The sequence below is a fragment of the Pontibacter vulgaris genome, from assembly GCF_022758145.1.
GTDB lineage: Bacteria > Bacteroidota > Bacteroidia > Cytophagales > Hymenobacteraceae > Pontibacter > Pontibacter vulgaris.
Window position 1 is genome coordinate 230,687 of record NZ_JAJVDH010000003.1, and the last position, 57,671, is coordinate 288,357.

Annotated in this window: 53 protein-coding genes and 1 riboswitch (2 of these 54 running past the window's edge); of the genes, 33 read left to right on the plus strand and 20 right to left on the minus strand. The window is 44.7% G+C overall.

Translation table 11 applies throughout. From position 1 onward, the window contains the following. The 3 genes from LWP20_RS06370 to lysA form a co-directional block, all read left to right on the plus strand. On the plus strand, positions 1-3,064 hold the 3' portion of the coding sequence (locus tag LWP20_RS06370) for a T9SS type A sorting domain-containing protein (protein WP_242927288.1). It extends 1,262 nt beyond the left edge of the window; the window shows 3,064 of its 4,326 coding nt (coding positions 1,263-4,326); the start codon falls outside the window, past its left edge; it ends in the stop codon at positions 3,062-3,064. A 158-nt stretch (positions 3,065-3,222) separates the two neighbouring features. Then, the gene (locus tag LWP20_RS06375; RefSeq protein ID WP_242927289.1) at positions 3,223-4,554 is read left to right on the plus strand and encodes an aspartate kinase; all 1,332 of its coding nucleotides are present in this window, start codon (positions 3,223-3,225) and stop codon (positions 4,552-4,554) included. Beyond that, complete coding sequence (lysA, locus tag LWP20_RS06380; RefSeq protein ID WP_242927290.1) at positions 4,520-5,692, plus strand: diaminopimelate decarboxylase; 1,173 nt, start codon at positions 4,520-4,522, stop codon at positions 5,690-5,692. Before LWP20_RS06375 ends, lysA begins: the two co-directional genes overlap by 35 nt. Positions 5,693-5,767: 75 nt before the next feature. Here lysA and LWP20_RS06385 read toward each other — a convergent pair whose 3' ends face one another. The 4 genes from LWP20_RS06385 to LWP20_RS06400 all read right to left on the minus strand — a co-directional run bounded on the left by LWP20_RS06385 (position 5,768) and on the right by LWP20_RS06400 (position 10,398). Next, positions 5,768-6,493, minus strand: a complete 726-nt coding sequence (locus LWP20_RS06385; protein WP_242927291.1) for a S8 family serine peptidase — start codon at positions 6,491-6,493, stop codon at positions 5,768-5,770. Positions 6,494-6,771: 278 nt separating this feature from the next. Next, complete coding sequence (locus LWP20_RS06390) at positions 6,772-8,022, minus strand: homoserine dehydrogenase (RefSeq protein WP_242927292.1); 1,251 nt, start codon at positions 8,020-8,022, stop codon at positions 6,772-6,774. Further along, complete coding sequence (locus tag LWP20_RS06395; protein WP_242927293.1) at positions 8,000-9,061, minus strand: homoserine O-acetyltransferase family protein; 1,062 nt, start codon at positions 9,059-9,061, stop codon at positions 8,000-8,002. The genes LWP20_RS06390 and LWP20_RS06395 overlap by 23 nt, the downstream gene beginning before the upstream one ends. Before the next feature lie 8 nt (positions 9,062-9,069). Further along, on the minus strand, positions 9,070-10,398 hold the full coding sequence (locus LWP20_RS06400) for an O-acetylhomoserine aminocarboxypropyltransferase/cysteine synthase family protein (protein ID WP_242927294.1): 1,329 nt from the start codon (positions 10,396-10,398) through the stop codon (positions 9,070-9,072). Between the two features lie 295 nt (positions 10,399-10,693). Next, positions 10,694-10,804, minus strand: a riboswitch (SAM riboswitch). A 263-nt stretch (positions 10,805-11,067) separates the two neighbouring features. On the opposite strand from LWP20_RS06400, the gene LWP20_RS06405 reads away from it, so the two are divergent. The 9 genes from LWP20_RS06405 to trpS all read left to right on the plus strand — a co-directional run bounded on the left by LWP20_RS06405 (position 11,068) and on the right by trpS (position 19,512). Next, positions 11,068-12,552 (plus strand): SDR family oxidoreductase, encoded by a 1,485-nt coding sequence (locus LWP20_RS06405; protein WP_242927295.1) that lies wholly within the window; start codon positions 11,068-11,070, stop codon positions 12,550-12,552. A 178-nt stretch (positions 12,553-12,730) separates the two neighbouring features. Further along, positions 12,731-13,687, plus strand: a complete 957-nt coding sequence (locus LWP20_RS06410; protein ID WP_242928018.1) for a phosphoribosylaminoimidazolesuccinocarboxamide synthase — start codon at positions 12,731-12,733, stop codon at positions 13,685-13,687. Between the two features lie 46 nt (positions 13,688-13,733). Further along, on the plus strand, positions 13,734-14,111 hold the full coding sequence (locus tag LWP20_RS06415) for an STAS domain-containing protein (RefSeq protein WP_242927296.1): 378 nt from the start codon (positions 13,734-13,736) through the stop codon (positions 14,109-14,111). A gap of 14 nt (positions 14,112-14,125) precedes the next feature. Beyond that, positions 14,126-15,043, plus strand: coding sequence for a ribonuclease Z (locus LWP20_RS06420; RefSeq protein ID WP_242927297.1), 918 nt, complete (start codon positions 14,126-14,128; stop codon positions 15,041-15,043). An 84-nt stretch (positions 15,044-15,127) separates the two neighbouring features. Beyond that, a complete protein-coding gene (locus tag LWP20_RS06425; protein ID WP_242927298.1) occupies positions 15,128-15,598 on the plus strand; it encodes a hypothetical protein in 471 nt (156 codons plus the stop codon). Positions 15,599-15,716: 118 nt separating this feature from the next. Further along, positions 15,717-16,508: a queuosine precursor transporter gene (locus LWP20_RS06430; protein ID WP_242927299.1), complete on the plus strand. Its 792-nt coding sequence runs from the start codon at positions 15,717-15,719 to the stop codon at positions 16,506-16,508. 244 nt (positions 16,509-16,752) lie between these two features. Beyond that, positions 16,753-17,664 carry an EamA family transporter gene (locus LWP20_RS06435; RefSeq protein WP_242927300.1) on the plus strand — a complete coding sequence of 304 codons (912 nt, stop codon included), beginning with the start codon at positions 16,753-16,755 and terminating at the stop codon, positions 17,662-17,664. Positions 17,665-17,937: 273 nt separating this feature from the next. Continuing rightward, the gene (locus LWP20_RS06440; RefSeq protein ID WP_242927301.1) at positions 17,938-18,450 is read left to right on the plus strand and encodes a copper resistance protein NlpE; all 513 of its coding nucleotides are present in this window, start codon (positions 17,938-17,940) and stop codon (positions 18,448-18,450) included. Between the two features lie 87 nt (positions 18,451-18,537). Continuing rightward, positions 18,538-19,512, plus strand: a complete 975-nt coding sequence (gene trpS / locus LWP20_RS06445; protein WP_242927302.1) for a tryptophan--tRNA ligase — start codon at positions 18,538-18,540, stop codon at positions 19,510-19,512. 291 nt (positions 19,513-19,803) lie between these two features. Here trpS and LWP20_RS06450 read toward each other — a convergent pair whose 3' ends face one another. From LWP20_RS06450 to LWP20_RS06465, 4 genes are all read right to left on the minus strand, one after another. Next, the gene (locus LWP20_RS06450) at positions 19,804-20,721 is read right to left on the minus strand and encodes a hypothetical protein (protein WP_242927303.1); all 918 of its coding nucleotides are present in this window, start codon (positions 20,719-20,721) and stop codon (positions 19,804-19,806) included. A 53-nt stretch (positions 20,722-20,774) separates the two neighbouring features. After that, positions 20,775-21,365: an HI_0983 family protein gene (locus LWP20_RS06455; RefSeq protein ID WP_242927304.1), complete on the minus strand. Its 591-nt coding sequence runs from the start codon at positions 21,363-21,365 to the stop codon at positions 20,775-20,777. Positions 21,366-21,413: 48 nt separating this feature from the next. Then, complete coding sequence (locus tag LWP20_RS06460; RefSeq protein WP_242927305.1) at positions 21,414-21,866, minus strand: hypothetical protein; 453 nt, start codon at positions 21,864-21,866, stop codon at positions 21,414-21,416. Between the two features lie 262 nt (positions 21,867-22,128). After that, positions 22,129-22,527, minus strand: a complete 399-nt coding sequence (locus LWP20_RS06465) for a hypothetical protein (protein ID WP_242927306.1) — start codon at positions 22,525-22,527, stop codon at positions 22,129-22,131. A 151-nt stretch (positions 22,528-22,678) separates the two neighbouring features. Here LWP20_RS06465 and hppD point away from each other — a divergent pair, with 151 nt between their 5' ends. The 4 genes from hppD (at position 22,679) to LWP20_RS06485 (ending at position 26,892) form a co-directional block, all read left to right on the plus strand. After that, positions 22,679-23,773 carry a 4-hydroxyphenylpyruvate dioxygenase gene (gene hppD / locus LWP20_RS06470; protein WP_242927307.1) on the plus strand — a complete coding sequence of 365 codons (1,095 nt, stop codon included), beginning with the start codon at positions 22,679-22,681 and terminating at the stop codon, positions 23,771-23,773. A 163-nt stretch (positions 23,774-23,936) separates the two neighbouring features. After that, complete coding sequence (locus LWP20_RS06475; protein WP_242927308.1) at positions 23,937-25,670, plus strand: phospho-sugar mutase; 1,734 nt, start codon at positions 23,937-23,939, stop codon at positions 25,668-25,670. Between the two features lie 99 nt (positions 25,671-25,769). Continuing rightward, the gene (locus LWP20_RS06480) at positions 25,770-26,246 is read left to right on the plus strand and encodes a hypothetical protein (protein ID WP_242927309.1); all 477 of its coding nucleotides are present in this window, start codon (positions 25,770-25,772) and stop codon (positions 26,244-26,246) included. A gap of 58 nt (positions 26,247-26,304) precedes the next feature. Beyond that, positions 26,305-26,892 carry a nitroreductase family protein gene (locus LWP20_RS06485; protein WP_242927310.1) on the plus strand — a complete coding sequence of 196 codons (588 nt, stop codon included), beginning with the start codon at positions 26,305-26,307 and terminating at the stop codon, positions 26,890-26,892. A gap of 828 nt (positions 26,893-27,720) precedes the next feature. On the opposite strand, the gene dnaB is transcribed toward LWP20_RS06485, so the two are convergent. Continuing rightward, positions 27,721-29,298: a replicative DNA helicase gene (dnaB, locus tag LWP20_RS06490; RefSeq protein WP_437179402.1), complete on the minus strand. Its 1,578-nt coding sequence runs from the start codon at positions 29,296-29,298 to the stop codon at positions 27,721-27,723. A gap of 133 nt (positions 29,299-29,431) precedes the next feature. Between dnaB and LWP20_RS06495 the strand changes: the two genes are divergently transcribed. Continuing rightward, positions 29,432-30,811: a UDP-N-acetylmuramate--L-alanine ligase gene (locus tag LWP20_RS06495; protein ID WP_242927311.1), complete on the plus strand. Its 1,380-nt coding sequence runs from the start codon at positions 29,432-29,434 to the stop codon at positions 30,809-30,811. Between the two features lie 16 nt (positions 30,812-30,827). Further along, the gene (locus LWP20_RS06500) at positions 30,828-31,634 is read left to right on the plus strand and encodes a 3'-5' exonuclease (protein WP_242927312.1); all 807 of its coding nucleotides are present in this window, start codon (positions 30,828-30,830) and stop codon (positions 31,632-31,634) included. 75 nt (positions 31,635-31,709) lie between these two features. On the opposite strand, the gene LWP20_RS06505 is transcribed toward LWP20_RS06500, so the two are convergent. Continuing rightward, on the minus strand, positions 31,710-32,330 hold the full coding sequence (locus LWP20_RS06505) for a hypothetical protein (protein ID WP_242927313.1): 621 nt from the start codon (positions 32,328-32,330) through the stop codon (positions 31,710-31,712). An 18-nt stretch (positions 32,331-32,348) separates the two neighbouring features. Then, a complete protein-coding gene (locus LWP20_RS06510) occupies positions 32,349-33,143 on the minus strand; it encodes a M48 family metallopeptidase (RefSeq protein WP_242927314.1) in 795 nt (264 codons plus the stop codon). 384 nt (positions 33,144-33,527) lie between these two features. Between LWP20_RS06510 and LWP20_RS06515 the strand changes: the two genes are divergently transcribed. The 9 genes from LWP20_RS06515 to LWP20_RS06555 all read left to right on the plus strand — a co-directional run bounded on the left by LWP20_RS06515 (position 33,528) and on the right by LWP20_RS06555 (position 41,561). Then, entirely contained in the window at positions 33,528-34,139 is a 612-nt protein-coding gene (locus LWP20_RS06515) for a fumarylacetoacetate hydrolase family protein (RefSeq protein ID WP_242927315.1), read from the plus strand. Continuing rightward, the gene (locus tag LWP20_RS18300) at positions 34,126-36,018 is read left to right on the plus strand and encodes a M23 family metallopeptidase (RefSeq protein ID WP_302467596.1); all 1,893 of its coding nucleotides are present in this window, start codon (positions 34,126-34,128) and stop codon (positions 36,016-36,018) included. Before LWP20_RS06515 ends, LWP20_RS18300 begins: the two co-directional genes overlap by 14 nt. Before the next feature lie 8 nt (positions 36,019-36,026). Continuing rightward, the gene (gene bcp / locus LWP20_RS06525; protein WP_242927316.1) at positions 36,027-36,479 is read left to right on the plus strand and encodes a thioredoxin-dependent thiol peroxidase; all 453 of its coding nucleotides are present in this window, start codon (positions 36,027-36,029) and stop codon (positions 36,477-36,479) included. A gap of 93 nt (positions 36,480-36,572) precedes the next feature. After that, complete coding sequence (locus tag LWP20_RS06530) at positions 36,573-37,430, plus strand: transketolase (RefSeq protein ID WP_242927317.1); 858 nt, start codon at positions 36,573-36,575, stop codon at positions 37,428-37,430. Between the two features lie 69 nt (positions 37,431-37,499). Continuing rightward, positions 37,500-38,894, plus strand: a complete 1,395-nt coding sequence (locus tag LWP20_RS06535) for a vWA domain-containing protein (RefSeq protein ID WP_242927318.1) — start codon at positions 37,500-37,502, stop codon at positions 38,892-38,894. A 78-nt stretch (positions 38,895-38,972) separates the two neighbouring features. Next, positions 38,973-39,932 carry a transketolase family protein gene (locus tag LWP20_RS06540; RefSeq protein WP_242927319.1) on the plus strand — a complete coding sequence of 320 codons (960 nt, stop codon included), beginning with the start codon at positions 38,973-38,975 and terminating at the stop codon, positions 39,930-39,932. 162 nt (positions 39,933-40,094) lie between these two features. Beyond that, a complete protein-coding gene (locus LWP20_RS06545; protein WP_242927320.1) occupies positions 40,095-40,634 on the plus strand; it encodes an RNA polymerase sigma factor in 540 nt (179 codons plus the stop codon). Between the two features lie 42 nt (positions 40,635-40,676). Next, positions 40,677-41,108: a hypothetical protein gene (locus LWP20_RS06550; RefSeq protein ID WP_242927321.1), complete on the plus strand. Its 432-nt coding sequence runs from the start codon at positions 40,677-40,679 to the stop codon at positions 41,106-41,108. 6 nt (positions 41,109-41,114) lie between these two features. Continuing rightward, positions 41,115-41,561 (plus strand): Spy/CpxP family protein refolding chaperone, encoded by a 447-nt coding sequence (locus LWP20_RS06555; RefSeq protein ID WP_242927322.1) that lies wholly within the window; start codon positions 41,115-41,117, stop codon positions 41,559-41,561. Positions 41,562-41,635: 74 nt separating this feature from the next. On the opposite strand, the gene LWP20_RS06560 is transcribed toward LWP20_RS06555, so the two are convergent. The 4 genes from LWP20_RS06560 to LWP20_RS06575 form a co-directional block, all read right to left on the minus strand. Continuing rightward, positions 41,636-43,459 carry a DUF885 domain-containing protein gene (locus tag LWP20_RS06560; RefSeq protein WP_242927323.1) on the minus strand — a complete coding sequence of 608 codons (1,824 nt, stop codon included), beginning with the start codon at positions 43,457-43,459 and terminating at the stop codon, positions 41,636-41,638. Positions 43,460-43,615: 156 nt separating this feature from the next. Next, complete coding sequence (gene pepE, locus LWP20_RS06565; RefSeq protein WP_242927324.1) at positions 43,616-44,335, minus strand: dipeptidase PepE; 720 nt, start codon at positions 44,333-44,335, stop codon at positions 43,616-43,618. A 114-nt stretch (positions 44,336-44,449) separates the two neighbouring features. Beyond that, positions 44,450-44,731 (minus strand): hypothetical protein, encoded by a 282-nt coding sequence (locus LWP20_RS06570; protein ID WP_242927325.1) that lies wholly within the window; start codon positions 44,729-44,731, stop codon positions 44,450-44,452. Positions 44,732-44,786: 55 nt separating this feature from the next. Further along, a complete protein-coding gene (locus LWP20_RS06575) occupies positions 44,787-45,017 on the minus strand; it encodes a hypothetical protein (RefSeq protein ID WP_242927326.1) in 231 nt (76 codons plus the stop codon). A gap of 450 nt (positions 45,018-45,467) precedes the next feature. Here LWP20_RS06575 and LWP20_RS06580 point away from each other — a divergent pair, with 450 nt between their 5' ends. Continuing rightward, the gene (locus LWP20_RS06580) at positions 45,468-46,553 is read left to right on the plus strand and encodes an MBL fold metallo-hydrolase (RefSeq protein ID WP_242927327.1); all 1,086 of its coding nucleotides are present in this window, start codon (positions 45,468-45,470) and stop codon (positions 46,551-46,553) included. Between the two features lie 54 nt (positions 46,554-46,607). On the opposite strand, the gene LWP20_RS06585 is transcribed toward LWP20_RS06580, so the two are convergent. Continuing rightward, positions 46,608-46,796, minus strand: coding sequence for a hypothetical protein (locus LWP20_RS06585; protein ID WP_242927328.1), 189 nt, complete (start codon positions 46,794-46,796; stop codon positions 46,608-46,610). A gap of 353 nt (positions 46,797-47,149) precedes the next feature. Next, positions 47,150-49,096: a PAS domain-containing sensor histidine kinase gene (locus tag LWP20_RS06590; RefSeq protein WP_242927329.1), complete on the minus strand. Its 1,947-nt coding sequence runs from the start codon at positions 49,094-49,096 to the stop codon at positions 47,150-47,152. Positions 49,097-49,546: 450 nt separating this feature from the next. On the opposite strand from LWP20_RS06590, the gene LWP20_RS06595 reads away from it, so the two are divergent. The 3 genes from LWP20_RS06595 to LWP20_RS06605 all read left to right on the plus strand — a co-directional run bounded on the left by LWP20_RS06595 (position 49,547) and on the right by LWP20_RS06605 (position 53,304). Beyond that, positions 49,547-50,737 carry an aspartate aminotransferase family protein gene (locus LWP20_RS06595; protein WP_242927330.1) on the plus strand — a complete coding sequence of 397 codons (1,191 nt, stop codon included), beginning with the start codon at positions 49,547-49,549 and terminating at the stop codon, positions 50,735-50,737. 158 nt (positions 50,738-50,895) lie between these two features. Beyond that, the gene (locus LWP20_RS06600; protein ID WP_242927331.1) at positions 50,896-52,653 is read left to right on the plus strand and encodes an SLC13 family permease; all 1,758 of its coding nucleotides are present in this window, start codon (positions 50,896-50,898) and stop codon (positions 52,651-52,653) included. 33 nt (positions 52,654-52,686) lie between these two features. Beyond that, positions 52,687-53,304, plus strand: coding sequence for a hypothetical protein (locus tag LWP20_RS06605; RefSeq protein ID WP_242927332.1), 618 nt, complete (start codon positions 52,687-52,689; stop codon positions 53,302-53,304). A 34-nt stretch (positions 53,305-53,338) separates the two neighbouring features. Here LWP20_RS06605 and LWP20_RS06610 read toward each other — a convergent pair whose 3' ends face one another. Both LWP20_RS06610 and LWP20_RS06615 read right to left on the minus strand, forming a co-directional pair. Continuing rightward, entirely contained in the window at positions 53,339-53,683 is a 345-nt protein-coding gene (locus LWP20_RS06610) for a hypothetical protein (protein WP_242927333.1), read from the minus strand. Between the two features lie 13 nt (positions 53,684-53,696). Further along, complete coding sequence (locus tag LWP20_RS06615) at positions 53,697-54,125, minus strand: tellurite resistance TerB family protein (RefSeq protein ID WP_242927334.1); 429 nt, start codon at positions 54,123-54,125, stop codon at positions 53,697-53,699. 326 nt (positions 54,126-54,451) lie between these two features. Between LWP20_RS06615 and pfkA the strand changes: the two genes are divergently transcribed. Further along, the gene (gene pfkA, locus LWP20_RS06620) at positions 54,452-55,423 is read left to right on the plus strand and encodes a 6-phosphofructokinase (protein ID WP_242927335.1); all 972 of its coding nucleotides are present in this window, start codon (positions 54,452-54,454) and stop codon (positions 55,421-55,423) included. Between the two features lie 114 nt (positions 55,424-55,537). Here pfkA and miaA read toward each other — a convergent pair whose 3' ends face one another. Continuing rightward, on the minus strand, positions 55,538-56,461 hold the full coding sequence (gene miaA / locus LWP20_RS06625; protein WP_242927336.1) for a tRNA (adenosine(37)-N6)-dimethylallyltransferase MiaA: 924 nt from the start codon (positions 56,459-56,461) through the stop codon (positions 55,538-55,540). Positions 56,462-56,742: 281 nt separating this feature from the next. Here miaA and LWP20_RS06630 point away from each other — a divergent pair, with 281 nt between their 5' ends. Continuing rightward, positions 56,743-57,671 carry the 5' end (the start) of a PAS domain S-box protein gene (locus LWP20_RS06630; protein ID WP_242927337.1) on the plus strand. Its footprint extends 4,300 nt past the window's final position, so 929 of the gene's 5,229 nt are visible here — the first part of the coding sequence; the start codon lies at positions 56,743-56,745; its stop codon lies off the right edge, out of view.

The following is a 57,671-nucleotide window of genomic DNA, read 5'->3' on the forward strand; positions in this document are numbered from 1 at the left end:
ATGGACTTTAGACAAAGTATTCGCTAATACTACACCCGGCACTTCCGTATCATATGCTTACGGAACGGCAGCTAAATCTCTACCTGATGGCACCTATTATGCTACTTTGTTACCTTCAGGAGGTTGTGAGTCTGAAAGATCAAATGAAATTTGCTTTATCGCCGACAACGGTAATAACGGCACATCAACAACGCTAGTAGCTCCTCCAACTATAACTACAACTTCATTAAATCTATCATCAACATTACTACAAGGATCAAGCGCTGTAGCGGGCGCTAAAGTAACCATATATCAAAATGGAATAGTAGTTGGAACGATACAGCTTGCTACTGGTGCTACTAGTTGGTCCTATACTTTATCAGGACTTTCAGCCAATGATATTTTTTATGCTAAAATAACACAAGGTACTTCGCCTTGTGGCGTTGAGCTCTCTTCAGGCAGGTCCACCACACTTACGGTAGTTGATACAAGCGTTCCTGCTGCAAGTACAGCCCCAACTATAACCGGAAACTATTGCGGCCCCACAACTACAGTTACCGGAACATCTTCTGAGGCACCAGGCACAACGATAAAAGTATATAACGGAACTACAGTATTAGCTACCACTACTGTAAATGCATTCGGAGCCTGGACAGCAACAGCCGCCACAAGTATAGCTTCAGGAACAAGTATAACTGCAAAAGCCACGGCCTATGGCAAGACGGAAAGTGCAGCCTCTACAGCTATTGTAATAGGCACTGTATATTCAGCTACTGGCTTAACTATAACTAACACGTCTCCTATTTACGAAGGCAGCACCAGTGTATCTGGCACTGCACCAGCCAATGCATGGGTAACGCTCTACATAAATGGTGCACCTTATGTTGATGGCGAGGGCAAAGCTATTGTAAAGCAGGCTAACACTTCTGGCGCATGGACAATAACTGGCATTTCACCTTTTGAGCTATATGCCGGGGCTAAACTAACCATAACGGCAAAGGCATCTGCTACATCAACCTGCGAAAGCGCTCAGTCTACTGGTATAGTAGAAGTAGCCTGCATCCCTGCCAGCACAAGTATGTCAGCAGCTCTGGCAGCTTCAACCATCTGCCCTGACACACCGGCTACCATTAACCTGTCTACTTCAGAAGCGGGAGTTATCTATAACATTTACAGAAGAACATCTCCAACTACTTACGAAACCTTTGGCAGCTCTATACTAGGCACAGGTAAACCGATCAGCCTGAAATCAAATAACATTACTACCACAGGCACTGTACTACTGGTAAAAACTATTAAGGTGGGCGCCTCGTGCCAGTATACTATCGGCGGTGAGCTTACTGTTAATTTATATCCGCCGGTGCCAAAAAACTTTACCGTAACAGCTGTACCGGAATCTTCAACCTGCGCTAATGTAAGCACCATCATTACAGTTAAGGCTGCTGAAACAGGTTATTCTTACCAACTGATAAACAACGATACGAAGGCATCAATTGGCAGCGCCATCATCCCAACTGCGGCAGATAACGGTAAAGATCTTGTATTCCCGGCAGTAACGGTTACTAAAACAACTACTTATGGCGTTGTAATAAAAGGTGTTACATCTGGGTGCGTAGCCGAAAACACTATCCTAAAAACCATCACCATAAGCGGAGGCCCTGATGTTACAGTACCAGTTACAGTAGATAAAACAACTATCTGTGTAAATACTTCCGTTAATTTAAGCGTAAGCACCCAAGGCAGCGCTTATACTTACAAGATCTATAATGAAAGCGATCCGGCAACGGCATTATTCACCTTTTCTGGTACAGGTGGTGTAGTTAGCAGAACAATAACAACACCATTTACCACAACAGGAACTAAAAACCTTTACGTAACTGTAACAGGCGGCGGCTGCTCAGACCTGGTACTGGCAAACAAAGCAAGTATAACAGTAACCAATGGTATAGCTACACCGGTATCAGCCGGCACCGAACAAATTACCTGCGGTAACGCAAGCCTACAGCTTCAGGGTAGCAATCCTGCACCAGGCAGTGGCCTTTGGACATTAAAAACTAAACCTACAGGAGCACCAGATCCGGTAATTACAAATCCAACCTTTGCAAATGCTACAGTTACCGGATTAGTATCAGGTACTTACGAGTTCACCTGGACTGTTTCTGCCTGTGCAGGGGCAAGCTCAAGCAGCACTGTAACCATTATTATTAACTGCACTGCAGAACTTAGTGTAAGCACAACAAAGTTTGTACAGGATTACATTAACGGAGATATTCTGGCAGTAATTTCGGATGATAAAGATGGTGGCATTACAAGTTTCTTAGCCACTGCTACTTCACTGCCACCTGGCACAGCTTTCAGCATCATTAATAAACAGGTAGTACTTAAAGTTACTGACATATCACTTTTGAAGGCAGGCTCTTATAGCTTCACTACGCGTACCACGGATAGCAAAACCCGAACCTCAGATACACCTATGCTTATCCGTATGTACGATTCAAATACGGCACCAAGCTCCTTTACTCCCCTGCCAGTAGAGCTGGCCTATTTTACAGGCACCTACAACGGCAGCACGGTTATGCTCAAATGGCTGACAGCTTCGGAAAAGAACAACGAGAAGTTTATCATCGAACGTAGCAGCAACGGCAAAACCTTCGAGGTTATCGGGCAGGTAGCTGGCCAGGGCGACAGCTTCCAGGCCACCCGCTACAGCTTCACCGATCAGCAGCCAGGTGGCCACCACCTCTACTACCGCTTAAAGCAGGTAGACTTTGACGGCACCTCTACCTACAGCAAGATCATTGCCCTGTCCGGCACCACTGCTACCCAAAGCCAGCTGGCCCTGACAGCCTACCCTAACCCGACAAAAGGCTTATGCACGGCCTTAGTCACAAACCAGGAAGCCGGCACCAGCCACATCCAGCTCCTGGACCTGCAGGGACGCCTGGTGCTGCAAAAAACGCTTTACCTGGAAAAAGGCCTGGCCGAGATCCCGCTTGACCTAAGTAATACTGCCACGGGCTTATACCTGCTGCAGGTGCAAACCGGCAACCACACCCAGCAAACCAAAGTCCTTATCAGCAGGTAAAACCTATACCACTCCCACAGCACACCAAAAGCCGGACCTCGTTCCGGCTTTTTTCATTTATACTTCCGCCCAGAATTAATGAAAGCCAATAACCTGATTTACTGCTTGCTTTTTATTAATTTTACCACTTAAATCGATACAAATTTTTTTTCACTTAAATGAAAGTTTTAAAATTCGGCGGAACCTCTGTAGGATCGGCTGAGCGGATGAAGGCACTTGTGAACCTGATTCACAACGATGAGCCTAAAATTGTAGTGCTGTCGGCTATGTCGGGCACAACAAACCAGTTGGTACAGATAACTGAAAAGCTGTACCAGAATCTTAACCAGGAAGCTAATGCGCTGATAGATGCGCTACATACAAAGTATAAACAGGTTGTAGCGGAGCTCTACAGCACAGAAGATAAACAGAAACAGGCTCTTGAATTACTGCAACTTCATTTTGATTATATCAGGGCTTTTACGCAGGACCTTTTTACCATACACGAAGAGCGCGCGATACTGGCACAAGGCGAGTTGCTATCAACTGCTTTATTTCAGCTATACCTGGAAGAGCAAGGTATAAACTCAGTACTGCTGCCGGCCCTCAACTTCATGAAGATAGATGAGAACGAGGAACCGGATGCCGATTACATTGCCAAAAACCTGAAAGCAGAACTGGCCAAGTATAGCGGAACAAACTTGTTTATTACACAAGGGTATATTTGTCGTAATGCTTTTGGTGAGATCGATAACCTGAAACGTGGTGGTTCTGATTACTCTGCATCATTGATAGGTGCTGCTGCTGATGTTTCCGAAATCCAGATCTGGACGGACATTGACGGCATGCACAATAACGATCCGCGCATTGTAAAAAACACTTACCCGATTGCAGAGCTATCTTTTGACGAAGCAGCTGAGCTGGCATACTTTGGTGCAAAAATTCTGCACCCGAGCAGCGTGTTGCCAGCCAAGCAAAAAAATATTCCGGTTCGCCTGCTCAATACCATGCAGCCCGAAGCTAAAGGCACAATTATTACGGCCGAAAGTGCGGGCGGAAGTATAAAAGCGATAGCTGCCAAAGACGATATTACAGCCATCAAGATTAAATCAGGCCGCATGTTGCTGGCCTATGGTTTTTTGCGTAGTGTGTTCGAGGTTTTTGAAAGGTATAAAACTCCTATCGACATGATCACTACGTCGGAGGTTGCTGTGTCGCTTACAATTGATAATGCTAAATTTCTGAATGAGATTGTAGCGGAACTGCAGCAGGTTGGCCAGGTAGAAGTTGATAAAGACCAGACCATTATCTGTATCGTAGGTGATTTCCTGGAAGAACGAAGCGGTACCGGCCTCAAAATATTTGAATCACTGAAAGATATACCTTTGCGCATGATCTCTTACGGAGGTAGCAAAAACAACATCAGTGTACTGATTAACACAACAGATAAAGTAAAAGCACTTACAGCCCTTAACGATGGAATTTTTGAAAGGAGAAATATCAATGCTTAAGGCTTCGGTTCAGGAGCTGCAACAGCATGCTACTCCCCTGTATGTATATAACCTGGATTTGCTTCGCCAGACTTTGCAAAAAGCAAAGCAGGAAGCAAACAAGTATAACTACCATGTGCATTATGCGCTAAAGGCAAATGCCAACGAGCCAATTCTTGCCGAAATGCTACAGGCTGGCTTAGGCGCCGATTGTGTAAGTGGTAACGAAGTTAAACGTGCTATCGAAAACGGTTTTAAACCGGAGAATGTAGTTTTTGCCGGTGTAGGAAAGTCGGACAGCGAAATTAACTACGCGCTCGATCAGGATATTTTCTGTTTCAACTGCGAATCGAGCCACGAACTGATCGTGCTGAACGAGCTGGCTGAGCAGAAGAACAAGAAAGCCCGCATTGCGCTTCGCATTAACCCGAACGTAAACGCCAATACACACAAGTACATTACAACCGGTCTGGAAGAAAACAAATTCGGTATTAATGCCTGGGAATTGCAGGATGTTGTGGCTTTGCTTAAAACGTTACCAAACCTGGAGCTGATCGGGATCCACTTCCACATTGGCTCACAGATAACAGATCTTTCGGTATTCAAAAATCTGTGTACCCGCGTAAATGAGTTTCAGGAGTGGTTTGTAGCGCAGAATATACAGCTGGAGCATATTAACGTTGGCGGTGGTCTGGGCGTGGATTATTATAATCCGGAACAACAACTGATCCCTGACTTTGAGGCATACTTTGGCTTGTTCAACCAGTTTCTGGAGCTGCGCCCGGGCCAGCAGGTACATTTTGAATTAGGCCGCTCGCTGGTGGCACAATGCGGAACGCTGGTTTCAAAAGTATTATACATCAAAAAAGGTATGACTACTAATTTCGCCATACTTGATGCCGGCATGACAGAGCTGATCCGCCCTGCTTTATACCAATCGTATCATAAAATAGAGAACCTGACAAGCGAGGCAGCCGAAGAACGTTACGATGTAGTGGGCCCGATCTGTGAATCGTCGGATTGTTTTGGGAAAGCGGTAATGCTACCAGAAACAAACCGTGGCGACCTGATTGCTATCCATACTGCCGGTGCTTATGGTGAAGTAATGGCGTCAGGCTATAACCTGCGCGAAAAAGCTACTGCCATTTACCTGAACTAACATTCATTTTAGATATCCAAACAAAAAGCCCGCCTCAAAACTGAGGCGGGCTTTTTGTTTTACAATTAGAGATTTTTACTCAATAACCACTGCATTTCTGCGCTGTGTGCCAGAGGTTTTCAAATCTCCGGACGAAAGTATAAAATCAGGCTCTGCGTGTGCAACAGTTTGCTCATTTTGCAATGAATTTGCCAGTTCAAGGGCATTGCCTGCAGAGTTCTTATCAACACGAACCAGGTAAGTAAGCTCATCCAGAGGCATTACAATAGCAGCATTTGAGGCAGCAAGTAGACTTCTTAATTGCTTCAGATCATCTGATTGCTTTAATGTTACAAGCAGTTCGTTGCTGATACCCAACATTTGTGCGCCATCCTGAAAAAACGGGGCGGCATACCGGATACCCTGGCTTTGTTGCAGCACTTTTATAGCCTGCTCTACCTGTCTGCAGCTCAGGCCACTTTCAAGTTCTACAGTAAATAATTTAGCAGAAGATGTAGCAGTTGCATTGCCCAGGCCTTTTACAAAACCAAAATTAGCCAGCAGATCTTGCTGATCTGCGAATGAAAGGTTTTCGTCGAACGCCACGATAATTTGCCGGGTGTTAACCGCACCCAGGTATTTCGCTTTACCACCATAGTTATAAGTATAGTTGGTGCAGGCAGTATTACTACCATCCTGTAGTTGGTTCAGCAGTTTAGGATCGAAGCGTACGTTGCGAATTGGAGAGGCAGAATCGTGGTCGCATGCCGTTAAAATGCATAAGGCGAAGATACTGCCGAGCAGGGGTAAAAGAATCTTCATAGTCGTACAATTTTATAGCTTCTCAGATATTACTTGTACGTTATACACTGAATAACAGCTACATAAACTCCTATCTATTATAGCTATAAAAGCATAATAAGCTATTACACCTAGATTACCTCCAATTCAACTATAAATTGGGGCTGTTCACTAAAAACTATAAAATCCGAAGTATGCGTTTTGTGTTTCTGCTAATTGTACTGATATGTTTATCCCTTTAAAACTTTAAGTTTCTACGATCCTGAATCTGCTGCCTGCCACGAACACCACAACCTGGTTTAACCAGCTATTTCAACCTCTGAATTTATACTTGCTGCCACGATGGCTAATTCCTCAAAATCATACAGCTCCGGTACGTGTGCAATAAAAGCTCCTGCCTTTTCCAATTCGGTTCGGAATAGAAGCAAATCGCTGGTATTTATACTTCCTGAATACGCATTTTCTATTCCGGGCAGCGGCTTAACCTGTAACCAGGGCAGCTTCGGAATAGCTCCATTTTTGGAACGCACATAAACCTGAATGGTGTAAGCATCTGAAGCTGCTGGTTTCTGACCATTCAGTTTTGTATAGTTATACTTGTATCCGGCTAATGCGGCAGCCACATCGGCCCAGACTGCTGAGCCCGTTGGATGGCTGCCAGCACCACGACCTTTCAGAAATTGGTTACCTGCAAACCTAGCTTCTACCTGAACGCCGTTAAATTCCGCATCCACAAAGTATAACTCATTGCTTACCGGCACAAAGGTTGGCAACACTTGTAATTCCAATCTATCGGTTTCGGTTCGCCTGGCGCTTGCCACCAGTTTCAAATTTGCCCCCAGTGCCTTTGCCAGCGCTACGTCTTCTTCTTTAATATGCTGTATACCAGAACACAGAACTTCCTCCGGATAAACTACAGTACCAAAAGCATGTGCTGCAATAATGCAAAGCTTGTTCAGGGCATCAATACCTTTCACATCCAATGCCGGGTCAGCTTCTGCAAACCCAAGATCCTGCGCCTGCTTCAGGGCTTCAGCATAATTTATACCTTCTGAATGCAGCTTACTTAGTATATAATTAGATGACCCGTTCAGTATACCACTGACCTCATGTACTTGCTCGGTACCATAGTATGCCTCCAGCGTACGAAGTATAGGAATGCTGCCACATACCGATGCCTCGTAAAGCAATACCCCGTTATACTTTTGCTGCAGCTCCACCAACTCAGGCAGGTTCTCAGCTATCATCTTTTTATTGGCCGATACTACAGTTTTGCCAGCCTGCAGCGCTTGCCTGACTATAAGCAAAGCCTCTACAGGATCGCTGATCAGTTCTGCCAGTAAATCTATACTTTCATCCCGGAGCAAATCCTGTGGGTTATAAGTAAAAGCGGATGAAGGCAGGGTGCGAGGCTTTTCTTTATCTTTTACACAAATACCTCCTACCTCCAGCCCAAAATCCGGGTTAGCTTGTAGCACATCATAAAGCCCCTGCCCAACACAGCCGAAGCCAAAAATACCGATGCGTTTAATCCTGTTCCTGCGTTTCATAGTATAGCTTGCTTCGAAGTTCCTGTTTATAAAATGATGAGATGGCTTTTTCCAGTTGTTCGGTTTCAACCAGAAAACCATCGTGCCCATAATCTGAGCGGATAATGGCAAAAAGAGAACCCGGCACCTGTTCATGCAGAAATTTCTGTTCTTCCACCGGGAAAAGAAGATCAGTATCTACACCAACAAATAGGGTTTTGGCTTTCAGATGTGATAGTGCTTTCTCTACACCGCCTCTGCCACGCCCCACGTGATGCGAGTCCATTGCTTTGGTTAGCAGCCAGTAAGTATAGGCATTGAAGCGTTTTGCTAATTTCTCTCCCTGGTAAATCTGGTAAGAGGCCGCTCTGTAATTATCGGTTATACTATTGCCTGGCTCCTGCTGCGAGTTGTTATAGCTGTTGTAATGCCGATATGAAAGCATGGCAATGGCGCGGGCAGTTTTAAGTCCGACCAGGCCAGCTATTTCACTTTCGGTTGCCCAACTGGCGTCTTGCCTGATAGCCATGCGCTGGCTTTCGTTAAAAGCAATCCCCCAAGGCGAATGGCGCGCATTAGACGCAACATGCACTAATCTTTCAAACACATCGGGCTTCTGTAATGCCCATTCCAATGCCTGCTGCCCACCCAAAGATCCGCCGATCAAAGTATGTACCTTATCCAGTTCAAACTCTTGCCTTAGCAGATCAAAAGCGGCTACAATATCCCGGTTGGTAAGATGCGGGAAAGTATGAAAGTATGGCTTCAGCGTATCCGGGTTTACTGACAGAGGACCGGTAGAACCATAACACCCACCCAGTGTATTGGCGCAAACTATAAACCATTCATCAGGGTCGTATACTTTACCTTCACCAAACAATCCGCCCCACCAATCTGTAAAGTCAGAATTGCCGGTTAAGGCATGGCACACCCACACCACATTGTCGCGTTGCGGGTTCAGGTGGCCATAGGTAGTATAGGCAAGTTGGAAGCCGGGCAGCGTTGCACCCGACTCCAGCTCAAACGCCTTTTGGTAATGGAAAGTGTTATGTACTGGCATGGTTAGGTTTAATTCAGGATGGCTTCGCTTTGCAGTTCTTTAACTTTTGCGAAAGCCTGTTCAAAATCTGCTTTTATATCGTCTATGTGTTCGATACCCGCCGACACGCGCAACAGCGTTGGCTCAACACCTGCGCTCTTTTGTTCTGCATCGCTTAACTGCTGGTGTGTAGTAGAGGCCGGATGGATGATTAATGTTTTGGCATCGCCTACGTTTGCCAGGTGGCTTACCAATTGCAGGCTGTTCACAAACAGCTCTGTTTCCTGCTTATCGCCTTTTAACTTGAAGGAAAGTACTCCACCAAAGCCGCGCTTCAGGTATTTCTTTGCCAAATGATGATATTTGCTGGATGGTAAGCCCGGATAATTAACGCTTTCTACCAGTTCGTGCTGCTCCAGCCATTCGGCAAGCGAAAGCGCATTCTGTACGGTCCTGTCTACGCGTAACGACAACGTTTCCAGGCCCTGAATCAGCAGAAAGGAGTTAAAAGGACTTAATGAAGGACCAAAATCACGTAAACCTTCTACCCTGGCCCGGATAGCAAAAGCAATGTTGCCAAATGGCCCATCCGTGCCGAAAACCTCCCAAAAATTTAGGCCATGGTATCCCTCGGATGGCTCGGAGAATTGCGGAAATTTACCGTTGCCCCAATTAAAGTTACCGCCATCCACTATCACACCTCCAACGCTGGTGCCGTGGCCGCCAATCCATTTAGTAGCAGATTGAACTACTACGTTAGCGCCGTGCTCAAGCGGACGAAACAGGTAACCGCCTGCACCAAACGTATTATCAACTATAAGCGGAATATCATACTTTCGGGCCAGTGCGGCTATACTTTCAAAATCCGGAATGTTAAAACGCGGGTTTCCGATTGTTTCTACATAGATGGCTTTGGTATTCGCATCAATCAGCTTTTCGTAGCTTCCTACTTCATCGCTTTCGGCAAAACGAGCCTCAATGCCCAATCTTTTAAACGAAACCTTGAACTGGTTAAAAGTACCGCCATACAGGAAACTGGTAGACACAAAATTATCGCCTGCCTGCAAAATATTGGTAAGCGCCAAAAACTGCGCTGCCTGACCCGAAGCAGTTGCTACCGCAGCCACACCACCTTCCAGTGCCGCAATGCGCTTTTCAAACACATCGGTAGTAGGGTTCATAATGCGTGTATAAATGTTACCGAATTCCTTCAGGGCAAACAGGTTGGCACCATGTTCGGCGTTCTTAAAAACATAAGACGATGTCTGGTAAATGGGTACAGCGCGCGACTGAGTTGTTGGATCTATTTCCTGGCCGGCATGTAGCTGTAGTGTTTCGAAATGCAATGATTTAGACATAGTTGTTCTGATTAAATAGATTAAAGAAAGATTAGTATAGTTTTGATTAAGATTTTTGAGAAGACAAGTATACAAGTGCGCTGGCTACAGACGAGCGTCTGTGGCAAACCGGCAAGTATAAAATGCAGGAGATTTTAGCTGTTTAGCACATACAGCAACAGCAGCCCATGGCAGACATGGACGTGCTAACGGAACCGAAAGAAAAAGTGCCCGCTGATAGCGACAGGTTTACTGACGGCGAAAAAATAAAATACGGTTGTTGTGTTGGCTTAATTCCCTTTTTCATCTTGTTATCAATTTATATGCATCCGGGTGTTTCTCCGGATTCAGGAATTAGCACCTTAACCACGGTGGTTAGGTTGCTAGCGTTTCATAGAGCCTGTCTCTCCGCGCTTCTTTATAAATCAATAACCACAGGGATCATTGACTTGATGATGCAATATTACAGGGCCCAGAAGTATAATCCAAAATAATTTTTGAAAATATTTTTAACCTGGCACAATCAACTTCAAAACAGATTGATTAACTTATACTTACAAGTATAAATATACACCCACTATTTACACCTTGTTTATCAAAACCGGAAAAGTATAATTATTAAAACTAAACAACTTTACCGGCCAGCTGTTGCAGCAGTAACAGCTATAGCTGAAAGCCTAAGTATAAACTATGAAATTACTCCTGACAGGAGCCAACGGCTACATTGGAAAACGCCTGCTTCCGCTGCTGGTAGAGCAGCAGCATGAGGTAGTTTGCGTGGTGCGCGACCCCCGCCGGTTTGATGTGCCTGAAACCCTGAAAGAGAAAGTGCAGGTAATACAAGGCGACCTGCTTCGACCTGAAACCTTACTGGCACTGCCAACTGATATTGAAGCCGCTTATTACCTGGTGCATTCCATGGGCGGAAGCGGCAACAGTTTTGATAAAGCGGAAGAAGACTCGGCAACTAATTTTGTAAACTACCTCAATACCACCATCGCCCGGCAGATCATTTACCTGAGCGGTATTTCCAACGATAAAAACCTGTCGAAACACCTGACCTCCAGGCGGCATGTAGAAGATGTGCTTGATAATGCCAGCGCCCATTTAACAGTTTTGCGGGCAGCAATTATTATTGGCTCAGGCAGTGCCTCTTTCGAAATCATCCGTGATCTGGTTGAAAAGCTACCTGTAATGGTAACACCAAAATGGCTGAACTCTAAGTGCCAGCCCATTGCCATACGCGATGTACTAACGTACCTGACAGCGGTTTTAGGCCGGGAAGATTGCTTTGAAAAACGTTTTGAAATTGGCGGGCCAGACATACTTACCTACAAGCAAATGCTGCTGAAACTGGCCGAAGTACGCCATCTGAAACGTTTTATTTTTACACTGCCGGTACTTACGCCACGGTTATCTTCTTACTGGTTATACTTTGTCACCAGTACGAGTTATACCATAGCACGCAGCCTGGTAGATAGTTTGCGAAACGATGCCGTGGTTAAGGATTCTTCCATCCAACAGATCATACCACACAACTGCCTGAATTATGAAGAAGCCGTTAAACTTGCTTTCTCAAAAATAGAACAGAACGCTGTGGTTTCCAGCTGGAAAGATGCGTTGGTAAGCGGCACGATGGCCCTGAATTACATGGACTTTGTACAGATTCCGGAACATGGGGTGTTGACCGATAAACAACGGCTGAAATTTGACAGAGACCCCGATGAAGTGATGGCTAATATCTGGAGCATTGGTGGCAACCGTGGCTGGTACAAAACTGATTTTTTATGGAGTATACGGGGTTTACTGGATAAAATGGTAGGTGGCGTTGGCTTAAGGCGTGGCCGCCGCAGCCCCGACCATGTTTTTGCCGGCGATACGATAGATTTCTGGCGCGTGCTGCTTGCTGATAAAAAGAGCAGGCGCATGCTCCTGTATGCTGAAATGAAATTGCCCGGTGAGGCTTGGTTACAGTTTAAAATCTGCGAAGAACCCGACGGAAATTACCTGGAACAACTGGCCGCTTTCAGGCCCGATGGCTTATTAGGCAGATTATACTGGTACATGTTGCTACCTTTCCACTTTATAATTTTCGGAGGTATGGCCCGCAACATTATCGGATATAAGCCACCGCAAAAACAGTTAAATATTAGAAACAGCAAATATTCTACTTAATGTACAAAGTATAAGTATTATAGTCTAAAACTAAAAATTATGAGGGAAAGTATACTGCAACATTGTCCTGAAACTATATATGGAATCAGGGCATTACTACAATTTTAACTTAACAACGATTTATTTTCCACACTCTAAAATATAATTAACTTTGCCCGTCTATAACCCGACAGACTACATGGAGGCCATAAAAGAAACTAATTTTTCCTTCGCCGGCCAAACCGGTTTTTATAGAGGCAAAGTACGTGATGTTTATTATTTTCAGGATAAGATAGCCCTTGTTGCTACCGACCGTATCTCTGCCTTCGATGTGGTGCTTCCGCGCGCCATTCCTTACAAAGGCCAGGTACTAAACCAGATTGCCAGCCTCAACCTTAAAGCCACTTCCGACATTGTTCCGAACTGGGTAATCTCAACCCCGGACCCAAATGTAACCATTGGTTTCAGTTGTGAGCCTTTTAAGGTAGAAATGGTAATACGGGGTTACCTGGCAGGCCATGCCTGGCGCGAATACAAGGCCGGCAAACGCATGGTTTGTGGCGTAGCATTACCAGAAGGATTACGTGAAAACGATAAACTTCCGGAGCCCATCATCACGCCTACTACCAAAGCCGATCAAGGCCATGATGAAGACATTTCAAGAGAAGAAATTTTAGCAAAAGGCATTGTATCTAAAGAAGATTATATTAAATTAGAGCATTATACACGCGCTCTTTTTGCCCGTGGAACCGAGCTGGCGCAGCAACGTGGCCTGATTCTGGTAGATACAAAGTATGAGTTTGGAAAGTATAACGGCCAGGTTTACCTGATCGATGAAATACATACACCAGATTCGTCGCGTTATTTTTATAGCGAAGGTTATGCAGAACGCCAGGCAAATGGCGAACCGCAGAAACAGTTATCGAAAGAATTTGTGCGGCAGTGGCTGATTGAGAACGGTTTTCAGGGGAAGGACGGCCAACAGGTGCCAGACATGACAGACGATGTAGTAACTTCTATTTCGGAGCGCTATATCGAGTTATTTGAGGTATTTACCGGCCATACTTTTATAAAAGAAAACTATAACCAAGTGCTTGATCGCATTGAAAAGCAGATAGCACAAAACATTTTTAACGCCAAAGATTACGATATTTAAAGTAGATTTTGGTACATTCGCGTTTAAATCCTTTACTGGTAGATCTATGAAGTACACGATTGATAAGAAAGAAAACTACACAATTATCACGATAGACGAGAAGAAGTTGGACACTTCAATTGCGCCGGACCTTAAGTCAGAATTCGTGAAATTGAATGCCGAAGGGATCACCAACCTGATTCTTGACCTGAATAATGTAAAATATACTGATTCTTCCGGGCTTAGCTCTATTCTGATCGCTAACAGACTTTGCAACTCTTCTAACGGTTTGCTTATACTTACAAGCCTGCAGGACCATGTGATGAAACTGATCACGATCTCTAAACTGGAGTCTGTGCTCAACATCCTGCCTTCAGTAGAAGAAGCTATTGACCGTGTTTTTTTACACGAGATTGAGCAGGATCTGACTAACAAGGAAGACTAAAATTACTGCCTAAGGTGGATTTCGAACTGAGAATACTCGGAAGTTCGTCGGCCACTCCATCGGCAAACAGACACCATACCGCCCAATTATTCACCATTGGCAATCAATACCACCTGATTGACTGCGGTGAGGGCACGCAAATGCAGCTGATGCTTTACAAGATAAAGCACCAGCGCATTTGCAATATTTATATCAGCCACCTGCACGGCGATCATTACTTTGGCCTGGCAGGGCTTTTGTCTACCATGCACCTGCAGGGCAGGCAACTCCCCCTCCACCTTTTTGGTCCTCCCGGCCTCTCCGAAATCTTAGCACTGCAGTTTAAATATTCAGGTACTAACCTGAATTTCAAGCTTATTTTCCATGAGCTGGATACTACGTGCTACAAAAAAATATATGAAGACAAACAGACAACCGTGCACACCATACCTATGGAGCACCGTGTGCCTTGCTGTGGCTTCCTGTTCAGAGAGAAACCAAAACCGCGTCCGCTCATTAAAGAAAAGCTTCCCTCCTTCCTGACGCCGCCACAACTTGTGCGCCTGAAATGGGGCGAAGACATTAAGGACGAATCGGGGGAGATTATTGTATACAACGATGACGTTACGCTGGAACCCAAGCGTAGCCGCAGTTACGCCTATTGTGCCGATAGCCGCTACAAACCCTCGCTGCTGCCTTACCTGCGCCACGTAGACTTGCTTTACCACGAAGCCACTTTTACCGACGAGTTACGCGAGCGCGCTTATTATACTTTCCATAGTACCGCCCGCCAGGCTGCCGAGCTTGCTGTCGCTGCCCAGGTACGGCATTTGCTTATCGGCCATTTCTCTGTCCGTTACAAAGATCTCACACCCCTATTATTCGAAGCCCAGGAAGTATTTCCGAAGACCGATCTGGCATCGGAAGGCAGTATTTTTTGCATCAGGGAGTAGTCTCAAGTATAAATAGCTAACTATACTTTTAGTGTAACTATAAATTCGTCTTGCAATTAAAGCTTTATACTTATCTTAAAAACAATGAAGTATAAACTGCTACTTTCCATACTTACTTTGGTTTACCTGGCCAGTTGTAACCATCAAACCGAAAAACCGGAAGCTACCCAAAAAGCAACTATAACTGCTACCGATATCTCAGGTTGTTATGCATACTTTTCGCCTCAGGATACTGTATTGTTTCACCTGAATGTACAAGGCAAAACCTTTACCGGTGAGCTGGTCTACAACTACTTTCAAAAGGATAAAAACACAGGCACGATCAAGGGGAAAATTCACGGCGACACACTTTTAGCCGATTATACTTTTATGTCAGAAGGCATAGAATCGGTACGGGAAGTTTTGTTTCTGAAACAGGGAAATACGTTAGTAGAAGGCTATGGTGAGGTTACAGAACAAGCAGGAAAAATGGTGTTCCCAAATAAACGTAACCTTGATTTCAGCAAAAGTAAGCCTTTAATTAAAACGAATTGCGAAGAAGACATAAAGGGTTGATCGCTTAAAAAGACAGTTTTATACTTTAGCTATTTATCCCTATTTTGCTATAGTTTTACACCACAATTCCTGGCGAAGTGTTGAGTAACATGTATACTTGCAAAGCCGGCAAAAAACTATGGCACCAACCTCTACTTCCGAAAAAAAGCGCACACAGCTCTTTCTTATACTTAGCGGCATTTTTATTTCCAATGCCCTGCTCGCAGAACTGATCGGTGTGAAAATATTTTCTGGCGAAGCCTTGTTCGGGTTGCCGGGCGCACAGATAAATGTACTTGGCGCAGCCTATGATTTTAACCTGACAGCCGGGGTGATCATCTGGCCAGTCGTGTTTATTACCACCGACATTATCAACGAATATTTTGGCAAAGAAGGCGTTAAAAAGGTAAGTATACTTACTGTGTTACTTATACTTTACGCTTTCCTGGTTATAACAATAGTAACGGGCCTGCCGCCTGCACAATTCTGGGTAGATCTTAACAGTAAAGACCCTCAGGGCAATCCGTTTAACATTGATTTTGCCTATAACAGTATTTACCGGCAGGGTCTGGGTATTATCATCGGTTCTATGGTGGCATTTCTTGTTTCACAGTTCCTGGATGCTACCGTATTTCACTGGTTTCGCCACTATACAGGCAGCAGAATGATCTGGCTGCGCGCTACCGGCTCTACGCTTATCTCGCAGCTCATTGATAGCGTGGTGGTGCTTTTCGTGGCCTTCTACCTTTTTGGCAACTGGACAATAGGGCTGGTATTGTCGGTAGCCTTTATTAATTACATTTACAAGTTTGCCATTGCCATTATTCTTACACCCGTGCTATACCTGGCGCATTACCTGATAGATGGTTACCTGGGCCACCAGCAGGCAGAAACCCTGATCGAGGAGGCTGCAGTGGAGAGCGAAAACTGATGCTGATTCTACTTCACTAAAAATAATTAAAGTTTATACTTCAAATTGTTGCCAGCATAAATATTTATTATACCTTTGCACCCCGCAAAAGGAAATTATGCCTGCACACTTAGCACATACACAAATATTTATTACAGGGTACGTCCTCCACGACCTGTAGGAGCCCCTGTTTATCCATTTCAGAGGTTGCTAAGGCCTCGTGCATTTCACAATTTTTTCTTATTCATTAAATCCCGGAACAATTATGTTCAGAGGAATTACTTTGGTTTTTCTCGGAGCTTGCAGCTTCGGAATACTCTCGACTTTTGTAAAATTAGCATATAAAGAAGGCTTTACCTTGGGTGACGTAACAGGCACTCAGGTATTATTTGGGTTGATTTTTCTTTGGGTGATCGTGCTGTTGCGCCAGCTGCTGGGCAGCAAAAGCAACGGCGCTTCATTCGGAGAAAAGCTTAAACTGGCTGCTATGGGCACCAGTACAGGCTTAGTAAGCATCTTTTATTACAAATGCGTGCAAACTGTACCGGCCTCTATCGCTATACTTTTGCTCATGCAATTTACCTGGATGAGCCTGGTAGTAGAAGCCATTATGAAACGTAAATTGCCCAAACTATCGCAGGTAGCCACCGTGCTGCTGGTATTGTTTGGCACCGCTTTAGCCGGCAGGCTTTTCTCAGGTTCGTTAACTGATTTCGACTGGCATGGCATTGGTTTCGGATTGCTGGCTGCGTTTTGTTATACTTTGTTTTTAACGGTAAATGGCTCGGCTGGCAATAACATGCACCCCACTACTAAAAGCGCACTTATACTTACAGGTGCCTGTGTATTGGTTTTGTCTGTGTTTCCGCCGGAGTTCCTGGTTAACGGTGCGCTTGCAAAAGGCCTCTGGAAATGGGGAATCATACTTTCGCTATTCGGCACGGTAATACCACCGTTGTTTTTTGCTTATGGCATTCCGCGCATTGGTTTGGGACTGAGTGCTATACTTAGCTCTGCTGAGTTGCCGGTAGCCGTGCTCATGTCGAGCATAGTATTACAGGAGGAAGTATGGCCGGTGCAATGGTTAGGTGTAGCCATCATTCTGGCAGCTATCACACTTTCAAATTTGCATTCTATCCGAAAAACAAAACAGGCAACGCAATTGGCAACTGCTTAATGTTTAATTTAAATAATAGCATATGAAAAGATAATAAAGATTTTGGGTTGATTTTAGTGAGATGGCCGGGCAATAATGTCAGGCCATTTTGCTTTTATACCTACATATAATTAGAGGTTGATCCACATGATTTTGTAAGTATAAAGTATACTAAACTGCTTGTTTGCAAGGTTAATAAAAGAGACCGGAGATTTTAGAAAATGAAGTCAGGAATTTGGCGACTGAAAAATATAAAGTTTTCGTACAGCAGAACTTTAAAGCGTTACAAACAACATGAAAACAATCACCTCTTTTTTCCTGATAGCTTTCCTCCTTATCGGTTATTCATCATCGGCACAGTCTTACGAGGCATGGCTTAAATCGGCAGGTAAGAAACCTCAAAAGACAACGACTAAAACGTCTACTAAAACCACAAAGGAAACTGCAGCAAAGTCTGCTACTGCGCCTGTTGGTATGTTTACCGGAACAATACCATGCGCCGATTGCGAAGGTATACTGATGGAGCTTTCTGTAAAAGGCACTCCAAAAGACCAGAACCGCTCGTTTATACTTAAGCAGACCTACCTGGGCAAGCCTGCCGGCAAAAATACATTTACAAGCAGTGGCACGTGGTTTTTAGCAAAGGGCAACAAGCAAGATCCAAAAGCTATGGTACTGCAACTTATCCCGAAAGGCAATTACGAGCCTATTTACCTGTTGCAAGCCGGCAACTCGCAGCTAAAAATGCTGGACCATCAGCAAAACGAGATCAAGAGCAAGCATAACTATACCCTCCAGAAAAGGTAAGTATAACCTGATATTTGTGCGCACTAAGGTGGACGTGTTTCCGGTAATTTGCGTTATTTTGCAACCTCAAACACAAAACTACCAACCATGGCACGTTACCTTACCGGAATCCAGAGCACAGGCAGGCCCCATTTGGGCAACCTGTTAGGCGCTATTATTCCTGCCGTAGAGTTATCCAGAACCACAGAGCAGGAGTCGCTATACTTTATAGCTGATTTGCACTCGCTTACAACCATCCGCGATGCGGAGTTGCTGCGACACAACACGTATTCTGTGGCGGCTGCCTGGCTTGCTTTTGGATTTGATACTGAAAAAAACGTTTTCTACCGCCAGTCGGATGTGCCGATGGTTACAGAACTATCCTGGTACCTGAGCTGCTTTGCGCCTTTCCCGATGCTGGCCAATGCACACTCTTTCAAGGATAAATCGAACCGCCGAGGCCTGGCCGATGTGAATGCCGGATTATTTACTTACCCGGTACTGATGGCTGCTGACATACTGATGTACGATGCCAATTTTGTACCTGTAGGTAAAGACCAGATCCAGCACCTGGAAATTACCCGCGACTTAGCCAGCAGCTTTAATCACATCTATGGCGAAACGTTTGTACTGCCGGAGGCAAAGACAGACGAAGCCGTGATGACGGTGCCAGGTATAAACGGCGAAAAGATGAGCAAGTCGTATGGCAATATCATCGATATTTTTGAGGCAGATAAACCGCTGCGCAAAACCATCATGAGCATTGTTACAGACAGCACGCCACTGGAAGAGCCAAAGAACCCGGACGACGATACAACTTTTAAAATCTATAGTTTGCTGGCCTCACCTGCCGATGTGGAAACCATGCGCAACAACTACCTGAATGGCGGCTATGGTTACGGCCACGCCAAGCAGGCATTGTATGAGCTGATCATTACCAAGTATGCCCAGGAGCGCGAGCTGTTTAACTACTACATGAACAACCTGCCTGAGCTGGACAAGAAGCTACAGGAAGGCGCTGAAAAAGCGAAAGCAATTGCAGCTCCGGTATTGCAGCGCGTTCGCCAGAAACTGGGTTTTTAATTTTATACTTATACTTTAAAGCACCAGCGGCAGCCTCTGAGTAGGCTGCCGCTTTTGTTTTATACTTACTCTTATCGACTATGCATCGGTTCTAAGTATAAAAAGCATAAAAAAAGCCCCACTATATGTGGAGCTTCGAAATAAATTTTACTTAGCGTGATGCAGATTATGATAATCTTTCATTAACTGCATTATACCTCTTCTACCTTCCTGAACATAACTAATAATTTCGTTGTTCTGTCTGATTTGTCAACCAAGCCAGTAACATAACCCTAATACATAATCTGAAAATTATTTTATCTCTATAATTCGTTCTTCAAAGGCCAGTGCGTTTTCGGCTGTTACTTCCTTTGTTTCTATACTATAGATGATCCAGCCCGAACCATGTACGCGAGCTGATGTTCTGGTTTCGTTTTGCAGCGGAGGTAAATCGCCAGGCTTTAAAGCTTTCGCACCAGTGCCTGCCGCCATTTTATTAAGGAAAGCATAGGTAGCATCTGTTAATTGTTTGCTATCCACGATCTGCCACATCCGGATTATAGCGTTATTCTCTTCGACATCTATTTCATCCAGGCTTATTGTTACATCGGTATCAAAAGGTTTGCCACCAAAAAGATTTGTAAGCTGAAGTTTCCCGTTTACTTCTTTGCCCAACTCATACTTCGCACCATGGTAAGTATAAAATTGTTGTATGTCTTTTATAGCGCCAGCCTCGATCGCCTCTTTCGTTGTAAACATACTTTCCACCAGGTCTATTGTTTTGTCTATCCCGGGCAAGTGCTTAAACTCCTTTCGCAGGTGCGTGGTACCTCTTTTTATTTCATCCCGAATCTCCTTCCAGTTAACAACTTCTTCAAAAGCGCCCATCTCATTGGTCTTGATAATTACTTTAAGATTGTTTGATATTTCGGCGAGCTTTTTGGTGAACTGATTGTCAGTATCCATTTGTACGCCTCGGTATGCCCATTCTATAGTATAAGACTTGGCAGTAGAGTCTTTTATAGTTACATCAACCTCATACTTTGTAAACTCCCGTTTGGTAGTATCAGCTCCGGATATTCTATATTTCTGGTGTGTGATGAGATATGTTTGCGTTTCGTTTTTGTCCCAGTAGCCAATAACCTGCATAGTAGAATCTTCTACATTTATCTGACCAAAGGCGGTGAAAGAAGCAAAAAGTATAATGGCTAAAAGTAAAAGTTGTTTCATAAAAGGATCAGATTGGTTAAAATTTTATAAACAGATATGCTCTTCAGAGCTGATTAATTTTCATTGATTTTGATGGAAGGAAGATCCGCTGCAATCATCTCCTTTAGGTAGTGGGTTCTGTCTGTTTTCAGGTTCTTCAGGAAAGGTATAATGTTATCTCCGTAACTTCTGCTAGAGTAAGCATAAACAAGTATAGCTTTTTTGTCGGCGCCGGTTTCTATCTGCTTGTATCGGTAAACATTAAATTCTACAATTGCTATTTTATCGTTCTTCTTATCGCTGAGAATAAAATCAACTATAAATTCTTTTCCATCCGGGCTTTCGTTCACCTGGTAATTACATAGTTCATCTGTTTGCTTGCGCTTCGCCAGTTCCTTTACTTTCTGGGCAACAGCCTGTTCAGCCTCCAAGTCTGTAGCAAAAAGGTGTATGGTAAGCATCTGGTTAAAGCTTTCCAGGTTCTCTCCTTTTGGCAGGTATTCCTGTATGTAGTAAATGTCATTGGGTTTATCTGTCCAGACCAGTTCAAATTTGCTTTTATTAAACTTCAACGGCCCTTTTACTGACAGCCTTTCTATAGTGTTATCAGATACAAAAGTGAACGAGAATAAGAAAATGGATAGGATGAGTAAAAGTTGTTTCATAGGTATAGTAAAATTAAGTACTTAGTTAAATTAGAACTAAGCTATAGTTTAAATACGGTTTCGGGCTGCTTTCCTTATTTTTAAGTCTGCACCGAAACCTAATAGCACCAAAGAAATACTTGCCAATGGTCCAGAATAAAGGCATGCCAAAATAGTTTGCCCATCGCCATTGCACGCTAAGTCAACCCCAAGAATTAAAATGAGAGCGGCTGTATTAACTAAAGTATAGATAGCAAGATTAAAAACGCGGAAGCTTTCTTTTACTGCATTTTTACCTTTGGATAATTTCTGGTCAAGCCTGTTAAAATAATTTAAAACTATAAGTACAGTCAAAGCTATAGAAGCAAAAAGCACTAATTTATAGCTTGTCTCACAGTTAAATATTTTACCCGTTATAAAATCGGCGACTAATGCGGCAGGAATAATTGTTGTTATGGGAAAGATGGGTATTAAAGACCAAAGGGCATCATTAAACCCTAACTTAGTGAATCTAAAGCTCATTTCATTTTATCTAATTATCCCATAACTATAGTACAAGCCATAATATTAAGCTGATCTGAACTATAATTAAATACCTAGATTATAGCACAAACAATACGAATTAATATTCAGCTATCACAATATAGCCAAAATTCACAATCAGTCAAGTATAAAAAAAGCCGCACCTGCCAAGGCTTTAATGCTTTGGCAGGTGCGGCTTTATAAAAGGCAGCAAATACTTTTTACTGCTAACTATTTACTGTTAACTGATCACTGTAAAGCTTTATTCGGCAGTCCAGAGTTCGCGTTGCTGGTCGCCGATTAGCACAACAAAGCGGGCTGGGTTAGCTACAAGCAACAGGCGCATCTCAACTCCCGGGAAAGAGTCAGACTCGATCCAGACACCTTCTTTTTCACCGTTTGCGTTAATGTGTTCGCCGTTTAGCGAGCTGGCCAGGTAAGCAGTTGGCAACAAAATATCAGCATCAGACTTTAGCTTACCGTGCACATCTTCCAGCACATCTTCCAGGTCATCGCCAAACTCATCGTTAAAGTCGTCTTCCAGGTCGTGCAATTCTTCTTCAATATCGTCGTAGCGTGCGTCGTTATAGTCAAGCGCGTTCAGTTCTTCCTTCTTTTGAATGATAGCGACAAGAGAGCTGTTTAAGGCAATAGCGTTCATAGCGTGTGTGCGTTATTTTTTACAAAATTGAAATTATGTGCCAGTAATTGCAAGTAAACAGCATGATAATTTACAAACTGAGATTTCAATTTTGTTAAAGCATCAAAAACCGTATTTTTACAGAATTACAATTTAAACTATAAACAAAGCTATGCCAACAGATATTTTGCCATTAAACGGCACCGACCATATCGAGTTTTATGTGGGCAATGCCAAGCAGGCCGCACACTTCTATCAAACAGCATTTGGCTTTAAGCTGGTTGCCTATGCAGGCCCTGAAACAGGCGTGCGCGACCGTGCTTCTTATGTGCTGGTGCAGGATAAGATCCGCTTTGTATTTACCACCGGCATTAGTCCGGAGTCTGATATAGCCCAGCACGTACACCTGCACGGCGATGGCGTAAAGGTTTTGGCCCTTTGGGTTGATGATGCCGAAAAAGCATTTTACGATACAGTAGCCCGTGGTGCAAAGCCAGCCCAGGAGCCTACTACCCTTACAGATGAGTTTGGCGAAGTAAAAGTTTCTGCCATTCATACCTATGGCGAAACCATTCATAAGTTTGTAGAGCGCACCAACTACACCGGGCCATTTATGCCAGGCTTTGTGGCACGCACCTCAGAGCTGCAGGTAGAGCCTGTTGGCCTGAAGTATGTAGACCACTGCGTTGGCAACGTGGAGCTGGGTAAGATGAACGAGTGGGTGAAGTTCTATGAAGATGTAATGGGCTTTAAGCTGCTGCTTACTTTTGATGATAACGACATCAGTACTGAGTATACAGCTTTAATGTCAAAAGTGGTTTCTAACGGAAACGGCTACATTAAATTCCCGATAAACGAACCTGCTGAAGGAAAGAAAAAATCTCAGATAGATGAGTACCTGGAGTTTTACCGTGGTGCTGGTGTTCAGCACATTGCTGTGGCTACCGATAACATCCTTCATACTGTAGAGGAGCTTCGCCGCCGTGGTGTAGAATTCCTGCGTGTGCCGGAAACCTATTACGAAGACCTGCTGGAGCGTGTAGGCCATATAGATGAGGATATGGGAGATCTTAAGAAGCTGAACCTGCTCGTTGACCGTGACGATGAAGGTTACCTGCTGCAGATCTTTACAAAGCCTGTAGAAGACCGCCCAACCGTGTTCTTCGAGATAATTCAGCGCAAAGGTGCCCGCTCTTTCGGTAAAGGCAATTTTAAAGCTTTGTTCGAAGCTATTGAGCGCGAGCAGGCCCTGCGTGGCAACCTTTAACAGGTTATTAAAGTATAGTCCGTTGTAAAACGGAAACTAAATTACTTTATCTTGATATTCCTATATCACACCAGTTCTTCCTCAGGTGCCAGCGGCACAGCAAGGGTTGGTGTGATTTTTTGTCCCTACGCACATGCATACATTACAACAAGAATCACCGACTATGCTAGAAACAGCAATACAGCAAAAAGTTGACTCCTGGCTTACAGGCAACTATGATGAAGAAACTAAAACCGAAATAAAAGGCTTACTGGAGCGTAACGAACACGAAGCGCTATCGGATGCTTTTTACAAAGACCTGGAGTTTGGAACAGGCGGGCTGCGCGGCATTATGGGTGCAGGCAGCAACCGCATGAACCGCTATACATTGGGTATGGCAACACAGGGCCTCTGCAACTACCTGAAGCAAAACTTCCCTGGCCAGCAGGTAAAAGTGGCCATCGCACACGATAGCCGCAACAATTCTGATGTCTTTGCCCGCATCTCGGCTGGTATTTTCTCGGCAAATGGCATTAAAGTATACTTATTTGAAGCGCTACGCCCTACCCCACAGCTTTCGTTTGCGATCCGCCATTTGGGTTGCCAGAGTGGCGTGGTGGTAACAGCATCGCATAACCCGAAAGAGTATAACGGTTACAAAGTATACTGGAACGATGGCGCACAGGTAACTTCTCCTCACGATAAAAACATCATAGCTGAGGTAAACAAGATCACTTCTATTGATGAAGTTAAGTTTGAGCCAGTTCCGGAAAATATTGAGATGGTTGGTGCCGAACTGGATGAAGCTTACATTAACAAAGTAGTTGGCCTTTCTATTTCGCAGGATGCCATCAAAAACCAGCACGACCTGAAAATAGTTTACACGCCGCTGCACGGCACCGGTATAACCTTAGTGCCGCGTGTGCTGGAGCGTTTTGGTTTTACCAACATCAACGTTGTAGATGAGCAGGCTGAGCCAAACGGCAACTTCCCGACTGTAGTTTACCCGAACCCGGAAGAAAAAGAAGCCATGACGCTGGCCCTGAAGAAAGCTGCCGCCATAGATGCTGATATCGTACTGGCAACCGACCCGGATTCTGACCGCGTAGGTATAGCTGTTAAAAACCCGAAAGGCGAGTTTGTGTTGCTTAACGGTAACCAGACCGGTGCTCTATTAATCAATTACCTGCTGTTGGCATGGCAGAAAGCCGGCAAACTTACGGGCAAAGAGTTTGTGGTTAAAACTATTGTTACCACCGACCTGATTGAGAAAATCGCCCAAAGCTATAACGTTACCATGTATGAAACGCTTACAGGCTTTAAGTACATTGCTGAAAAGATCCGTGAGGTAGAAGGCAAGGAACTATACATTGGCGGCGGCGAAGAAAGCTACGGCTACATGATCGGCGATTTTGTGCGTGATAAAGATGGCATTTCGGCTTGCGCCCTGATAGCTGAAATGGCTGCAGTTGCCAAAGACAGAGGCCAGAGCCTGTACGAAATGATGGTGGAAATGTATACCAAGTATGGTTTCTATAAAGAGGAACTGGTATCGTTCACTAAAAAAGGACAGCGCGGCGCCGAAGAAATTCAGCAGATGATGGCCGATATGCGCGCTAACCCGCCACAAACGATTGCTGGATCCAGAGTAGTTGAAGTTAGCGATTATAAACTAAGCACCCGCAAAAACCTGATTACCGGCGAAGAAACTAAGCTTGATCTGGAAAGCTCGAACGTGTTGCAATACATGACCGAAGATGGAAGCAAAATATCTGCCCGCCCGTCTGGCACTGAGCCTAAAATCAAATTCTACATCAGCGTGAACGAGCCCTTAAGCTCAGCTGCCGAAGCCGATGCTACGGAGCAGAAACTGAATCAGAAGATCGAACAGATACTGGTAGATCTGAAACTGAAGTAAGAATCTATTCTTCTTTTTAATGCCTGAGTTACTGCTTTTGTTACTCAGGCATTATTTTTTCATGAATATGATTCTTAAATTACTTCTCAAAATATTTATATGGGTAAACACATCCATTTTTCTAATGACAGAATAGGTGAGCTTCATACTATGATGCCTGGGGCTATGGATAACTATAAACTGACTAAACCAAATGGAGATCTGTTCTTAACGTATGGGCGAGCTGTTGATAACACCTATATCTATGCCTATTGGACTGGCCGCCAGAACCTGGATACCGTAAAAAAAGGTGGAAATAATTACTTAACCATGATGAAGGAGCAGCCATGTCCTAAGTTACTGAACAGCCATAAAGAATTGATTGGTCCCTGGGATGTTGCAAATGACTGGATAACTACTGAATGGACACCAAAAGCTGTTTCCTTGGGTCTGCGTTATATGGCCCAGGTGCTAGCTCCAGGGGTATATGGCCAGATGTCATTTCACCAGCTGCACCAACGTATAGGTGACCTGCTGGAGATAAAGATGTTTGATACTAACGAGGATGCTGAGCAGTGGCTACTTAATTTACCTTAACACATTACGTTTATATCTCTCCTTTTTAAGCATAATAGCAGTCAGCTATACCTGAAGTATGGATACTTTATTTACACAGATCAGTGATGTAATCAGGCATCGCCGCACCACCAAACCACCTAAGATGAACGGGCAGCGCGTACCAGATGAGCAAATAGGGCAACTACTTGAACTGGCGGATTGGGCACCTACTCACGGACATACAGAACCATGGCGCTTTAAAGTATATGCCGGAGATAAAGTAAAAGATTTCTGCCTTTCCCATGCCGAGCTTTATAAACACCAAACCGATCCTGAGAAGTATACCGAGGAAAAGTATGAAAAGCTCCTGCACATGGGTGACCTGGCTTCGCATATAATTGTGGCCTATATGCACCGTGGTAACTTGCCTAAAATTCCGGCACTGGAAGAAATTGCTGCAACAGCATGTGCCATCCAAAATATACTTCTGGGCGCATCTGCTCTGGGTATTGCCAGTTACTGGGGCTCCGGCGGCATGGCTTACCATCCTGCTATGAAAGAAATGCTGCAGCTTCGCGAAGAAGATGTTGTGTTAGGTATTTTATACTTTGGATATTCTGATAATCCGGCTCCTGCAGGTAAAAGAGTAATTCCGCTAAAGGAAAAAGTGGAGTGGGTGAGCTGATTATTCTCCTGCTACTCTCGAAACAAGTCCAGGATCTTCGACTTCAAAGGAAGAACTATGCGCTATTACCACTTTTTCTATCATCCCAAGCGCTTTCCGAGGGATCTTAATCAGCCAAAGTATAAGCCCACCCCTGCGCCCCTCCGAGGAGGGGAATTCCGATGATGATGTTTTGAAAGTATAGTTTCATAGTTATAGTCCAACCACCCCTAGTCCCTCCTTGTTTAAGGCGGGGAGTTTTTACAGCCTATTCTAGAATTGTAAGTATAGTTTCATTTGTACTTCATTTACACCCCTATTGTGCTGTGCTCGCAAGCTTCGAACTCGCTTTCTCACTTGTCCTCAAGGGGATAGTCTGCTTTTGTTATACTTGCAGCTATAGCTCTATAGAAACAGTACTCGCGCGGACAGGTCACGACCTGTCCCTACATTTATACTTGGTTTCCAGTTGTATAGTCGCTAACGAAGCAGTATCCAATCCAGTCCTAAGGTTAAGCGCCTTGTGAGATTCCGGTGCCGCAGCATTTCGAGGTACGAGAAAAGGAAGGGAACACAGCGCGATGCCTTTATCGAGGGCCCCTACCCCCAGGACGAGGCCTCCCGGCCTGGAGGGCACCAACGCAAACTATAAAACGATAGGTAAGTAAAGCTCCCAGGATAACAAGTAACTATGAAAGTATAGCTTAGTCCAGGCAAGTATAAACCTCAACTATAGAACATATAAGATTTCTTGGCTCTCGCTCAAAATGACACAAGTATAAAATAAAAAGCCGCTGACATATATGCACAGCGGCTTTCCCAACCTTGGCTAAAGTTGAAATTTATACTTTAAAACGGTGGCTCTTCATCGAAATTAGAAGTCGGGAAACCTCCGCCACCTTTGCTGCCATCATTCATGCGGCTACCCAAACGTATAGCACCTGGTGTTTCGGCATCAAAGGTACTGTTAGGCAAAGCATTAAAAGAGTTCATGCTATCGCCACCAAAATCATTATCAAGATTGGTAAACTTGGTATACTTACCGATGAACTTCAACTGCACATTTTCTAGAGAACCGTTACGGTGCTTGGCAATGATAACCTCACCTACTCCGGCTGTAGGGTTACCCATTTCATCTTCGGTAATACCGTAATATTCCGGACGGTACAGGAAAAGCACCATGTCGGCATCCTGCTCAATAGATCCCGATTCACGAAGGTCGGAAAGCTGCGGTCTTTTATCGCCACCACGGGTTTCCACGGCACGGCTCAGCTGCGAAAGGGCAATTACCGGCACACTTAATTCTTTTGCCAGCATTTTCAGGGCTCGCGAAATAGAGGCAATTTCCTGTTCACGGTTACCGCTGCTTTTACCATCTGCGTTACCGCTCATCAGCTGCAGGTAGTCAATAATGATCATCTGAATATCAAACTGCGCTTTCAGACGACGGCATTTGGTGCGCAACTCACGAATCGAAAGACCCGGCGTATCATCAATAAAGATCGGGGCTTCTGTAAGCTTAGAAATTTTATGGTTAAGCTGCGCCCACTCGTATTCTTCCAGGCTTCCTTTTTTGATCTTTTCAGAATCAAGTTCGGCTTCGGAAGAAATAAGACGGTTAACCAGCTGCAGCGACGACATCTCGAGTGAGAAAATCGCAACACCTTTTCTGAAATCTACCGCAGCATTGCGCAGGCAGGATAACACGAAGGCCGTTTTACCCATCGCAGGGCGGGCAGCAAGTATAATTAAGTCAGATTGTTGCCAGCCGGAAGTTACGCGGTCCAGGGCAACCATGCCGCTTGGTACGCCTGTTAAACCATCGGTCTGCTTGCGTTTTTCTTCAAGTTCCTTCAATGCCTGGTGCATTAAAGAACGCATATCGTCGAAGTTTTTGCGGATGTTGGATTCCGATACTTCGTAAAGTTTTGCCTCTGTTTTATCCAGCAGTTCGAAAACGTCCGTAGTATCTTCAAAAGCACTGGAAAGTACTTCGGATGAAATCGAGATCAGGTCGCGCTTAATGGAGTTTTCCGTGATGATACGGGCGTGATACTCAATGTTGGCGGCCGAGTTAACGCGCATGGTAAGCTGCGTTACATAATAGGCGCCACCAGCCAGCTCGAGCTCGCCGCTAGAGCGAAGTTCCTGCGTTACCGTCAGGATATCAATTGGCTCCGACTTATCGAACAGGGCAAGTATAGCTTTAAAAATTCGCTGGTGAGCTTCTTTGTAAAAGCTTTGCGGGCGCAAAATATCAATTACAGTTGTCAAAGCATCTTTTTCCAGCATCAGAGCGCCTAAAACGGCCTCTTCCAAATCTAGTGCTTGCGGGGGCTTTTTACCCAATTCCGACACAGCTGGCGCTTTTTTGTTCCAGTTGTTCCGGTTGGCCGTTGGCCGCACGTTCATTTTCATCTCCTCCATAAGCACAAATTTAAAAAGTAAGCATCCCAAGTAATCCACAAATTACAGAAGATATCCACATATTAGCGTATAGCTATTTTTATTTAATTAAGTAATTATAATTTTGTCGGTTTGCTAACAAACTAGCAGGTATATGGAGAAGAAGGAATTTAAACGCATCCACCTGATTGCGGTTGGAGGAAGTATAATGCACAACCTTGCATTAGCTTTACATGATAAAGGTTTGGAAATCAGTGGTTCAGATGATGAAATTTTTGAACCTGCCAAAAGCCGGCTTGCCGCTGCAGGCATCCTGCCAGAACAGGAAGGCTGGTTTCCGGAGAAAATAACACCCGAAACGGATGCCGTTATACTTGGCATGCACGCCCGCCCGGATAACCCGGAGCTACAGCGTGCCCAGGAACTGAACATCCCGATCTATTCTTTCCCGGAATTTATTTACGAGCAGAGCAAAGACAAGCAGCGCATCGTAATTGGTGGCAGCCATGGCAAAACGTCCATCACTTCCATCATCATGCACGTGCTCAAGTATACGGGTCGTAAGTTTGATTATGCCGTTGGCGCACAACTCGAAGGTTTTGACCGCATGGTAAAACTGACGGAAGATGCCCCTATCATCATAATTGAAGGCGATGAATACCTATCAGACCCGATCAAGCGCATACCAAAGTTTCATTTGTACCACCATCATATCGGCGTTATCAGCGGCATCAGCTGGGATCATATCAACGTTTTCCCGGACCCTGAAATGTACCGCGAGCAGTTCCGCATTTTCGCTGAAATGACGCCAAAAGCCGGTGTTCTTATCTATGATAAAGATGATGAGCAGGCACAATTGGTTAGCGTACCCCGCAACCCTGCCGATGTTACCTACATTGGCTATTCGGTGCACGAGCATTCCATTAAGCACGGTAAAACTATACTTCATACTAAAAAAGACGGCGATATAGAGATACCGCTTTTCGGCGAACACAACCTGCGCAATATCAACGCGGCCAAAGAGGTTTGTAAAAAGATCGGTATTAAGGCGCACGATTTTTACCACGCATTGCGCAGCTTTAAAGGCGCAGCCAAACGCCTGGAAAAATTAGGAGAAAATGCACATACGGTAATTTTCCGCGATTTTGCTCATGCACCTTCAAAAGTAAGGGCCACTACTGCAGCTGTTAAAAAGCAGTATCCGCAGAGAGAGCTTGTAGCCTGCCTGGAGTTGCATACTTTCAGCAGCCTGAACAAAAACTTTTTGCCACAGTATGCCGGCGCGCTCGATACGGCAGACGAAGCCATTTTATACTTCAACCCGAAAACAATAGAGCACAAACGCATGGAAATGCTGACTGAGGCCGAGTTGAAGGATGCTTTCAAAAACCCGCGCCTGCAGGTATACACCGACTCCGAAGCACTGAACAATTACCTGAAAAGCCGCAGCTGGAGCAATGCCAACCTGCTGCTGATGAGCTCAGGCAACTATAATAACACCAATTTAGAGGAGCTGACAAAGGCGGTTCTATAACCCACATACTTTCTATATGAAACTGAACCTGAAGCGTCCTATTGTTTTCTTCGACCTCGAAACCACAGGCACCGACATCTGCAAAGACAGAATTGTAGAGATCAGCGTGCTTAAAATTAAACCGGATGGTGAAGAGATCCTGAAAACACGTCGTATCAACCCGACTATTCCAATTCCGCTGGAGTCGAGCCTGATACACAAGATTTATGACGAGGATGTGCAGGACTGCCCTACTTTTAACCAGATTGCGAAAGATCTGGATCAGTTTCTGAAAGGCTGCGACCTGGGTGGCTATAACCTGGTGCGTTTTGATATTCCGTTGCTGGCCGAAGAGTTTCTGCGTGTAGGCATCGACTTTGACATTGATAACCGCCATGTAGTAGATGTATGCAGGGTGTTTCATATGATGGAGCAACGTACACTGTCTGCAGCTTACAAATTCTACTGCGATAAATCGCTGGAAAATGCCCACAGCGCTGAAGCCGATACACTGGCAACTTACCACATCCTGATGGCGCAACTGGACCGTTATGAAAATACCCCGATAGAAAGTAAAGAAGGTATAGAGGAGTTTCCTGTTCAGAACGACATGGGCCAATTGCACAAATTCACGTTCCAGAAAACAGCTGACTTATCGGGCCGTATCGTGTACAACAATGCCGGGCAGGAAGTTTTTAACTTTGGCAAGTATAAAAATGTATCAGTGGAAGATGTACTGAAAAAAGAGCCGAGTTATTATGACTGGATGATGAAAGGCGAGTTTCCGCTTTACACCAAAAAGATCCTTACACGTATCCGGTTGCGTAACATGAAAGTTTCTTAAAATTTATACTTCATTAAAAAAAATAAGGGCTGCCAGGTATAAACTGGCAGCCCTTATTTTTTTTTAATGAAGTGCTTAAGGCTTCGGTTTTTCCTGGCCCTGGCGGGTATTGCTAAGCCTTACTCCTTTTAAAAGGGCGTTTTGCTGGCTTACTTTATGCTCGCAGTTGCTGCCCGGCACTCGGCTGGAGCATTCGCAACCCACAATTTTATTACCTACAAAGGTAAAATAACAAAAATCGCAACCATGAGAAGCCTGGCATATATGTTTGGAACCCTTGCTGCTTAAGTATAAACTGTTATCAGAAGCTACATCCAGCTCCAGCGCCATCGATTGGAAAGAACCGTTTCGGATACCAAGTCCTACCAGATAATAAGCCGGCTTATCGGCTTTGGTTTCCTGTACTTTCCGGATCATTACCTTATCAACTACGGTGCCGTTGCCAAACTCTTTTATAAATGGCTGCATCAGTTCCTGCCTGGGCACAATATAATCCACACTATCAAAAACCACCTGCGCCAGTAACTGGCCGTCGTATTTTTCAACCGGCATTTCTCCTTCGGCTGCTACCGGGTCTTCACTTTCTTCCGGAAAAGACTCACGGCGTGTACAGGCTGCTGCCAGCAGCAGCAGCAATGACAAAACATAGAAAGACAGTTTAGCAGTCCGGCTTTCTACAGGGTGGTTTCTGATCATGTAGTTTTCGTGAGGTTTTTATTTCTTATAGTATTTCATGGCTTCCGGCATAAACCTCTTCAGGTCTGCCTGGCGTGTACCAGCACTCGGGTGAGTAGAAAGGAATTCAGGTGGCGCCTGTCCGCCTCCGTTAGCCTCCATACGCTCCCAGAACGGAATAGCTTCCTGCGGGTTGTAACCTGCCATTGCCATAAATACAAGGCCTAATTTATCAGCTTCGCTTTCCTGGGTACGGCCATACTTAAGTAAACCTAAAGTTGAGCCAACACCATAAACGGCCATCACTAAATTCTGGGCTGTTCCGGGTTGTGCGCCTGCCAAAGCGGCCAGTGTCTGTCCACCAAATTGCTGAGCCAGTTGCTGGCTCATGCGCTCGTTACCGTGCTTGGCAATAGCGTGGGCAATCTCGTGTCCCATTACGACGGCAAGGCCTGTTTCGTTTTTAGCTACCGGTAATAAACCTGTATAAACAACAGTTTTACCGCCTGCCATGGCCCAGGCATTAACCTGTTTGTCCTCTATCAGGTTAAACTCCCACTGAAAACCCTGCAACTCGCTTGACAAGTTGTTCTGAGCCATATATTGCTCCACAGCCCGCTGTATGCGTTGGCCGGCACGTTTAACCATGGCCGTAGCCTGTGCATCTCTCGATAGTTTATGTTCTTTCAGGAATTGGTCGTAGGCATCGTAACTTAATTGCTGCATCTGCGCATCCGATACCAGGTTAAGCTGTCTGCGACCTGTGATAGGTACTGTGGTACAGGACACCATCATCACAACAGCTATTGAAAATGAAATAATTTTCTTGTACATGATTTTAAAATTTAATGGCTTTTAAAAATATGATTCAAATTTTGAACCAAAATTTCCAAACCCAAATGTAAGTATAATTAATATTAGCTTAATTCTATACTTTGGCAGCTTACCTAAATATTAAAACCTCAGGATCAACCACTAACAATAGTGCAATTAAGCTAATGAAGTATACGCTAGCCGTAATATAAAATGTTATGCCCTGCAGGCCTGCAATATTCGCAGCAATTCATAGTTTAAGTATAGTAACAGGCAGTTTGTAAACATTCAGAAGCCTTTACGTATGAAGCTTTTTGCATGCCTGTATTTAATAATGCATAATTTTTATGTACAAAAACGATAGAAAGCCTATTTTTGAGAAACAGAATTTCTAACGCACCCTAAATGAAAATAGTAGCCATCGGCCGCAACTATGCCGACCATATAGCTGAACTTAAAAATGAAGTACCCGAGGAGCCTGTCATATTCTTTAAACCCGACACTGCCATACTTCGCAACAACGAGCCTTTTTATTACCCGGAATATAGCCAGGACATCCACCACGAGGTTGAGTTGATTTTGCGCATCTGCCGCGAAGGAAAGAACATCGACCCTAAATTTGCCGGCAAATATTACGATGCCATTGGCTTGGGTATAGACTTTACAGCCCGCGACCTTCAGGCTAAAGCGAAAGCAAAAGGCCTGCCCTGGACGCTGGCAAAAGGTTTTAACGGATCAGCGCCAGTTTCTGAGTTTCTGCCACTAAGCGAGTTTCCGGATCTGAATAATATCAATTTCAGGTTAGATGTGAATGGGGTTACAAAGCAGCAAGGCAACTCAGGCATGATGCTGCATAAGTTTGATACGATTATCGCCTACATTTCGCGCTTTATAACGCTTAAAACCGGGGATATCATTTTCACGGGTACGCCGGCAGGTGTTGGCCCTGTACAGCTTGGCGATAGATTGGAAGGGTATGTTGAAGCTAAAAAACTTTTGGATTTTGAAATTAAATAAGCACCTTTCTCTTTTTATACTTTCAGTATTTACCAGCCTTGGGGTATTAGCACAATCTATGCCCCAGACAGGTTATTTTATGTTCCCGATTAAGCCCGGCGAGCGCAATTACCTTTCCGGTTCTATGGGCGAAATCCGCTCAAACCACTTTCATGGCGGCATCGATATTAAAACCGATCAGCGCGAAGGCTTGCAAGTATTTGCATCTGCAGATGGTTATGTATCGCGTGTAAAGGCATCAACTTACGGCTACGGAAACATTATTTATATAACGCACCCAAACGGCCTGGTTACCACTTACGCGCACTTGCTGTCGTTTTACGAGCCGCTTGCAAATTATATATTGCAGAAGCAGTACGAGAAAAAAACGTTTGAGCTGGAGTTATTCCCTGAGCCTAACCAATTCCCGGTAAAGCGTGGGCAAATTATCGGCCTTTCCGGCAACACCGGTGGCTCGGGCGGGCCTCACTTGCACTTCGAGATCCGCGATAAAGAAGACCGCCTCTATAACCCGCTAAAGTATGGCTTTGCTGAAATCATAGACAATATAGCCCCCGATATTTATACGTTGGGAGTGCTTCCCTTAAGTATCCATTCACGCATCAACAAAGAATTCAACCGCTTTGAGTTTAAGCCGATAAAGGAAGGCAACAACTATACTTTAGCCGATACTGTTTTTGCAAATGGCCTTATAGGTTTTGAAATGCAAACTACCGACCGTTATGATGGTACTGCCAACAGAAACGGAACGCAGGAAGTAACGGTATTCGTGAACAACAAACCATTGTATAACCACCTGATAGACCAGGTACCGTTTGAGTTGTCGCGCCAGGTTTCGCAACACATCAACTATACCTTGTATAAGCGTCAGAACCGCACATTCCAGAAATGCTTTGTGGATTATGGTAATGACCTGCCGCTTTATACTGCGCCCCAAAATCGTGGCCGCCTGAGCGTACACCCAGATTCTACTTACCAGGTGCGTATCGAGGCCAAGGACTCTTATAATAATACTTCTACCTTAAACTTTATCGTTAAGGGCCAGGCACCGAGTTTTACCAAATCTTTATCTACAGCTGTTAAGAAGCCGCAGGTATCGTATGAGATTTTTGGCAATATCCTCAAAATTAACGCCACCGATACTTCCAGCACACCCCGCAACGTAGAACTATACATAAGCGCCAAACGCTACGACCTGGCTCCGAGCTATACCAAGAACTCCACATCGGTTTGCCTTTATGATTTACGCGCCGGTCTGCCTGATTCAATTGGTTTCTGTGGCGCTACAAATAACCTTGAGTTTAACCAGATCGTGCCTCCCGGCCAGGAATTCAATTTCAAGAACCGTTTTGCCAATGTAGTTTTTAACAAAGAAACCCTGTACGATACATTATACCTACAGACAAAGCTGGAAGGCAACGTTTATACTATCGGTGATTTTTACACGCCGCTGCACAAAGCCATGCAGGTAACCATTACACCTGAAAAGCAACCGCTCGATAAAACAAAGGCAGCTGTATACTTTCTGGGTACAGGCCGTGGCCGTGGTATAGTTGGCGGTAAATGGGAAGGCAACAGCATCACCTTCTCATCCAAAAACATGGGTAAGTTCCAGGTGCTGGAAGATGTGAAAGCCCCAACTATAAAACTGCTGAGTAAAAACAAAGATCAGATCAAGTTTAAGATCCGTGACGATCTGTCGGGCATCAACTCTTTTAATGCTTTTGTAAACGGCCAGTGGTTGCTTATGAAGTATGAGCATAAATCTGCCACAATATGGTCTGAGAAATTAGATAAAAGTATACCTTTGTCTGGAGAAGTGATTTTGAAGGTAAAAGATTTAGCCGGCAACGAAGCTACTTTTACCACCACCATCTAACCCGGTACATGGAACTGAAAATAGGCGACAAAGCCCCTGTGTTTGAAGGAACAGACCAGAACGGCAACACCATCAAACTCAGCGACTACAAAGGCAAAAAAGTAATTTTATACTTTTACCCGAAAGATAATACCTCTGGCTGCACGGCCCAGGCCTGCAACCTCCGCGACAATTACGCAGGGCTGCAACAGCAAGGCTACGAGGTAATAGGCGTAAGCACCGACAGCGAGAAGTCGCACCAGGGGTTTATAAGCAAGTATGAGCTGCCTTTCACACTCATTGCCGATACCGATAAGAAGATTGTTGAGCAGTATGGAGTATGGCAGGAAAAATCGATGTACGGGCGGAAGTACATGGGCACCATGCGCTACACGTTTGTTATTGATGAAAACGGCGTGATACAGGATATCATTACGAAAGTTAAAACCGCCGACCACGCTAACCAGATTCTGAGCAAGTAATAAGAAGCGCAGCTGTCCACACGGGCGGCTGCGTTTTTCGTATAGTTAAAACATCATTCTTAATTTATTATTTCTAATTCATAATCAACCAAAGTGAACCCACACAACAAAAGCACTGAAGAACTGAAAGAGATCGCATCACAGGTGCGCCGCGACATCGTGCGTATGGTACACGCCGTAAATTCTGGTCACCCGGGCGGCTCGCTCGGCTGCACCGATTTCCTTGTGTCGCTGTATTTCCGCGTGATGTACCACAACCCGGAATTTAACATGAATGGCAACGGCGAAGACCTTTTCTTCCTGTCTAACGGCCATATTTCGCCGGTTTGGTACAGTGTACTGGCACGCGCTGGTTATTTTGATGTAGCAGAGCTGGCAACGTTCCGCAAGATCAACTCCAGGCTGCAAGGCCACCCAGCCACTGAAGAAGGCTTACCGGGAATACGTGTAGCATCGGGCTCGCTTGGCCAGGGCTTATCGGTTGCACTTGGCGCTGCGCAGGCTAAAAAGCTGAACAACGATCCTAACCTGGTATATGTACTGATGGGTGACGGCGAACTGGAAGAAGGCCAGGTATGGGAAGCTGCCATGTATGCGGCACACCATAAGATGGATAACCTGATTGCTACAGTAGATAATAACGGCCAGCAGATTGATGGCTCTACTGAAGAAGTAATGTCGTTGGGTAACCTGCGTGCTAAATTCGAAGCTTTCGGATGGTTGGTACTGGAAGCCAATGGCAACGATTTCGATTCAATTGTACCAGCCCTGGAAAAAGCAAAAGCTGAAACCGGAAAAGGCAAACCAGTTATGATCCTGATGAACACTGAAATGGGCTTCGGCGTGGATTATATGATGGGCTCGCACAAATGGCATGGTGTTGCTCCTAACGACGAGCAGCTTGAGATTGCACTTCAGCAGCTTGCAGTAAAACAAGCATCAGATTACTAATAAATCACAATGCCTTTCGGGGCTATACTTTCGGTAAAAATTATACTTCCTGGCTTTAGCATATTGGCCATGGCCCACCGGCGCAGTTTATACTTTATACTTTGCATGTTGCTGTTTTTAACAGCAACCGGGGCAGCTTTTGGCCAGGAGAAAAAGCCGCAGCCTAAAACGCGTATCCTCTTTCTGCTCGATGCTTCGGGTAGTATGATGGCCAAATGGGAAGACAGCGACCGCATGTCGGTAGCCAAAGACCTGCTGGCCAACTTAGTGGATTCGCTGGCGCGCTATCAGAATGTGGAAGTAGCCTTGCGCGTGTACGGGCACCAGTTTGGCCGTGAGCGCAACGATTGCAAAGACACAAAGCTGGAAGTACCTTTTGCTGCCAAAAATGCGGAACCGGTAAAGAAAAAGCTACAGCAGATTATACCACGGGGCAATACGCCCATCACGTATTCGCTGCTGCAATCGGCTGGTGATTTTCCGGAAGAGCCTAAAACCCGAAACGTGGTCATACTGATAACAGATGGCCTTGAATCGTGTGGCGGCGACCCTTGTGCCACTTCGCTGGCCTTACAGAAGAAGCGTATTTTTCTGCGTCCTTTTGTAATCGGTATAGGCATTGAGCCGGAGTATGAAAAACAGCTCAACTGCATTGGCCAGTATTTTAACGCGGCTGATATCAAGACCTTTCAGAACGTTTTGAAGGAGATTGTGACGCAGACGCTGAGCCAGACCACCGTACGGGTAGACATAGAAGATGAGCAGGGTAAAACAGTGCAGAGTAACGTAAACATGACGTTCCTGAACGCCCTTACCGGCGAACCTGAGTACAACTATGTGCACTACCTGGGCAGCAATGGCAAAAGCGATATGCTGGATGTAGATGCCCTGCTTACATACGACCTGGTAGTTAATACTGTGCCTCCGGTAATAGAACGCAACCTGAAAATCGTGCCCGGCAAGCATAATGTTTTCACGGTTAAGGCGCCGCAAGGCGAGCTATACTTGCGCCAGGACGGCCCTTTGCCTTACGGCAGGCTGGATGCCATTGTGCGGGTACAGGATAAGGACCGTACATTAAATGTGCAGTCTTTTGGTAGCCGGCAAAAATACCTGGCCGGTAAGTATGATCTGGAACTTCTGACTTTGCCCCGTATTTATATGCGCGACGTGGAAATAAAACAAGGGCAGACAAACACGATATCGTTCCCTACGCCGGGTCAGCTTTCCATACCTTCCGATATGCAGGGTTACGGTAGTATTTATGCTTTGGAAGACGATGGGTCGCAACGGTGGCTTTATAACCTGCCGGAAAAAAGCAGCAAGATAGTGCTGGCTCTGCAGCCAGGCAAGTATAGATTGGTTTACCGCATGAAAGCAGCCCAAGCAAGTAAATTTACTGATGTGCAGGATTTTACTATCAGAGGGGGTGCAACAACAACTGTAAAAATTTTTAACAGATAATTTAAATGAGCATGCTGCAGAAGTACTAAAACTATAGCATGCTTCATTACTTCTGACCTTTTAGAGATAACTATAAAAATGAAAGACTTTCCTTACACAGAGAAAAAAGACACACGTTCCGGTTTCGGGGCAGGTTTACTGGAGTTAGGCCGCACTAACCCGGATGTAGTGGCCCTGTGCGCCGACTTAACAGGCTCACTTAAAATGGATGCTTTCCAGAAAGAGTTTCCGGAGCGTTTTTTCCAGGTAGGTATTGCCGAAGCTAACATGATGGGTATTGCCGCCGGTATGACCATTGGTGGTAAAATTCCATTCACGGGTACGTTTGCCAACTTCTCTACAGGGCGCGTGTACGACCAGATCCGTCAGTCTATTGCTTATTCTGGCAAGAATGTAAAAATATGCGCTTCGCACGCTGGTTTAACGCTGGGCGAAGATGGTGCAACCCACCAGATACTGGAAGATGTGGGCATGATGAAAATGCTGCCACACATGACTGTAATTAACCCATGCGACTTTAACCAGACCAAAGCAGCTACCATTGCCATTGCTGCCTACGAAGGCCCGGTATACCTGCGCTTTGGCCGCCCAGCTGTGCCTAACTTCACTCCTGCCGATCAGAAATTTGAGATTGGTAAAGCAGTAATGCTGAACGAGGGTACCGATGTAAGTATATTTGCTACAGGCCATTTGGTTTGGAAAGCTATACTTGCTGGCAAGATCCTGGCAGAAAAAGGCATCAACGCCGAAATTATAAATATCCACACCATTAAACCATTGGATGCAGAAGCCATCTTAGCATCTGTGGCAAAAACGAAATGTGCTGTATCAGCAGAGGAGCACCAGCTAAACGGTGGCCTTGGCGATAGCATTGCACAGCTGCTTGGCCGCCAGATGCCATCTCCACTGGAAATGGTAGGTGTAAACGATAGCTTCGGCGAATCGGGTACGCCAGACCAGCTAATGGAAAAGTATGGCCTGAACGAGCAAAGTATAGTTGCTGCCGCAGAGCGCGCCATCAGCAGAAAAAAAGCTTAACAGTAAACAGATATTAGTTACCAGTAAGCATTACTGATATTAGTAACAAGCAGGGAAAGGCTGAAGCAATAGTGCTACAGCCTTTCTTTTTTATAAATGATTACTGTTATTGCTGTATATTCAAAACTGTTCACGGTTTACTACTCCCTGTTAACTGTATAAGTGGAAGATAAAGAGCTTTTAGAGAAATTCGCGAACCCCGAAAGTCGAAACCTGGCCTTTAACCAGCTTGTAAGGAAGTACCAGCAGAAAGTATACTGGCACATCCGCAAGATGGTGATCGACCATGAAGACGCCGATGACCTTACCCAGGAGGTTTTTATTAAAGTATGGAAGAACCTGGAGAATTTCCGCCAGGATGCCCAGCTTTATACATGGCTCTACCGTATTGCCACTAACGAGTGCCTTACTTTCTTATCCAGCAAAAAAAGGAAGTTCTTTCTGCCCATAAACGATGTGGCAGCCGAACTTGCCGAAAAGATAGATTCCTCTCCCGACATTGCCGGCGACGAAATACAATTAAAGTTGCAGAAAGCCCTGCTTCGCCTGCCCGATAAACAGCGCCTGGTCTTTAACATGAAGTATTATGATGACCTGAAGTATGAAGAAATATCGGAGATACTGGGCACTTCGGTGGGTGCATTAAAGGCATCTTATCACCACGCAGTAAAAAAAATTGAAGAATTTCTAAAGCAGGATTAAACTATAGCTGCCCTGCTACATCTAACCCACAGATAAGACAGTATGAACAAGGATTTCAAACTAAGCGATATACCCAAGCACAACATTTACCAGGTGCCCGAAGGTTATTTTGACCGCCTGCCAATGCGTGTGATGGAACGGACTACAGCTACTGGTAATCAGCATCATAGCCCGGTTTACACTTCGCTTTGGCAAGCACTCCGTGTGGCTGTTGCTCCGTTTATTCTGCTGCTGGTTTTTGTAGGTGCATACTTTTTGAGCACCCCGACGCAAAAAGCTGGTAATGCAAGTATAGCTAACTTACCTGATCAGGAAATAGTTGATTATTTAACAACTTATGCCCAGGTAGAGGCAACAGATCTGGCAGAGCTTTCAGTAGCAGATAAAGACATTACATCCGATTTTTTAAATATCAGCCCAAACGTAGCTGAAAGTGAATTAGAATATTACCAGCTTAACGAAGAACCCTTTTAACCACCCATGAAACAATATATTATACTTGCCCTTATTACCATCTTCTCCTTTGCCGGAACTACAGTCTCTGCTCAAAATACTTCCGAAAATCGCCAGGAAAATGTAGAGAGCGCCAAAGTAGCTTTCCTAACAGATAAGATGGAGCTTACTCCGGAGCAATCGCAGAAGTTTTGGCCGCTTTACAATGAATACCAGTCAAAGCGCCGCGAACTGACAAAATCATACCGAAGCGGCTATCGCCGTGATGTGGATGAGCTAAGTGAACAGGAAGCCAAAGCTCGCATAGAACGCATGTTTGATACACGCGAACAGGAATTACAACTTGAGAAAGAGTATGTTACAAAATTTCAACGAGTGATCACTAACAAGCAACTGGTTAAATTCTACCGTTCTGAGCGCGAATTCACAAAGCTACTTCTCAAGCGCCTTGATGCCAGAAGAGCAAACAATTAAAATCATATTTCAGCTATAAAACAAAAAGCCACTGCTTACGAGCAGTGGCTTTTTGTTTTAGGAATTCTCTATTATTACTTCCGGGCTGCAATCCATTCGTTAATCTTTTTCTCCAGCACTGCCAGCGGCATACCCCCATCTTTCAGCACTTCATCATGGAAAGCACTTACGCTGAATTTACTACCTAGCTCCTGCTCCGCCTTTCTGCGTAACTCCTGTATCTTTAGCTCCCCTATTTTATAGGACAAGGCCTGGCCAGGTATAGCCATGTAACGCTCAATTTCGGCTACAGCTGCCTCTTCAGAAGTAAGTTCATTATCAAGCGAGTATTGAATGGCCTTTTCGCGGGTCCAGCCTTTGGCGTGCATGCCTACATCCACTACCAACCGGATGGCGCGGTGCATTTCATCGCTTAGTCTACCAAAATATTGGTAAGGATCTGTATAAAGGCCTAGCTCTTTACCCAAACTTTCAGAGTACAAAGCCCAGCCTTCGCCGTAAGCTCCATACCAGCTATACTGCCTGAACTTAGGTAAGCCCTGCTGCTCCTGCTGAATCGAGATCTGGTAGTGGTGCCCGGGGATAGCTTCGTGCAGAAACAGCGATTCCATACCTACCCGGTTATACTTGGTGGCATCCAGAATCGGTACATAGAAAATGCCTGGACGTGAGCCATCGGGTGCAGGTGGGTTATACTCGGCACTGGCCGATGCGGCCCTGAATGCTTCCGTCTGACGTACTTCGAATTTAGATTGAGGTTTAAGGCCGAAAAGCTTATCAAGCTGCGGTTGCATGCGTGCCTGTATTTCTGCATAACCTTTCAGAACATCTTCCGGCTTCTTAAAAGGCATAAACTGTTTACTTTCGTTCACATGTTTGAAAAAAGCTTTCAGGTCGCCTTTAAAACCAACCTGTGCTTTTACCTTCTCCATCTCGCCCCGAATACGAGCCACTTCACGCTCTCCCAGAGTAAAAATCTCATCGGGTGTCATGTCAGTAGTCGTCCAGTAACGCACTACATAACGGTACTTTTCATCGCCGTTGGGTATACCATTTATACCCGATGTGGTCCGGCTCTTAGGCAGGTACTCACGCTGCATAAAGTCATGCAGCTTTTTATAGGTTGGCACCACCTGCTCTTTTATGGCTTTCGTATAAGCCTGGGTAATGCGCTCTCTGTCGGGGCCCTGTATACTTGCCGGCATATTCTGAACAGGCTCCCAGAATATACTTTTAGTATAATCTGTAACTACCATACTTTTTAGCTGGGGCAACACTTTTTGTGTTAATGCCTTGGGCAGCACTTCGCCTTTTGCCATACCCCGGCGCATATTAGCAATGGCTGTATCGGCCCATACTTCAAAACCATTTATCCTGCCCAGGAAATCATCGTAATCCTTAACGGTTTTAAAAGGCTGGTTTCCGGAGCCGGAGCCCAGCTGCCCCATGGTTATTGGCAAGCTCCAGAATTGGTTGAGTGGCATAAGCTGGTCATCCATTTGTAGGCCTTCGAGCGATGTTGCCATCTCATAAGCAAAAATATCGTAGCTGATGCGTTCTTGCTCGGTTAGTTTCTCACGATCAATGGTCTTCAGTTCATCCTGATACTTCTGATAAAAAGCTTTTAGTTTCTGCTGATGTTCCTGCGATATATCGTTAGGCAACAGGTTGTTGTAGCGGTTATCGGCAATGGCTGTGGCCTCCAGCGGGAAAAGCTGCAGGCGTTCTTCATAATAATCATCGAACAGCTGACTTATACTTTTCATAGGCTCTGCGTTTTTAACTTCAGGGGCGGTTGTAGTTTCCGGCGTAGTGCTGGTTTCGGCTGGGGTATTGGGCGTACAGCTAGCCAGCAGTATAGCACCAAGCGACAGAGCCGCCACGAATTCTTTCTTCATAGTTATACCTGAATTGATGTATTTAAAATTACAGATTTGAAGCAACAAAGTATACGGATTATAACCAGTTAGTTAAGTATGGTTAGTAAATAAAAACAGCCCTTGCTCTAAAGGAACAAGGGCTGTTTTATATAGGAAACTAAGTTAAGGTAAGCCTTATACGGCATCCAGCAAAAAGTTAATATCATCGCCGGGCTTAAATTCCATCGGCTTCTGGCCTTGCAGAAAAATCCGGGCTGTAAGCGGTCCTTTCAACTCAATCTTATCACCGGTAATGCGCAACATGCTTCCCTCGCGCAAACCAACTACCGGCTGTGTATTGTGATTCAGAAACTCCAGAATTCGTGTTTCGCGTGTTTCGCCCATGTGTGTCGAGCCCTCTATCGGATCCAGGTAATGGGGGTTCAGGTTAAAAGGAACCAGTTGCAACGCATCGAATGATTTAGGAAATACAATCGGCATATCGTTGGTGGTGCCAATGGTTTTGCCTGCCACGTTGCTGCCTGCGCTTGTGCCCATGTAGGGCATGCCTTTTTCTACGCGGTCGCGAAGTGGTTGTATCAGCTTATTGGCGTACAGGTTCTTTAGTAACAAAAACGTATTTCCACCGCCAATAAAAACAGCTTCAGCCTCGTTTACGGCAACTACAGGGTCTTTTGCCTCGTGCACGCCTGTTACGGCTATTCCCCATTTGGCGAAAGCCTCACGTACTATAGCAGTGTACTCGCTGTGAGAAATGCTGCCTGGGCGGGCATAAGGTATAAACAGTATACTACTTTTACCCTTTAGCAATGCTTTAACCTCTTCTTCGGCGTGTTCTAAATAACCGGTGCCATGGGTAGTAGAGGTACTTATCAGAAGTATATTTTTACTCATATCAGATCCTTTATCTTCCCCAAAGATAGGAAAGATGGCAGTGATAACGCCACTAGCCAAGCAGATTTAGAAAATTGCCGGTATGCCGTTACAAAGTATAGTCTTATTATTGATTCAGGTTTTTATTTTAAGCCTGATGGTCTCCAGGTATGGCTCCAGAGCAGTGTGGCTGGTTAAAGCCCGTACTAAGCCTATACTCTTAAGATCGTACAAAAACCAAAGCTCTACATAAAAGTCGAAGAGCCAGTAGAGGTCTATTTTGCACCAGCCCCGAATACGGTGGTGCAGGTAATGCCCCTGAGCTAAAGCAAGCTCAGCCTGCAATTTAGGGGGTAAATCGTTGAATTCTTTTGCGCTAATCATTTTATCGGGTGCTACACGTTGCCAACAGTGCATGAAAAAAGGCTGCCGGAGCAGCCTTTATGATAACGTAAATATCCTGTTTAAGATTTTAATTCAGGTGTAATGTATACAATTCGAAGCGCTGAGAAGAGAAACTCCAATGTGAAGACGAAGGATGAATTTCTACACCATCCTCATCCATGATTGTAATAGCAAACCCGTCGCCTTGGTTTAAAGGCTCTGTAAAATGCTTCACCGGGTATACTTTTCCTTCTTCAATCCACTCTTCCGGTTCGAAAGCAGGCATAGACGCATCTATGCACTTTGCATAAACCGCCATATGGCTCGGGGGTATAAATAAGTTTACCATGACTCAATAACTTTTTTGAAATATAAAAAATTCCTGCAGCTTATAAAATTAGCAAGGGCTATTTTTTTTATCGGCTTTTAATCAAGTACAAATAACGTGCCTTTTGCCGTTATTTTTTGTGTGAAGCTGTATTTATGCAGCTCCAGGAAAAACGAATACGGTAATTTAAAATTTTATTTTTCCGTGTTTTCACTTTAACTAATTGTTAAATAAAATTGCTATCTTACTGATATATAAGTATATTTAGTTGCAAATATTTTTATACCTAGTAGCCATATTCCGGCAACACACATTACCGAACAGTTTACACAACTACTTATTTTCCGGAGAATAAAGTGTGGCCGGAACAGCCACTTTGTCTGGTGGTGCGTAGTAAAAAGTTTATAGGTCGCATTTTCTAAATCAACTATAGCTTAACATATGGAGGCAACTGAAAATAAAAAACGACCCGGCACCAGGCAAACATTTGCTGTGGCTCCCGGGGTGTGGGGTGTAAAAACCATTTTTGTGAACCTGTACCTGGTAAGTGAACCTGATGGCAGCTGGGTACTGATTGATGCTGGCGTTTATGGCAGTGCAGCTAAAATAAAAAGAGCCGTTGAAGAAGTTTTTGGCCCGTACAGCCGCCCTAAAGCGATACTACTTACCCATGGCCATTTCGACCACATAGGTTCCGCTAAAGTGCTTGCTGCAGAATGGGGAGTCCCGATTTACGCACATCAATTAGAAATGCCTTACCTGACGGGCCGCTCCAGTTATCCGCCACCAGACCCTAGTGTGGGCGGCGGTGGCATGGCCTATATATCGTTCCTGTATCCTAAAAAACCAATAAATATTTCTGACTATACTGAGTTATTACCCGAAGATGGCACTGTGCCCGGCTTGCCTGACTGGCGCTGGTTGCATACACCAGGTCATACAGCCGGCCATGTTTCTTTTTTCCGGGAAAGCGATCGTGTATTAATTGCCGGGGATGCTTTTATTACAAGAGATGGCGAATCGATGCTGGCAGTGATGACGCAGAAACGCGAAGTACATGGGCCGCCCCAATATTATACTTCAGATTGGGCGGCTGCACACCATTCGGTTGAGAAACTGGCTGCCCTAAACCCTAACATTGCTGCTACCGGCCACGGACTGCCAATGCGCGGCCAGGAACTACAATGGCAGCTAGATGAGCTGGTAAAAAACTTCTGGACAGAGGCTGTGCCAACGCATGGCCGATATGTGAATGAGCCTGCCATAACTGATGAATTAGGCGTAATTTCGGTGCCACCTGCTACAGAAAGTCCGGTTCCTACGGTGCTTGCAGCGGCTGGGTTAGTGGCAGCAGCAGGGCTTACCTATTGGGCACTTACCCACCGAAATGGTAAACACGAATACAGGGCAAGGAAGTATAAAGCTGGCGAAAGGCCTTTTTCGCATAACAGGCCGGCTAAGGGAATGCCTCCAACTATAGACCCTGAACACGACGACCCACAGATACACACTAATAATTACCCATAAAACAAAAGAGGCCGGAATTTATACTTCCGGCCTCTTTTGTTTTATACTTTCCATTTAATCTTTCTTATGATTGGCCCTGCCAGAGCCGCTTTTTTTACCGCCTCCGTCGTGCTTGTTTACGGTAGCCCATGCTCTTTTTTCGGCCTCATCTTTGTTTACGCCGCGTTTCTCGTAGCTATCCTCTATATGTTCCGCCTGGCGTTTCTGCTTGTCTGTATAAGCTGATTTATCTCCTTGTGGCATCTTCTCCTCCTTTTTTAATTTAACATTTTTTGCAGTGCAGTTGCCCACACCTGGTTCTTTTACGACTAAAACCGGATGAAGATCAGAATTTACAGGTCTAAAAGTTATAAACAATAGCTTAAGGGCTGAGGAAGTATAAACCTACAGCCAACCAAACTTATACATGCCCTGTGTATGTATAATCCTGTGCATTATTTCAATAGTTGTTTTATTATGATAAGTATGATTTAATTAAAACTTTCCTCCGCTAAGATCTTTCAACCTGTTTCATACCTCTAATTCAGGCATAAAAGAAAGCGCCACAGCAAAGGAATTTTGCTGTGGCGCTTTCTTTTATTTTATAGTTCACCTGGTTATTTCAGCTTAAAGTATACTTTAAATGTAGAACCTTTACCTACTTTGCTCTCAACCTCTATTCTATCGCCGGAGTTTTCCAGAATTCTTTTTACAATGTATAAACCTATACCTGATCCCTCTACATGGTGGTGCACGCGCTTAAACATTGAAAATATCTTGCCCTGCTGGCTACGATCAATGCCCAGACCGTTATCGCTAACAGAAAGCAGCAGCGTATCGGGATGTATAAGTTCTGTTTTTACTTTTATCTCTGGTTCTATGCCCGGTGTGGCATACTTAACTGCATTAGAAATAAGGTTATAAAGTATACTCCTAAGATTTTTTCTGGAATATTTCAGCAGTTTGTGTTCAGTAAATTCAGCTATAAGGCAAGCCTGGCAGTTATTTATCTGCTCGCTCAATCCTTCTTTAATTTCTTCATAGAGCATTTCAATATCGACCTCCTCTACAGCTGACTCATCCTGCTGTACTTTTGTGATCTCAGTTAAATCACTGATCACTTTCTGAAGCCTGATGATAGAATGGTCGATTCTGTCTAAAACATCCTGGTGATCTACCGCGGCTGTGCCCATCTCATCTTTCAGGAGCGTAACAAGGCCCTCGATGTTAGCAATGGGAGCTTTTAAGTCGTGTGAAGCCGTGTATACGAAGTTATCCAGGTCTGTATTGATTTTCAGAAGCTCCCTGTTTTTAAGCATCAGCTCTTCGTTCTTTCTTCTTTCAGATAAGTCCCGGGTTATTTTTGTATAACCAAGCAGCCGCCCAACCTCATTGTAAACCGGCGTAATAACTACGTTTACCCAAATAGCACTACCATCTTTCCGGATGCGCCAGCCTTCGTCTTCAAACCGTCCATTTTTTTTAGCCTGGCCCAACTCATACTGCGGAAATCCGTTTTCCATGCCCTCCCGGTTATAGAACATTGAAAAATGCCTCCCGATTACTTCTTTCGCTTTATAGCCTTTAATTCGTTCGGCTCCTGCATTCCAGGTAGCAATGTAGCCCTCCGGGCTCAGCATAAAAATGGCATAGTCTTTTACACCATCTATAAGCAGCCTGGCTCTTTCTTCGCTTTCCCGCAGTTCTTCGTTGGCCCTGTAAAGTTGCTCCTCCAGCTGCTTTTTCTCCGTCAGGTTCCTGGTTATTTTGGAAAAACCAATAAGCTCATTTTTGGAGTTATAGATAGCGGTAATAATAACGTTAGCCCAGAAGGTGCTGCCGTCTTTTCTTATTCTCCAGCCTTCGTCTTCAAAGCGGCCTAATTCTACTGCCTGTTCCAGCTCATACTGCGGATAGCCTTCGTCAACGGCTTCTTTTCCATAGAATTTAGAGAAGTGTTTCCCGATTATTTCTTTGGCTTCATACCCTTTTATCTTCCTCGCGCCCTCGTTCCAGGTGGCTACATTGCCGGCAGGGTCCAGCATAAAAATGGCGTAGTCTTTTACACCCTCTATCATTAGCCTGAAACGTTCCTCGCTCTCCTTCAAATCGACTAAAGATCGGAACAGATCATCTTCCGACTTTTTACGGAGCGACAGATCGCGGGTAACCTTAGAGAAACCGATATGCTCTTTTTTGCTGTTGTATACCGGCGTAATAATCACGTTAGCCCAGAAGGTGCTGCCGTCTTTTTTAACGCGCCAACCTTCATCTTCAAAACGCCCGTGTTTTATAGCCTCTTCCAGTTCATACTGCGGGAAATTCTCCACCAAGGCCTGCTGTGTATAAAAAACCGAAAAATGCCGGCCAATTATTTCTTCGGCAGTATAGCCTTTCAGATTTCTGGCTCCCTGGTTCCAGGTAGCTATTTCTCCGGTCGGACTAAGCATAAATATGCCATAATCCTGTATGCCTTCGATCAAGAGTTGAAACACGTTCTCCTCTTCCTGAATTAAACTAGCTTTATTTATTACTGAATGGTGGCTTTCAGTTTGGTTATTCATAAGTCTGATAACTCTGTTACTCCTGCATAAGGCAGGCATGGACTTTACCTATACTTAGTATATGGCAAAACCGTTATATTTATAAATTTAAAAAAATACTTACCTGTAAGCTTTGTTAGTTTGTAAGCAAACCAAGTTTACCTAAACTATAACCAGTATCAAACTCTTTATCCAAAACTTTAAAAATAACTATTATCTGCTATTTTATACCTGCCCGCTGAGTAAAGTATAAACTGCTGTCAGGTATAGCTCTTACAATCACTTAACTTCTGATTATTAAGTCATAGATATAACATCGTATAATCTCAAAAGAGTCCGGATGGCGTGGTAAATCGGGCAAAAATATATACCGAAGTACAAATTGCAAACAAGCTGAGAGGTTATTAATAGTAACATACAACCCCTAAAGGCTTTTAGTGCCTTTAGAGTGTAATTGTTTACCTTTGTACTATGGTATCATTAAGGCAATTATTTCTGCAGCACCAGGCGCAAACTTCCGATTTTCCGCTGATGCTGGAGATAGAGCGGGCAGAAGGAATTTACATGTATGGCAGCAATGGCCAGCGTTACGTCGATCTGATCTCAGGCATAGGTGTAAGCAATGTAGGCCACCGGCACCCGAAAGTATTACAAGCCATACATGAGCAGCTAGACAAATACATGCACCTGATGGTATACGGTGAGTTTGTGCAGGCCCCTCAGGCCCAACTGTCACAGGCACTGAGCACTACCTTGCCATCCCGCTTAAATAATACTTACCTGCTTAACTCTGGTGCCGAGGCTGTTGAGGGAGCCATGAAACTTGCAAAACGCCACACCGGCCGCACCGAGCTAATCTCCTGCTACAATGCTTACCATGGCTCTACACAGGGCGCACTTTCTATGAACGGCAGCGAGAGCTTTAAAAATGCTTTTCGGCCGCTGCTGCCCGACGTGCGCCACATCCGTTACAACGCTGTTGAAGACCTGGAATACATTACCACACGAACTGCCGCTGTACTTATTGAAACCGTGCAGGGCGAGGCAGGCGTGCGCACACCTCAAAACGATTACCTGAAAAAGCTACGGGAGCGCTGCACCCGAACCGGCACCCTGCTTATACTCGATGAGATACAATGTGGCTTCGGGCGCACAGGTACTTTCTGGGCCTTTGAGCAGTTCGGTATAGAGCCGGATATTCTGGTATGTGCCAAAGGCATGGGTGGTGGTATGCCTGTAGGTGCTTTTATAGCGCCACAGGAAATTATGGCTTCTTTTAAAACCGATCCTATACTTGGCCACTGCACAACTTTTGGCGGCCACCCGGTTAGCTGTGCAGCCTCGCTGGCTACCTTGCAGGTTATACTGGAGGAAAAACTGACCGTTGGTGTTAAGGAGAAAGCGGAGCTGTTTAAACAATTGCTGGTGCACCCGCGCATTAAAGAGATCCGGAATTGCGGCCTGATGATGGCTGCAGAGTTTGAATCCTTTGAAGTTCTGAAAGCTGTAATTGACAGGGCTATACTTAACGGCGTGTTAACCGACTGGTTCCTGTTCTGCGATAACTCGATGCGCATAGCACCTCCGCTAACTATAACCGAAGCGCAGATCCGGGAGGCCTGCGAAGTTATACTTCGCTCTATAGACGAAGCTATGGCCTGAAAATTTTAGCTTTTGATTGGGTTTAACAGGAGCTTCACCAAAAATTTATCTTACCCAACTGCAGAAAAATAGCCAAAACTGTAATCGCACACAGCCACCCTGCGTAAAAGCCCCAAACTATACTACCCAAGTATAGCTTGCTAATTTGCTATGCTTTTATGGAAATAGCCATTGTGCTGATCTTGCTGCTGATTGCGGTGGTGCTTTTCGCCACCGAAAAGCTCGGCGTAGAGATGGTGACGCTTATCATGCTCATCATCCTGACTTCTTTGCGCATTATTACACCTGATGAGGCATTTGCAGGCTTCAGCAGCGATTTTATCATCATTATCGCTTCTATTTTTATACTTAGTGCCGCCCTCGACGAAACCGGTATACTTGACTTTGTTGTCATCAGGCTGGTGCGGCTGGCCCGGCACAGCTCCAACCTCATGTTGCTGTTGGTGATGCTTATAACAGGCACTGTATCAGCGTTTATGAATAACACCACTGTTACGGCCATGTTCTTAACGCCGCTTATCAGTTTATCGAAACGCATTAACAAAAGCCCCTCCAAGTTACTGATGCCGCTAGCTTATGCATCTATACTGGGGGGTACCTGTACGCTTATCGGTACATCTACAAACGTAGCCGTGAGTGGCTATATTGCAAAGGTGGGCCTGCCCCCTGTCGGTCTTTTTGAAATCTCGGGTATTGGGTTTATTATTTTTATAGTTGGTATTGTGTATATGATGACAATCGGCCAACGGTTTTTACCCAGCCATGATGATCAGCAACTTACAGAAGAATACAAACTGCAGAAATACCTTACCGAGATTGTGGTGATGCCTGATTCACCGTTAGTCGGGCAGCTGGCATTCGCATCAGACCTTACAACGCTTAATTTCCGTTTGCTTAATATTATTAGAGGTAAAGATAACTTCCTGCCTGATTTCAGGACCCGCATTGCCGCTAAAGATGTATTACTGGTTGAAGGCGACCTGGATAACCTGATGAAGGTAAAGGAAACGAAAGGCATTGAGATTATGGCCGATGTAATTGTAGAGAAAGACCTAGTTACTGATGGCATAAGACTCGCCGAACTCCTTATTACCCGACAATCCAACCTGATACACCGTACGATTAAAGAAGTAAATTTTCTGCAACGTTATGGTTTGGTGGTTATTGCAGTATCGCGCCACGGCGAAACGTTGCGCACCAAAATAGGAAGTATACGCCTACAACTCGGCGATCTTCTCCTTGTGCAGGGATCTTCGGAACGACTTGAACAGTTGCGCACCTCGCCAAACGTTGCTGTACTTGACGAATTTGAGCCATTGCTGTTTAAAAAGCGAAAAGGTATACTTACCATGTCCTGCTTTATTGCGGCTATAGTTGCCGGTACTACAGGTGTTCTGCCTTTATCCATAGCTTTTTTGCTGGCGGCCATTGCCACTATTTTACTACGCTGCATTAATACAGAAAAAGCCTATGGTGCTATAGACTGGCGCCTGCTTATACTTATTGGTGGTATGACAGCTTTTGGCACTGCCATGGAAAACTCCGGCGCAGCCGATTACCTGGCGCACGGCATTGTAGATCTGATGGGCGGACTTGGAAAAATTGGTATATTAGCTGGCTTTGTTATACTTACGGTGTTACTTACCCAACCTATGTCTAATGCGGCGGCGGCTTTGGTTATAGTACCGGTTGCGTTGCGCACGGCCACCGAAATGGGCGCCGACCCCAGAAGCTTTGCCATTGCCATCATGCTGGCCGCATCTGTTTCGCTGGTTACGCCTTTCGAGCCTTCCTGCATCCTTGTTTACAGCCCTGGCAAATACCGCTTCTCCGATTTTATAAAAATAGGCGCCCCCCTAACGTTTCTGCTGGTTATAGTTATACTTATAATGGTGCCTATCATCTGGCCTATGTAACTGCAGTCGTATACCTGAGTACATCAGTATACTATGAAACGGAATATTGTAGCCTTGTTGGCAATACTTTTCAGCTGCTCTCCTAAAAACGAAGATGTTACAATGGAGCAGGCTAAGCCTGCGCAAGCTGCTGAAGCGTTAGATTCGCTGGCCAATACCACTTTAGACGGAACAGCAACGCAACAAACTTTTAGCAGCCCTGAAACAGCTATACCACAGGCTGTGATGCAGATGCTCGAAAAAGAATACCCTTCTTGGGAAGAACCTGTTTTAGCTAAAAATGCCTTAACCAGCGCTAATGAACACGAACAAGGGCCACTTATAGTTCAAGGCGATTTTAACGGCGATACATTACTGGATTATGCACTGCAGATAAAGTATAAAAATAGCGTAGTTGCACTGGCATTTTTGCAAACACCTGAAGAGTGGCAATTATATGAGCTGGATAAGGAAAACCTGATTAAAGAACGTGGAGAATTAAAAAGCCCATACAATTTACATCTGTTAGAAGCCGGCTCCAGCATCTTTAATCCGGAGAAAGCAACTCAAACTATAACAGTACATGATGCCCCTGCCGCTGGTAAAGGTAATGCGGCCAAAGTATATGTATTTGAGAACGGAAATTTTAAAGCATACCAGGTAGAGGAGTAAGTATAAGTGCGAGCTGCTAAAGTATAAACCGGACTTACTCTGCCAAAAATAAAGGAAGGAAGTATAAAATTACGCCTAATGCTATCGCTACCACCAGACCCGAACTTAAAATAAGCCTGCACAGCCTGGTAGCATAAACTTTATCAACGGTTGTAATGCGAATATAATTAACATTTAGGTTAAGCAGAAATACCGCCACTGCCAGCAAAAAACTGGCAAACCAGAACAACATAAACCTGAAAATAAAAGTCATGGGCAGGTTACTGCTAAGTTCGTGCATTACCGGTATATCATGCACCAGAAACCATAAAGCCAGTAAAACCAGCAGGCTACCATACAATGTAATCACGAAGCTATTCAGCACCCGAACTTTGCGCATATAAAAGGCCTGCCTAAGAGTTTAAGTATGTCTGGGCTTCCTGTTTAATATACTCGCGGGTATGGCCATCTTTAACACCTATAGATATTTTGCGCACCAGCAGGCCAACTATTGTTTTATTAAACCCCAGCCTGACAGCCATGTTGATACAAAAATTCATCTCATTATCATCTACAATACCATCGGCCAGCATCATTTCCACCAAATCATAAATCTGGTCAAACCGCTCCGAATCGTTGGATGGCAGTTTTAATTCTGTTTTGCCGGTATTGGATAGCAGATTGCGTACTTCAGAGGGCTTCATGCCATGGCGTTTACCAATCGAGATAATAAAATTCATTTCATTGGGGTCCACGTGGCCGTCAATTTTTGCCAATGCCCCCAGTGTGGTGATATGGCTTTTTAATTTTTTTGTTTCTTCGCTCTCAAAAAAACTAAACATACATTGCCTCTCTTTAAGATAATTCTTTAATTGGTTCGCGGTAGTACAGCGTAGAGTTTACAGGTGTAAATTATACTTTTTCCCGGTATTCTATGCATAAAACATAGCTTTTAAATTCGCCGACTTTTATGCAGGCCCAGCTATGCAGCTTTACATACGGTTTTTGCTATTTAAGAGCTATGCTTTCCTGCCTTTTTTTTACTATTGCAATACACAGCAAAGTATGTACATGCCAGGATTTTTATATATCTCTTGCTATCATTTTTGCCAGAGTAAAATTTAATACATTATTTTTGTAGCTTAACATATTACATAATCACTCCTGTATGAAGAAAATTGGAGTCTTTACTTCCGGCGGCGACTCGCCAGGCATGAACGCTTGCATCAGAGCGGTTGTGCGCAGCGCCGTTTATAATAACATAGAAGTATATGGCATAAAAAGAGGGTATAATGGCATGATAAAAGGGGAGATCATTAAACTTGAATCTTCTTCTGTCAGCAACATTATTCAAAAAGGAGGCACCATTCTTAAGTCTGCGCGCAGCAAAGAGTTTTTAACGAAAGAAGGACGCCAGGCAGCTTACGACCAATTAAAGAAAAACGGCATTGAAGGGTTGGTAGCCATAGGCGGAGACGGCACGTTTACAGGTGCAAACATTTTTCACGAAGAGTTTGGCATTCCTATACTTGGCGCTCCCGGTACCATAGATAATGACCTGTATGGCACCGATTATACTATTGGTTACGACACAGCAGTAAATACAGCCCTTGATGCGATAGATAAAATCCGGGATACAGCGGATAGCCACGAACGCGTATTTTTTGTAGAAGTAATGGGCCGCGACTCCGGTTACATTGCTATACCTTGCGCTATTGGTGGTGGTGCCGAAATTGTGATGATACCGGAGACCAAAACTTCTATCTCCAATGTAATTGATGCTTTGAAGCAAGGCTGGGCCCGTTCTAAAACATCGTTTATCGTAATTGTGGCCGAAGGCGATGAAGAAGGTAGCGCCGTAGAAATAGCAGCCAAAGTGCAGAATGAGATTCCGCAGATGGATGCCCGTGTTACTATTCTGGGCCACGTACAGCGTGGTGGTGCACCAACCGCCGCCGACCGCTTGCTGGCAAGCCGCCTGGGTATTGCCTGCGTAGAAGGCTTAATGCAAGGCCGCACCTGCGAAATGGCTGGTATTGTAAACTCAGAATTAGTATATACACCGTTTTCTGAAACCATTACGAAGCAAAAGTACATTAGCCCGCGCTTTACCGAAATGGTAAAAATTCTGTCTTCTTAAGTATAGAACGAAATAATTAAGGGCCATCCGAAGTATGTTTATACTTTGGATGGCCCTTCGCCTTTTAAGCCAGCCCCTTCCTAACCGCTTCAGGCTAAATTCCTGAATTTGACATTATTTTGCTTTCATCTGTTCATCCAGAAACGCTAACAACTCCTGCCACTGCGCCGGGTTAAACCAGGTATAATCCGGGAATTTATGAAACCACGTGAGCTGGCGTTTGGCATAGCGGCGGCTGTTTCGCTTTAGCAGGCGTACTGCCTCCTCCCAATCATACTTGCCTTCAAGGAAATCGAAAATTTCTTTGTAGCCCACAGTTTGCAGGGCATTATGATGGCGGTACGGATACAGCGCTTTAACCTCTTGCAGCAGGCCTTGTTGCAGCATCAAATCCATGCGTTGGTCTATGCGCTGGTAGAGTTCTTCACGGTCTCTGTTAAGCCCTATTTTTATGATATTGAACGGTCGCTCCTGCGCTTCGCTTTTCCGGAAGGATGAGTATGGTTGCCCACTTGAAAGGCATACTTCCAGCGCCCTGATCACCCGTTGCGGATTGGCCTGGTCTACCTGGGCATAGTATACAGGGTCGAGCTGTTGCAATTGTTCTAGTAAAGGTTGCAGGCCTTTTTCGGCAAATTCTTGTGTAAGCTCCTCTCTTATTGCCGGGTCTGTTTCGGGCATCTCATCCATTCCTTCGCAAACCGCCCGCACATATAAACCGGAACCGCCGGTAAGTATAACCACATTCTTTTCTTTAAATAATTCCTGCAGCAGCTGTAATACATCCTGCTCGTAGGCGCCTACATTATACTCTTCTGTTATAGTATGGGAATCTACAAAATGGTGTTTTATACCTTGCTGTTCTTCTGCACTGGGTTTTGCAGTTCCAATGCTCATCTCCCTGAAAAATTGCCTCGAATCAGCTGAAATAATTTCGGTGTGATAATGCCTGGCCAACTGCACACACAGATCGGTTTTACCTACTGCCGTTGGCCCTACCACCACTACCAGGTACTTATCTGATTGTAAATTTTCCATGCTTTTAATACCTCGCAGCTTACTCCTGTAATTTTTAAACAATAAATCTATACCTGAAATATTAGCGTAACCATTGATTGCCTGAGCTGTACTTTAAACCCGTACCACACCGAATTAAGTTTGGATGCAATAGCACAAATACATCCGTTTTATTGTTAAACCGGTAACCATAAAGCAATGCAGCTAATTTTTTGCTAAATTATGGCTTTAATTGTAAAATTTGCGTGGGGACGCGGCTTAAGTACAAGCGCTGTTTACAAGTATCTTAGACTTCAATCGTAATGCCATATATACCTAAAAGGAACTCAGCTAACCAGTACAAACAGCAGGCAGACATGCTGCTGCAACTACTGGAACAATTTGCAAAACCGAATACCGGCCTGCTTATCGCGTTGCCATCCGGAGAGGTTCTGGCTTCAAATTTATTATCAGCAGATTATTTCCCGGAAGGCTCCCCATCACAGGATCAGAAACTAAGCCAGCTCTTGGGCATAAACCTGGAACTGATTTTAAAACAACTACAGGAAAACCAATCCTATACAGCCGATGCCACCAGCGCCGGCAGGTACACACATTACTACTATACCCTGCGCCAGGTAAAATTCCAGGACAATACGTTTGTATATGTTGAGCTAACAGCCCCCAAACTAACTCCTGGTATGTTGCCTTTTGATGGCGATAGTTACCATAGCGTATTTGAGAACAGCACCGAACCGCTTTTTATACTTGACGGCGAAGGCTATTTTATAGATTTAAACCGAAGCGCCCTTAACCTGGTAGATCAGCAAAAGGAAAACCTGGTTGGCAAAAGTATTTTACGAAACTTTGGCCTTAACCTATTTGAGCGGGTTGCGCTTAAAGGTCAGTTACAACAGGCCCTTACCGGTAATCCTCAGAAATTTGAGTGGTGGTTGCGAGAGAAAACCCAAGAACTTTTACCCGTAGAAATTTCGCTACAGCCTGGCACTTTTAACGGGCATGAAGCTATTTTCGGATCGGCCAGGAATCTGTATGAAGCTGCGGGCGCAGAGCAGAAAGTGCATTTCAGAAATCATCAGCTGGAATTTGTAAACCACCTGATTACAAACCTTTCAACCTCTGACAGCAAAACGGAGGTACTGAATCATACTTTGGATGAACTACTGGCTAAAAGCGAAATTACCGGCGGATGCGTTTATACTTACTTACCTCACGAAGAAAAAGCAACCTT

Bases quoted from the DNA above. Each gene is read 5' to 3' on its own strand.
- LWP20_RS06375 (WP_242927289.1), top strand. From the start codon at position 3,223: ATGAAAGTTTTAAAATTCGGCGGAACCTCTGTAGGATCGGCTGAGCGG.
- lysA (WP_242927290.1), top strand. From the start codon at position 4,520: ATGGAATTTTTGAAAGGAGAAATATCAATGCTTAAGGCTTCGGTTCAG.
- LWP20_RS06385 (WP_242927291.1), bottom strand. From the start codon at position 6,493: ATGAAGATTCTTTTACCCCTGCTCGGCAGTATCTTCGCCTTATGCATT.
- LWP20_RS06390 (WP_242927292.1), bottom strand. From the start codon at position 8,022: ATGAAACGCAGGAACAGGATTAAACGCATCGGTATTTTTGGCTTCGGC.
- LWP20_RS06395 (WP_242927293.1), bottom strand. From the start codon at position 9,061: ATGCCAGTACATAACACTTTCCATTACCAAAAGGCGTTTGAGCTGGAG.
- LWP20_RS06400 (WP_242927294.1), bottom strand. From the start codon at position 10,398: ATGTCTAAATCATTGCATTTCGAAACACTACAGCTACATGCCGGCCAG.
- LWP20_RS06405 (WP_242927295.1), top strand. From the start codon at position 11,068: ATGAAATTACTCCTGACAGGAGCCAACGGCTACATTGGAAAACGCCTG.
- LWP20_RS06410 (WP_242928018.1), top strand. From the start codon at position 12,731: ATGGAGGCCATAAAAGAAACTAATTTTTCCTTCGCCGGCCAAACCGGT.
- LWP20_RS06415 (WP_242927296.1), top strand. From the start codon at position 13,734: ATGAAGTACACGATTGATAAGAAAGAAAACTACACAATTATCACGATA.
- LWP20_RS06425 (WP_242927298.1), top strand. From the start codon at position 15,128: ATGAAGTATAAACTGCTACTTTCCATACTTACTTTGGTTTACCTGGCC.
- LWP20_RS06430 (WP_242927299.1), top strand. From the start codon at position 15,717: ATGGCACCAACCTCTACTTCCGAAAAAAAGCGCACACAGCTCTTTCTT.
- LWP20_RS06435 (WP_242927300.1), top strand. From the start codon at position 16,753: ATGTTCAGAGGAATTACTTTGGTTTTTCTCGGAGCTTGCAGCTTCGGA.
- LWP20_RS06440 (WP_242927301.1), top strand. From the start codon at position 17,938: ATGAAAACAATCACCTCTTTTTTCCTGATAGCTTTCCTCCTTATCGGT.
- trpS (WP_242927302.1), top strand. From the start codon at position 18,538: ATGGCACGTTACCTTACCGGAATCCAGAGCACAGGCAGGCCCCATTTG.
- LWP20_RS06450 (WP_242927303.1), bottom strand. From the start codon at position 20,721: ATGAAACAACTTTTACTTTTAGCCATTATACTTTTTGCTTCTTTCACC.
- LWP20_RS06455 (WP_242927304.1), bottom strand. From the start codon at position 21,365: ATGAAACAACTTTTACTCATCCTATCCATTTTCTTATTCTCGTTCACT.
- LWP20_RS06460 (WP_242927305.1), bottom strand. From the start codon at position 21,866: ATGAGCTTTAGATTCACTAAGTTAGGGTTTAATGATGCCCTTTGGTCT.
- LWP20_RS06465 (WP_242927306.1), bottom strand. From the start codon at position 22,527: ATGAACGCTATTGCCTTAAACAGCTCTCTTGTCGCTATCATTCAAAAG.
- hppD (WP_242927307.1), top strand. From the start codon at position 22,679: ATGCCAACAGATATTTTGCCATTAAACGGCACCGACCATATCGAGTTT.
- LWP20_RS06475 (WP_242927308.1), top strand. From the start codon at position 23,937: ATGCTAGAAACAGCAATACAGCAAAAAGTTGACTCCTGGCTTACAGGC.
- LWP20_RS06480 (WP_242927309.1), top strand. From the start codon at position 25,770: ATGGGTAAACACATCCATTTTTCTAATGACAGAATAGGTGAGCTTCAT.
- LWP20_RS06485 (WP_242927310.1), top strand. From the start codon at position 26,305: ATGGATACTTTATTTACACAGATCAGTGATGTAATCAGGCATCGCCGC.
- dnaB (WP_437179402.1), bottom strand. From the start codon at position 29,298: ATGGAGGAGATGAAAATGAACGTGCGGCCAACGGCCAACCGGAACAAC.
- LWP20_RS06495 (WP_242927311.1), top strand. From the start codon at position 29,432: ATGGAGAAGAAGGAATTTAAACGCATCCACCTGATTGCGGTTGGAGGA.
- LWP20_RS06500 (WP_242927312.1), top strand. From the start codon at position 30,828: ATGAAACTGAACCTGAAGCGTCCTATTGTTTTCTTCGACCTCGAAACC.
- LWP20_RS06505 (WP_242927313.1), bottom strand. From the start codon at position 32,330: ATGATCAGAAACCACCCTGTAGAAAGCCGGACTGCTAAACTGTCTTTC.
- LWP20_RS06510 (WP_242927314.1), bottom strand. From the start codon at position 33,143: ATGTACAAGAAAATTATTTCATTTTCAATAGCTGTTGTGATGATGGTG.
- LWP20_RS06515 (WP_242927315.1), top strand. From the start codon at position 33,528: ATGAAAATAGTAGCCATCGGCCGCAACTATGCCGACCATATAGCTGAA.
- bcp (WP_242927316.1), top strand. From the start codon at position 36,027: ATGGAACTGAAAATAGGCGACAAAGCCCCTGTGTTTGAAGGAACAGAC.
- LWP20_RS06535 (WP_242927318.1), top strand. From the start codon at position 37,500: ATGGCCCACCGGCGCAGTTTATACTTTATACTTTGCATGTTGCTGTTT.
- LWP20_RS06540 (WP_242927319.1), top strand. From the start codon at position 38,973: ATGAAAGACTTTCCTTACACAGAGAAAAAAGACACACGTTCCGGTTTC.
- LWP20_RS06550 (WP_242927321.1), top strand. From the start codon at position 40,677: ATGAACAAGGATTTCAAACTAAGCGATATACCCAAGCACAACATTTAC.
- LWP20_RS06555 (WP_242927322.1), top strand. From the start codon at position 41,115: ATGAAACAATATATTATACTTGCCCTTATTACCATCTTCTCCTTTGCC.
- LWP20_RS06560 (WP_242927323.1), bottom strand. From the start codon at position 43,459: ATGAAGAAAGAATTCGTGGCGGCTCTGTCGCTTGGTGCTATACTGCTG.
- pepE (WP_242927324.1), bottom strand. From the start codon at position 44,335: ATGAGTAAAAATATACTTCTGATAAGTACCTCTACTACCCATGGCACC.
- LWP20_RS06570 (WP_242927325.1), bottom strand. From the start codon at position 44,731: ATGCACTGTTGGCAACGTGTAGCACCCGATAAAATGATTAGCGCAAAA.
- LWP20_RS06575 (WP_242927326.1), bottom strand. From the start codon at position 45,017: ATGGCGGTTTATGCAAAGTGCATAGATGCGTCTATGCCTGCTTTCGAA.
- LWP20_RS06580 (WP_242927327.1), top strand. From the start codon at position 45,468: ATGGAGGCAACTGAAAATAAAAAACGACCCGGCACCAGGCAAACATTT.
- LWP20_RS06585 (WP_242927328.1), bottom strand. From the start codon at position 46,796: ATGCCACAAGGAGATAAATCAGCTTATACAGACAAGCAGAAACGCCAG.
- LWP20_RS06590 (WP_242927329.1), bottom strand. From the start codon at position 49,096: ATGAATAACCAAACTGAAAGCCACCATTCAGTAATAAATAAAGCTAGT.
- LWP20_RS06595 (WP_242927330.1), top strand. From the start codon at position 49,547: ATGGTATCATTAAGGCAATTATTTCTGCAGCACCAGGCGCAAACTTCC.
- LWP20_RS06600 (WP_242927331.1), top strand. From the start codon at position 50,896: ATGGAAATAGCCATTGTGCTGATCTTGCTGCTGATTGCGGTGGTGCTT.
- LWP20_RS06605 (WP_242927332.1), top strand. From the start codon at position 52,687: ATGAAACGGAATATTGTAGCCTTGTTGGCAATACTTTTCAGCTGCTCT.
- LWP20_RS06610 (WP_242927333.1), bottom strand. From the start codon at position 53,683: ATGCGCAAAGTTCGGGTGCTGAATAGCTTCGTGATTACATTGTATGGT.
- LWP20_RS06615 (WP_242927334.1), bottom strand. From the start codon at position 54,125: ATGTTTAGTTTTTTTGAGAGCGAAGAAACAAAAAAATTAAAAAGCCAT.
- pfkA (WP_242927335.1), top strand. From the start codon at position 54,452: ATGAAGAAAATTGGAGTCTTTACTTCCGGCGGCGACTCGCCAGGCATG.
- miaA (WP_242927336.1), bottom strand. From the start codon at position 56,461: ATGGAAAATTTACAATCAGATAAGTACCTGGTAGTGGTGGTAGGGCCA.